61 protein-coding genes, 1 tRNA gene, 3 pseudogenes, 1 riboswitch and 1 other annotated feature (1 of these 67 cut by a window edge) are annotated in these 57,671 nt (G+C 37.4%); of the genes and pseudogenes, 43 read left to right on the plus strand and 22 right to left on the minus strand.

The window, feature by feature from the left end; genetic code table 11:
* From BK574_RS28560 to BK574_RS27930, 5 genes are all read right to left on the minus strand, one after another.
* Positions 1 to 286, minus strand: a 286-nt coding sequence (locus BK574_RS28560; RefSeq protein WP_238458145.1) for a transposase, incomplete at its 3' end; no start/stop codon positions are given.
* Between the two features lie 542 nt (positions 287 to 828).
* Positions 829 to 1,362, minus strand: coding sequence for a CBO0543 family protein (locus BK574_RS29325; protein WP_078430050.1), 534 nt, complete (start codon positions 1,360 to 1,362; stop codon positions 829 to 831).
* A 37-nt stretch (positions 1,363 to 1,399) separates the two neighbouring features.
* Complete coding sequence (locus BK574_RS21555) at positions 1,400 to 1,834, minus strand: CBO0543 family protein (protein WP_078430051.1); 435 nt, start codon at positions 1,832 to 1,834, stop codon at positions 1,400 to 1,402.
* 333 nt (positions 1,835 to 2,167) lie between these two features.
* Positions 2,168 to 2,243 (minus strand) — tRNA-Ala (locus tag BK574_RS21560).
* Positions 2,244 to 2,289: 46 nt separating this feature from the next.
* Entirely contained in the window at positions 2,290 to 2,448 is a 159-nt protein-coding gene (locus BK574_RS27930) for a hypothetical protein (protein WP_169917360.1), read from the minus strand.
* 415 nt (positions 2,449 to 2,863) lie between these two features.
* Between BK574_RS27930 and BK574_RS21565 the strand changes: the two genes are divergently transcribed.
* The 11 genes and pseudogenes from BK574_RS21565 (at position 2,864) to BK574_RS27695 (ending at position 10,780) form a co-directional block, all read left to right on the plus strand.
* Positions 2,864 to 3,364 carry a hypothetical protein gene (locus BK574_RS21565; protein WP_078430052.1) on the plus strand — a complete coding sequence of 167 codons (501 nt, stop codon included), beginning with the start codon at positions 2,864 to 2,866 and terminating at the stop codon, positions 3,362 to 3,364.
* A gap of 25 nt (positions 3,365 to 3,389) precedes the next feature.
* Complete coding sequence (locus BK574_RS21570; RefSeq protein ID WP_078430053.1) at positions 3,390 to 4,340, plus strand: hypothetical protein; 951 nt, start codon at positions 3,390 to 3,392, stop codon at positions 4,338 to 4,340.
* An 87-nt stretch (positions 4,341 to 4,427) separates the two neighbouring features.
* Positions 4,428 to 5,228 (plus strand): RNA polymerase sigma-I factor, encoded by an 801-nt coding sequence (gene sigI, locus BK574_RS21575; protein WP_078430054.1) that lies wholly within the window; start codon positions 4,428 to 4,430, stop codon positions 5,226 to 5,228.
* 2 nt (positions 5,229 to 5,230) lie between these two features.
* Entirely contained in the window at positions 5,231 to 6,328 is a 1,098-nt protein-coding gene (locus BK574_RS21580; RefSeq protein ID WP_158211716.1) for an anti-sigma-I factor RsgI family protein, read from the plus strand.
* Positions 6,329 to 6,539: 211 nt separating this feature from the next.
* Complete coding sequence (locus BK574_RS21585; RefSeq protein ID WP_218970607.1) at positions 6,540 to 7,457, plus strand: sulfurtransferase; 918 nt, start codon at positions 6,540 to 6,542, stop codon at positions 7,455 to 7,457.
* Positions 7,458 to 7,586: 129 nt separating this feature from the next.
* Entirely contained in the window at positions 7,587 to 8,309 is a 723-nt protein-coding gene (locus BK574_RS21590; RefSeq protein WP_078430057.1) for an MBL fold metallo-hydrolase, read from the plus strand.
* Between the two features lie 4 nt (positions 8,310 to 8,313).
* Positions 8,314 to 8,504: pseudogene (locus tag BK574_RS21595) on the plus strand (IS607 family transposase); the annotation flags it as partial.
* Positions 8,501 to 9,439 carry an RNA-guided endonuclease InsQ/TnpB family protein gene (locus BK574_RS21600; protein ID WP_078430058.1) on the plus strand — a complete coding sequence of 313 codons (939 nt, stop codon included), beginning with the start codon at positions 8,501 to 8,503 and terminating at the stop codon, positions 9,437 to 9,439. The pseudogene BK574_RS21595 and the gene BK574_RS21600, both read left to right, overlap by 4 nt.
* 166 nt (positions 9,440 to 9,605) lie before the next feature.
* Entirely contained in the window at positions 9,606 to 10,187 is a 582-nt protein-coding gene (locus BK574_RS21605; RefSeq protein ID WP_078430059.1) for a TetR/AcrR family transcriptional regulator, read from the plus strand.
* 4 nt (positions 10,188 to 10,191) lie between these two features.
* On the plus strand, positions 10,192 to 10,545 hold the full coding sequence (locus BK574_RS21610) for a YrdB family protein (protein WP_158211717.1): 354 nt from the start codon (positions 10,192 to 10,194) through the stop codon (positions 10,543 to 10,545).
* A gap of 73 nt (positions 10,546 to 10,618) precedes the next feature.
* Positions 10,619 to 10,780 carry a hypothetical protein gene (locus BK574_RS27695; protein WP_218970608.1) on the plus strand — a complete coding sequence of 54 codons (162 nt, stop codon included), beginning with the start codon at positions 10,619 to 10,621 and terminating at the stop codon, positions 10,778 to 10,780.
* A gap of 65 nt (positions 10,781 to 10,845) precedes the next feature.
* Here the strand turns inward: BK574_RS27695 and BK574_RS21615 are convergent, their stop codons facing one another.
* Positions 10,846 to 11,328 carry a hypothetical protein gene (locus tag BK574_RS21615; RefSeq protein ID WP_180320597.1) on the minus strand — a complete coding sequence of 161 codons (483 nt, stop codon included), beginning with the start codon at positions 11,326 to 11,328 and terminating at the stop codon, positions 10,846 to 10,848.
* A gap of 266 nt (positions 11,329 to 11,594) precedes the next feature.
* Between BK574_RS21615 and BK574_RS21620 the strand changes: the two genes are divergently transcribed.
* The 3 genes from BK574_RS21620 to BK574_RS21630 all read left to right on the plus strand — a co-directional run bounded on the left by BK574_RS21620 (position 11,595) and on the right by BK574_RS21630 (position 12,715).
* A complete protein-coding gene (locus tag BK574_RS21620) occupies positions 11,595 to 11,693 on the plus strand; it encodes a YjcZ family sporulation protein (RefSeq protein ID WP_075388346.1) in 99 nt (32 codons plus the stop codon).
* 168 nt (positions 11,694 to 11,861) lie between these two features.
* Positions 11,862 to 12,107, plus strand: a complete 246-nt coding sequence (locus BK574_RS21625; RefSeq protein ID WP_075388347.1) for a YozQ family protein — start codon at positions 11,862 to 11,864, stop codon at positions 12,105 to 12,107.
* 209 nt (positions 12,108 to 12,316) lie between these two features.
* Positions 12,317 to 12,715 (plus strand): hypothetical protein, encoded by a 399-nt coding sequence (locus BK574_RS21630; protein WP_075388348.1) that lies wholly within the window; start codon positions 12,317 to 12,319, stop codon positions 12,713 to 12,715.
* A 275-nt stretch (positions 12,716 to 12,990) separates the two neighbouring features.
* Here BK574_RS21630 and BK574_RS21635 read toward each other — a convergent pair whose 3' ends face one another.
* The 6 genes from BK574_RS21635 to BK574_RS21660 are packed head-to-tail and all read right to left on the minus strand — an operon-like array spanning position 12,991 to position 16,703.
* On the minus strand, positions 12,991 to 13,785 hold the full coding sequence (locus tag BK574_RS21635) for a hypothetical protein (protein WP_078430061.1): 795 nt from the start codon (positions 13,783 to 13,785) through the stop codon (positions 12,991 to 12,993).
* The gene (locus tag BK574_RS21640) at positions 13,782 to 14,483 is read right to left on the minus strand and encodes an ABC transporter ATP-binding protein (protein WP_238458069.1); all 702 of its coding nucleotides are present in this window, start codon (positions 14,481 to 14,483) and stop codon (positions 13,782 to 13,784) included. Before BK574_RS21640 ends, BK574_RS21635 begins: the two co-directional genes overlap by 4 nt.
* 5 nt (positions 14,484 to 14,488) lie before the next feature.
* A complete protein-coding gene (locus BK574_RS21645; protein ID WP_078430062.1) occupies positions 14,489 to 14,860 on the minus strand; it encodes a GntR family transcriptional regulator in 372 nt (123 codons plus the stop codon).
* A 21-nt stretch (positions 14,861 to 14,881) separates the two neighbouring features.
* Complete coding sequence (locus BK574_RS21650) at positions 14,882 to 15,478, minus strand: ABC transporter permease (protein ID WP_078430063.1); 597 nt, start codon at positions 15,476 to 15,478, stop codon at positions 14,882 to 14,884.
* The gene (locus BK574_RS21655; RefSeq protein WP_078430064.1) at positions 15,388 to 15,831 is read right to left on the minus strand and encodes a hypothetical protein; all 444 of its coding nucleotides are present in this window, start codon (positions 15,829 to 15,831) and stop codon (positions 15,388 to 15,390) included. The genes BK574_RS21650 and BK574_RS21655 overlap by 91 nt, the downstream gene beginning before the upstream one ends.
* Entirely contained in the window at positions 15,828 to 16,703 is an 876-nt protein-coding gene (locus tag BK574_RS21660) for an ABC transporter ATP-binding protein (RefSeq protein ID WP_078430065.1), read from the minus strand. The genes BK574_RS21655 and BK574_RS21660 overlap by 4 nt, the downstream gene beginning before the upstream one ends.
* Before the next feature lie 150 nt (positions 16,704 to 16,853).
* Between BK574_RS21660 and BK574_RS21665 the strand changes: the two are divergent.
* The 3 genes and pseudogenes from BK574_RS21665 to BK574_RS21675 all read left to right on the plus strand — a co-directional run bounded on the left by BK574_RS21665 (position 16,854) and on the right by BK574_RS21675 (position 19,704).
* Positions 16,854 to 17,968: pseudogene (locus tag BK574_RS21665) on the plus strand (IS4 family transposase).
* A 398-nt stretch (positions 17,969 to 18,366) separates the two neighbouring features.
* Positions 18,367 to 19,326: a nucleoside hydrolase gene (locus BK574_RS21670; RefSeq protein ID WP_078430066.1), complete on the plus strand. Its 960-nt coding sequence runs from the start codon at positions 18,367 to 18,369 to the stop codon at positions 19,324 to 19,326.
* 177 nt (positions 19,327 to 19,503) lie between these two features.
* Positions 19,504 to 19,704, plus strand: coding sequence for a hypothetical protein (locus BK574_RS21675; RefSeq protein WP_075388354.1), 201 nt, complete (start codon positions 19,504 to 19,506; stop codon positions 19,702 to 19,704).
* A gap of 1 nt (position 19,705) precedes the next feature.
* Here the strand turns inward: BK574_RS21675 and BK574_RS21680 are convergent, their stop codons facing one another.
* Positions 19,706 to 21,052 carry an ATP-binding protein gene (locus tag BK574_RS21680; RefSeq protein ID WP_078430067.1) on the minus strand — a complete coding sequence of 449 codons (1,347 nt, stop codon included), beginning with the start codon at positions 21,050 to 21,052 and terminating at the stop codon, positions 19,706 to 19,708.
* A 315-nt stretch (positions 21,053 to 21,367) separates the two neighbouring features.
* Here BK574_RS21680 and BK574_RS21685 point away from each other — a divergent pair.
* From BK574_RS21685 to BK574_RS21710, 7 genes and pseudogenes are all read left to right on the plus strand, one after another.
* Positions 21,368 to 21,785: pseudogene (locus BK574_RS21685) on the plus strand (IS200/IS605 family accessory protein TnpB-related protein); the annotation flags it as partial.
* A 328-nt stretch (positions 21,786 to 22,113) separates the two neighbouring features.
* Entirely contained in the window at positions 22,114 to 23,289 is a 1,176-nt protein-coding gene (locus tag BK574_RS21690) for a MalY/PatB family protein (RefSeq protein ID WP_078430068.1), read from the plus strand.
* A 127-nt stretch (positions 23,290 to 23,416) separates the two neighbouring features.
* Positions 23,417 to 23,563 (plus strand): hypothetical protein, encoded by a 147-nt coding sequence (locus BK574_RS27935; protein WP_169917361.1) that lies wholly within the window; start codon positions 23,417 to 23,419, stop codon positions 23,561 to 23,563.
* A 188-nt stretch (positions 23,564 to 23,751) separates the two neighbouring features.
* Positions 23,752 to 24,282 (plus strand): YwpF family protein, encoded by a 531-nt coding sequence (locus tag BK574_RS21695; protein ID WP_158211719.1) that lies wholly within the window; start codon positions 23,752 to 23,754, stop codon positions 24,280 to 24,282.
* Between the two features lie 89 nt (positions 24,283 to 24,371).
* On the plus strand, positions 24,372 to 25,568 hold the full coding sequence (locus tag BK574_RS21700) for a bacillibactin exporter BcbE (RefSeq protein ID WP_078430070.1): 1,197 nt from the start codon (positions 24,372 to 24,374) through the stop codon (positions 25,566 to 25,568).
* A gap of 30 nt (positions 25,569 to 25,598) precedes the next feature.
* Positions 25,599 to 26,102 carry an RNA deprotection pyrophosphohydrolase gene (gene ytkD / locus BK574_RS21705; protein WP_078430071.1) on the plus strand — a complete coding sequence of 168 codons (504 nt, stop codon included), beginning with the start codon at positions 25,599 to 25,601 and terminating at the stop codon, positions 26,100 to 26,102.
* A gap of 80 nt (positions 26,103 to 26,182) precedes the next feature.
* The gene (locus tag BK574_RS21710) at positions 26,183 to 26,983 is read left to right on the plus strand and encodes an alpha/beta hydrolase family protein (RefSeq protein ID WP_078430072.1); all 801 of its coding nucleotides are present in this window, start codon (positions 26,183 to 26,185) and stop codon (positions 26,981 to 26,983) included.
* Between the two features lie 41 nt (positions 26,984 to 27,024).
* On the opposite strand, the gene pckA is transcribed toward BK574_RS21710, so the two are convergent.
* On the minus strand, positions 27,025 to 28,608 hold the full coding sequence (gene pckA, locus BK574_RS21715) for a phosphoenolpyruvate carboxykinase (ATP) (RefSeq protein ID WP_075388361.1): 1,584 nt from the start codon (positions 28,606 to 28,608) through the stop codon (positions 27,025 to 27,027).
* 430 nt (positions 28,609 to 29,038) lie between these two features.
* Here pckA and BK574_RS21720 point away from each other — a divergent pair, with 430 nt between their 5' ends.
* Entirely contained in the window at positions 29,039 to 29,362 is a 324-nt protein-coding gene (locus BK574_RS21720) for a hypothetical protein (protein WP_075388362.1), read from the plus strand.
* Positions 29,363 to 29,739: 377 nt separating this feature from the next.
* Positions 29,740 to 29,850, plus strand: a riboswitch (SAM riboswitch).
* A 189-nt stretch (positions 29,851 to 30,039) separates the two neighbouring features.
* A complete protein-coding gene (metK, locus tag BK574_RS21725) occupies positions 30,040 to 31,245 on the plus strand; it encodes a methionine adenosyltransferase (RefSeq protein ID WP_075388363.1) in 1,206 nt (401 codons plus the stop codon).
* A 130-nt stretch (positions 31,246 to 31,375) separates the two neighbouring features.
* Here metK and BK574_RS21730 read toward each other — a convergent pair whose 3' ends face one another.
* Positions 31,376 to 32,536: a glycosyltransferase family 4 protein gene (locus BK574_RS21730; protein ID WP_075388364.1), complete on the minus strand. Its 1,161-nt coding sequence runs from the start codon at positions 32,534 to 32,536 to the stop codon at positions 31,376 to 31,378.
* Between the two features lie 10 nt (positions 32,537 to 32,546).
* On the minus strand, positions 32,547 to 33,101 hold the full coding sequence (locus BK574_RS21735) for a phosphatase PAP2 family protein (protein ID WP_078430073.1): 555 nt from the start codon (positions 33,099 to 33,101) through the stop codon (positions 32,547 to 32,549).
* Between the two features lie 318 nt (positions 33,102 to 33,419).
* On the opposite strand from BK574_RS21735, the gene BK574_RS21740 reads away from it, so the two are divergent.
* On the plus strand, positions 33,420 to 33,701 hold the full coding sequence (locus BK574_RS21740; protein WP_075388366.1) for a hypothetical protein: 282 nt from the start codon (positions 33,420 to 33,422) through the stop codon (positions 33,699 to 33,701).
* A 184-nt stretch (positions 33,702 to 33,885) separates the two neighbouring features.
* Here the strand turns inward: BK574_RS21740 and BK574_RS21745 are convergent, their stop codons facing one another.
* Entirely contained in the window at positions 33,886 to 34,401 is a 516-nt protein-coding gene (locus BK574_RS21745; RefSeq protein ID WP_075388367.1) for a gamma carbonic anhydrase, read from the minus strand.
* Between the two features lie 160 nt (positions 34,402 to 34,561).
* Here BK574_RS21745 and BK574_RS21750 point away from each other — a divergent pair, with 160 nt between their 5' ends.
* Together BK574_RS21750 and BK574_RS21755 are read left to right on the plus strand one after the other, a co-directional pair.
* The gene (locus tag BK574_RS21750; RefSeq protein ID WP_078430074.1) at positions 34,562 to 35,344 is read left to right on the plus strand and encodes an alpha/beta hydrolase; all 783 of its coding nucleotides are present in this window, start codon (positions 34,562 to 34,564) and stop codon (positions 35,342 to 35,344) included.
* Positions 35,345 to 35,527: 183 nt separating this feature from the next.
* Positions 35,528 to 36,580: a tetraprenyl-beta-curcumene synthase family protein gene (locus BK574_RS21755; RefSeq protein ID WP_075388369.1), complete on the plus strand. Its 1,053-nt coding sequence runs from the start codon at positions 35,528 to 35,530 to the stop codon at positions 36,578 to 36,580.
* A 96-nt stretch (positions 36,581 to 36,676) separates the two neighbouring features.
* Here BK574_RS21755 and BK574_RS27700 read toward each other — a convergent pair whose 3' ends face one another.
* The 4 genes from BK574_RS27700 to mnmL form a co-directional block, all read right to left on the minus strand.
* A complete protein-coding gene (locus BK574_RS27700; protein ID WP_078430075.1) occupies positions 36,677 to 36,856 on the minus strand; it encodes a hypothetical protein in 180 nt (59 codons plus the stop codon).
* Positions 36,849 to 37,424: a beta-class carbonic anhydrase gene (locus BK574_RS21765; RefSeq protein ID WP_075388370.1), complete on the minus strand. Its 576-nt coding sequence runs from the start codon at positions 37,422 to 37,424 to the stop codon at positions 36,849 to 36,851. The genes BK574_RS27700 and BK574_RS21765 overlap by 8 nt, the downstream gene beginning before the upstream one ends.
* Positions 37,425 to 37,549: 125 nt before the next feature.
* Positions 37,550 to 38,122: a tRNA 5-(aminomethyl)-2-thiouridylate-methyltransferase MnmM gene (gene mnmM, locus BK574_RS21770; protein ID WP_078430076.1), complete on the minus strand. Its 573-nt coding sequence runs from the start codon at positions 38,120 to 38,122 to the stop codon at positions 37,550 to 37,552.
* On the minus strand, positions 38,119 to 39,087 hold the full coding sequence (gene mnmL / locus BK574_RS21775) for a tRNA modification radical SAM protein MnmL/YtqA (protein WP_078430077.1): 969 nt from the start codon (positions 39,085 to 39,087) through the stop codon (positions 38,119 to 38,121). The genes mnmM and mnmL overlap by 4 nt, the downstream gene beginning before the upstream one ends.
* Positions 39,088 to 39,245: 158 nt before the next feature.
* On the opposite strand from mnmL, the gene BK574_RS21780 reads away from it, so the two are divergent.
* The 9 genes from BK574_RS21780 to BK574_RS21820 all read left to right on the plus strand — a co-directional run bounded on the left by BK574_RS21780 (position 39,246) and on the right by BK574_RS21820 (position 52,007).
* Positions 39,246 to 40,460 carry an MDR family MFS transporter gene (locus BK574_RS21780; RefSeq protein WP_078430078.1) on the plus strand — a complete coding sequence of 405 codons (1,215 nt, stop codon included), beginning with the start codon at positions 39,246 to 39,248 and terminating at the stop codon, positions 40,458 to 40,460.
* Between the two features lie 118 nt (positions 40,461 to 40,578).
* Positions 40,579 to 40,814 (plus strand) — a binding site (T-box leader).
* Positions 40,815 to 41,042: 228 nt separating this feature from the next.
* Complete coding sequence (leuS, locus tag BK574_RS21785) at positions 41,043 to 43,463, plus strand: leucine--tRNA ligase (RefSeq protein WP_078430079.1); 2,421 nt, start codon at positions 41,043 to 41,045, stop codon at positions 43,461 to 43,463.
* A gap of 485 nt (positions 43,464 to 43,948) precedes the next feature.
* Positions 43,949 to 45,565, plus strand: a complete 1,617-nt coding sequence (locus BK574_RS21790; protein ID WP_078430080.1) for a long-chain fatty acid--CoA ligase — start codon at positions 43,949 to 43,951, stop codon at positions 45,563 to 45,565.
* A gap of 366 nt (positions 45,566 to 45,931) precedes the next feature.
* Entirely contained in the window at positions 45,932 to 47,287 is a 1,356-nt protein-coding gene (locus BK574_RS21795) for a hypothetical protein (RefSeq protein ID WP_078430081.1), read from the plus strand.
* A 28-nt stretch (positions 47,288 to 47,315) separates the two neighbouring features.
* Entirely contained in the window at positions 47,316 to 48,494 is a 1,179-nt protein-coding gene (locus tag BK574_RS21800; RefSeq protein WP_078430082.1) for an acetyl-CoA C-acetyltransferase, read from the plus strand.
* 16 nt (positions 48,495 to 48,510) lie between these two features.
* Positions 48,511 to 48,960 (plus strand): universal stress protein, encoded by a 450-nt coding sequence (locus BK574_RS21805; RefSeq protein WP_075388378.1) that lies wholly within the window; start codon positions 48,511 to 48,513, stop codon positions 48,958 to 48,960.
* A gap of 114 nt (positions 48,961 to 49,074) precedes the next feature.
* Positions 49,075 to 49,704, plus strand: coding sequence for a TetR/AcrR family transcriptional regulator (locus BK574_RS21810; protein WP_142248014.1), 630 nt, complete (start codon positions 49,075 to 49,077; stop codon positions 49,702 to 49,704).
* A 24-nt stretch (positions 49,705 to 49,728) separates the two neighbouring features.
* A complete protein-coding gene (locus BK574_RS21815) occupies positions 49,729 to 51,102 on the plus strand; it encodes a sigma-54 interaction domain-containing protein (RefSeq protein WP_078430084.1) in 1,374 nt (457 codons plus the stop codon).
* Between the two features lie 110 nt (positions 51,103 to 51,212).
* Positions 51,213 to 52,007, plus strand: a complete 795-nt coding sequence (locus BK574_RS21820; protein WP_078430085.1) for an enoyl-CoA hydratase/isomerase family protein — start codon at positions 51,213 to 51,215, stop codon at positions 52,005 to 52,007.
* Between the two features lie 39 nt (positions 52,008 to 52,046).
* Here the strand turns inward: BK574_RS21820 and BK574_RS21825 are convergent, their stop codons facing one another.
* On the minus strand, positions 52,047 to 52,841 hold the full coding sequence (locus BK574_RS21825; protein ID WP_075388382.1) for a hypothetical protein: 795 nt from the start codon (positions 52,839 to 52,841) through the stop codon (positions 52,047 to 52,049).
* Positions 52,842 to 53,151: 310 nt separating this feature from the next.
* Here BK574_RS21825 and BK574_RS21830 point away from each other — a divergent pair, with 310 nt between their 5' ends.
* The 5 genes from BK574_RS21830 to BK574_RS21850 all read left to right on the plus strand — a co-directional run.
* Positions 53,152 to 53,916 (plus strand): enoyl-CoA hydratase/isomerase family protein, encoded by a 765-nt coding sequence (locus tag BK574_RS21830; protein ID WP_078430086.1) that lies wholly within the window; start codon positions 53,152 to 53,154, stop codon positions 53,914 to 53,916.
* A gap of 85 nt (positions 53,917 to 54,001) precedes the next feature.
* Entirely contained in the window at positions 54,002 to 54,844 is an 843-nt protein-coding gene (locus BK574_RS21835; protein WP_075388384.1) for a 3-hydroxybutyryl-CoA dehydrogenase, read from the plus strand.
* Positions 54,845 to 54,872: 28 nt separating this feature from the next.
* Positions 54,873 to 56,021, plus strand: coding sequence for an acyl-CoA dehydrogenase family protein (locus BK574_RS21840; protein ID WP_075388385.1), 1,149 nt, complete (start codon positions 54,873 to 54,875; stop codon positions 56,019 to 56,021).
* Entirely contained in the window at positions 56,022 to 56,720 is a 699-nt protein-coding gene (locus tag BK574_RS21845) for an alpha/beta fold hydrolase (protein WP_078430087.1), read from the plus strand.
* Positions 56,721 to 56,739: 19 nt separating this feature from the next.
* Positions 56,740 to 57,671, plus strand: partial view of an NAD-dependent succinate-semialdehyde dehydrogenase gene (locus BK574_RS21850; RefSeq protein ID WP_218970609.1) — the 5' portion only. 499 nt of this gene lie beyond the right edge of the window; 932 of the gene's 1,431 nt are visible here — the first part of the coding sequence; the start codon lies at positions 56,740 to 56,742; its stop codon lies off the right edge, out of view.

Genomic DNA, 57,671 nt, shown 5'->3' on the forward strand with positions numbered 1-57,671 from the left:
CGAGATAGGCAGGCTGCGAAGCTAGCGCATCAGTACCGATGATTCGAGTAAATACAGGATCTTTCGTCAATTGATCCGCTGCATCATCTTCGGTATAACCCGCAATGATTTGATAAATCTTTTGACGAAGTAAGTTTTCATTCGAATGAACGTAGTAACGTCTGTTGTCTTTCAGGTTTAAAAACTGTGCCAATGTAGAAGAAAAACCTACCTTTTCATCGAATTCTCTAAAAAGGAATTCGCCAGTATCGGACGAGAGTTCTCCTCCGTCATTAGATAATTTAATTTAACGATTGAAATCTAGTGTTAATTGCGGTAAAGTAGCCATTATACTTTCTGGTGGTTATTAGTCGCATTTTAACCTTATCAGAAATGGGTTCTTTTTTCATTTTTCAAGTGAAAAACTATTTAACAAAAAACTTATTAGATAGGCATTAATGGCCAATTAATGATTTTCTATGAATAATTCAGGTCCTATTGTAACCATAAACAAAATTCTCCAAGTATTGTGATTTAATCTTGATCTCTTAAACAATCTCAATAAAGAATACAGTAATTTAAATGATGTAAATATATCGCCTTAACATACAATGTTAGTTTTACTAATTAATATGAATTTCATGTTTTGGTTATTGAGCAATGCTCCGATAGCAAAGTGAAAAGCAGCTGACATCAGTAGCTTCTTCCTGATCAAACGATTCCCGTTTGCGTAATACTGAAATGTTTATTTATCACACTTAATTTGTATTTGTTGCAACCATATTACCTCGTTACCTTAAATAGCGCAAAAGCCATTATTTTAAAAAAACTGAAGAAAATCAACTTACTTTACTTCAATTCAGTAATTGGAATATTGAAGAGTCCAATCATAAAAACAGTAATTATAAAACATAGAAACCATGTTAACTGCGGTCTAGTAAGATGAAGTCGTATAAAAACGAACATAAGAACCCAAATGAGTGCTGACCACCACATGTTCCAACCATTATGGTGGGTAGTTAATTCCACAAGCACATAGAATCCTTCTACTACTCCCCACAATAATGTCCATATTAATATATAACCTGCCTGCTTAATTAAACGTTTCTTGAAAGGGTAATGTGAGAGGTAAATTAAAATCAACGCAGGGAAATAGACAAACTTCATCCATAAATCAGTAAGCACATGATTAGGAAGAAATAATGTCTCATGGAAATACCACAATGAATTATTATATGTTAGGAGCGTAACAGCCAAGTTCAAGGCAATTGTAAAAAGTATGGTCGAGTAGTAATTCCTCCAATTCCTCCAATCGCTAAAACGCCATGCTACAAATATTGTTATAAAAGTAATAGTTATTGTGATATATCTTAAAAACTCCACGGTAGTCCCTCCAAAAAAATACAAGCATTTGTATTTTCTAATGTTTGATGTAATAGTAGAACCTCCTGACTAACGGAAAAATAAGGACATAAAATATAGCTGAATACCACAGTTTCCAGCCCGTATAGGTTAAATATCCGAAATATACTGTTGTCCATTCAAAAAAGGTAGAAAAAGCCGCCCAAAGTAGCCAATAGGGAATAAAACGAGAAAAACTTTTTGGCATAAAATTTAGGAAAGGAATCGTAAATAAAGGGGACATAAATAATTTCGTCGTAAACGCTTCTGGACTTACAACAGGCTCACCAGCAAATTTATATAGTTCCAAGACATACCCAAGATAAAAATCAACGACGATTTCAAGGTAAGACAGACTAATCCAAATGATAACCATATCTCGACGTTTTAAATGTTTGGGTATAAACCAATTAACTAGTAAAAGAACTCCCACAATAATTGTTGCATAGAACATAGCAACTTAACTCCTTCTTAATAAAACCTCACCTCTGTAATAGATATTCTTTACTAATATCTAGAAATTATGTATATATATCAATTGAATACTACTGCTTGGTTAGTTAAGTTCATTATTTCACAAAGTCACCTAAAAATGAATATAATAATTGCACAGTATGAGTCTACTACACATAAAAGAAACGATGATGCTTATACATTATGATTGATAGTTGAATAACAATTTCCTTACAAATACTTCCCTGTGACCATATGGTGACCACGACCAAAGACAACAGAAAAACAGGGTTCCTTCGAAGTGAAGACACCCTGTTGTATCAACGTTTATGTATGGTGGAGCATAGGGGGCTCGAACCCCTGACCTCTACGCTGCCAGCGTAGCGCTCTCCCAGCTGAGCTAATGCCCCGTAAAGTGGATAAAAATATTATAGCTAGTCTTACGCTAAATTTCAACTAAAAAATCAACTCAATGAGATACCAAGTACCACCACCGATAATCCCAACCATAAATGCACTTAATATATTTTCTTTAGAAAACTTCTTATGCTTTACAAAATCAAATATGATCCAGCCAAAACAAATTGCAATGCCAAAAAGAAATGCGTCAAACATATACTCAACCTCCTAACAGCTATCAATATTTTAACAGAAAGTGGAGATAAAATACACTTGGATGGAGATAGAGATATCGGCAATACTATCTTTATCTTTTTTCGATGCTAAAATTTTAGGATTTTTTTCCTGCATAAACTGGCAATAATACCCCCACTTCAAGACTTCGAGAACTAATAGAAGGAAAAGTGAAGGAAGGGGAAAACCCTCACTGATGGAAATTTCACTTAATGTCTTAATATACTAACGCCTTCTTGCGACCCTTGAGTCATTTCACTAAGTCTAGCAAATCTTTAGTGATCTCCTAAATGGAAGAAAAAATCTTTTCTGACCCCCTCAAAATTAGAGGTTCTGCCGTATAGCTATAGGAAAGCAGCTTTCGTAAGAAAATATGTACATAGTAATGAGGTGCCTCATGATTAAAAGGAAAAAAACATTGTTTTGTTTATTGGCTGGAATCATGATATTAACGGGGTGTTCTTCAGCTTCGTCAACGATTTCAGAACAAACAGACGAAAAAAGTGAACAACTCCTTTTTGAAAATATAGATGTCGGAATAAAAATCTATGAAACAAGTGATTGGACACTAGAACAAGAAGTGTATACAGAAAACTTAAATGCAACGTTTCAATATGAAACATTAAAAGCAATCGTATCCATCGTTCCTAGTGAAAAAACAATGGAACAAATCAAACAAGAACTTCAGCTTAATGATGGTTTAATTACCGTCCTAAATGAAACGGATACGTACTATTCAATACAGACGAATCAAAAAGAAAGCATTCGCTCAGATTTGTTCATAGAGCATGATCATGGAAAGACGTTAATTCTTACGTTTATGTCACCATCTGAAGATTTTGAAAGCTACTATGAAGAAATGGAACAATTTAAAGAAAATATTAAACTTTACAACTAGGTTTTTAGAGAAAGGGAGAGTTTTGATGAAAAAGGTAGTTTGTAGTCTTATCGCAGGATCCTTTTTAATCGCAGGAGCCGTACACGCAGAAGAAACTGTAATAGTAGAAGAAGTCATAAGTACGAGTGATTTAACGGTATACAATGAGAAAGATAATTTTATTGAAGAAGATAATAGTATAGGAGAAGCTGACTTTGAGTTATTAGGGTTTGTTGATGTCTTTCAATCTACGTTAGTTAACCTAACAGATAGCGAGAAAGAGAGATTAACATTATTAATTGAGTTTGTAGCGAATACGAATATACAACTAGATCAACTTCTCCAACAAGGACAATTCGAACAAGCTGCAATTCTATTTGAAAAATATAATCAGGATTTAGAATACATTAATCAGTTAATTGAGAACGAGCAACAGGTAACAGGAGAAATCATTCAAGAAGAGGGTCTCGATATAGAGGAAGAATTATTAAGTGACATCGCAGAAGAAGTTACTGAAAAAACGTCCATGCGTGGGGTGAACTTACTAGCTTTATTAGAACGTGAAGATCTCCCAGATCAAGCAAAAGCAGGAGTTGCAAAAGCACTAGAAAATCAGAAAAAAGCTGATGCAAACCGCCAAAGAGCAAAAGAGCGAAAAGAACAGCGAAAAGTAGAAAAAGAAAATAGAAAAACAAGTGAAGAAGAGCTTGTTGATGAAGTTGCCGAAGAAGAAGTAACTGAAGCAGCTAAAAAAGAGGCAAAAGAGCAAAAAGAAAAAAATGAAATTGCTCAAAAGGGTCAAGAACGTGCGGAACAAGCAAGAGAAAAAGCAAAACAAAAAGCGGAACAAGGTCAAAAACGTGGTCATGAAGCAAAAGAACAAGGAAAAAGTCGTGGTCAGGAAGCCAAAGAAAAGGCTCAACAAAAAGGGCCAGGAAACGGAAATGGAAAAGGCAATGGCAATGGCAATGGAAACGGTAATCCAGGAAGACCATAATAGATAAGGGAGATTGGCTGACTCGCATGAATCATGTCTGATACCTCCAAATGAGAGGAGAAGACAAGGTGGAGTCAGTCTTTTTCTATGACGCTTTACCCATTGGCGATTTTAGCGTATGCTTATCGACATACAAAGCAACGGTTACATGGAGTAGGTGTAAGGATAATGGAGAATTTCAAATTAGAAGCAGTCATTGCTCAAGCAAAGACGGGGAATGAAATTGCACGGGAGCAATTAATTCTTCATTACAAACCATACATTATTAACGTCACAGGACACTTCTGTAAGAAGTTCATGACGTGGAGCGATGAAGAGTCGAGTATAGCGTTAATCGCTTTTAATCGAGCGATTGATACGTTTTCTTCAGAAGGAGGACGTTCTTTTAAGAATTATGTTTACTTACTTATTAAAAGAGACTTAATTGATTTTTATCGAAAAGAACAAAAAGAAACTCATCTGTCATTAACTATAAATGATAACGAAGAGATTACAATGAATTATGAAATTGATCAAGCGATGGAACAGTATGAAGAAATGACGCAATCATATGACTTAGTAGAGGAGATCCTAGAGTTAGATCGAAAATTAAATGAATTTAATATTTCATTTGAAGAGCTTGAGGATTATTCACCTAAACATGAAGACACAAGATTATCCTTGTTTGAAATAGCAGCTACTTTTACAAACGATGAAGAATTGGTCGAACGTCTGCTTCAAAAAAAGCAACTGCCAGTTGGTCCGTTTTCTAAAAAAGCAGGATATAAACGAAAAACACTTGAGCGTCACCGAAAATACTTGATTGCACTCATTTTACTTAATCTTAATCGTCAATGGGTTCACTTATCCGAATATATAAAAGGCACTTCAGAAAAAGGGGGGGAATAAAGATGGAGACGATCACAGGAACTGTTGTAAAAGTAACAGACGAACATATCGTTTTGTTAACCAATGACGGCAGGTTTAAAAATATTTCACGCCAGGCCGGAGAGGTACCACTCATTGGGCAACCGTTTACCCATATTGAAAAGAAAGAAAAACAGCGAAGAAAGATCCCTATTTTCAGATTTGCTTCGATTGCGGCTGCGTTATTTATTATACTCGTCACTTCTTTTATATTCCCTTTTACTGAAGAGCATGAAGAAGTGTATATCATTTCACTTGATATTAATCCTAGTATTGAAATCGCTACGGATCGGGATTTACATGTTATGCGTGCCGAAGGATTAAATGATGAAGGCATTAAAATAGTGGAATCACTTCACTGGGAGGAGAGCTTGTATACGGTGATTGATGAGATCATTGAAAAGACAGTAGAAGCAGGATATATCGAAAAGCATGTAGAGCCGATCGTTGTCACCTCAGTCATCCCATTACAAGAGGCTTCAGATGATTTGGTTGTCGATTTAAAGGATGTGATTGACTCGTCACTAAATAAAAATCAAGCGGTTGTGCCTGTTTCGGTAACATTAGATGAAGTCGAAGTTTACGATGAAGCGAAACAATCGAATCTTTCTGTCAATTATTATAAAGAGTATAAGCAGTTAGAAAAGCAGGGCATCGTCCAAAGCGAGAAGGAAATTAAAGGAAAAACGATTTCAGAATTAAAAAGAATGGAAAAACAACCGAAAAAAGAGCGCGCCGAAGAAGAGTCGCAATCATCAAACCGAGGGTCGAAAAAGATAGAAGAACGACAGCAAGAAAAAGAAAACAAGAAAAAAGAACCACCTGTAAAAAAAGAACCACAACAAAAACAAAATCAAGGTAAGGAAAATCGCGGTAACCAACCAGGAAATCAAGGCAAGCCGCCTGCGGATCGTGGGAAAAGCAATCAGACTCCAGCCAATCAAGGTAAAGAGAAGAAAGAAAACAATCGTCCCCAAACTCCACCAGGCCAACAAAAACGTGAAGACCGTCCTAGTCCACCAGGGCAACAACAAAATAAAAATAGTAATCAACCGAATCCACCTCACCAAAGAGGCGGCTAAAACATCGGAAATGCAAAAAGGACCTATATTGAACCGCACCCCAATTGTTAGACATATCTAACAATTGGGGTGTGTTGTCGTTTTAAGCTTATAACATCTCCGTTAGAAAGTATCTAAAGCTCAGTCTAATTAGCTTTATTGAACAAACCTTGGCTGATTTTTACATTTTTGAGCATAATAACTCGAGAATATATGAGCTGGAGGGACTATGTTGAAAAAGTACTTTCGAATATTAGTTGTTAGCTGTTTTATTCTAGTAGCTTACTTTACTGGAATAGGGACGCAATTAACAAGTGCGAATGAAAAAGTAAGTGAATTGCACATGGCAGAAGGCATTTTAGTGAATACGGAATGGCTAGATAAAAATAAAAATGTCGTAAAGATAATTGATACGCGAAAAGAGGGCTATGAAGAAGGTCATATTCCAAATGCTGTCCATTATCCGTATACAAAACTTATCGATCGCGATCATCCAATTGCAGAATATCTTCTTTCCCAAAGACCATTTGAAAAAGACATGAAGAAGCTTGGCGTACGTGACGATCAAACAGTCGTTATTTATGACGATGGAAGTAGCCCGCATGCGGCACGGTTATTTTTTGCATTAGAATACTATGGACACAGAGATGTACGACTGTTAGATGGTGGATTGAAGGCATGGAAAGAACATGAGAAATCTTTATCTCAAGAACGGGTTGAAAACAAGAAGGGCAACTTTAAAGCTCGTCCAACTAAAAATTTATTAGTCGATAAAACGTTTGTTAAAGAAGCGATTGGAAAAGAAAATTATGTTCTTCTCGATGTTCGCTCTCCTGAAGAATATAGAGGCGAAGATCGACGAGCGAAAAGAGGCGGCCATATACCTACCGCTGTAAACCTCGAATGGAAGAAAGCATTGGAACAAACGGAAGTACCTTATTTTAAATCGCTAGAACAACTTGAAAATCAGTTTAAGGAAGTCGGTGTTACCGAGGATAAGAAGATAATTATTTATTGTCAATCAGCGCTTCGCTCATCGCACACCTACTTTACGTTACGGCTCTTAGGGTTTGAACACCTTCAAGTCTACGAAGGGTCATGGGCCGAGTGGGGAAATGATCCTGATACACCAATTGTTATCCCTGAATAACAGTTTTTTAAGGTACTCCATAAGTTGGAGTGCTTATTTTTTTGGAATTGGAAAAAAGTTCTTGTAAAACTAATACCATTAGTTATAATGAAAACTAATGGTATTAGTTTTATGTGAGGAGAGATGAAATTGAGAATAAAACGAGAAGGATCGATTTATCAATTGTCGTTTATGCCGCATTTTTTTCCTGTAAATTGTTATTTTGTAGAAGAAGACGATGGTCTGACCTTAGTGGATGCGGCATTGCCTTATAGTGACAAGGCTATTCTCAAAGCTGCTCAAAATCTAGGGAAGCCCATAGCGCGTATCGTGTTGACACACGCTCACGATGATCATGTAGGTGCCTTAGATTCATTGACACAACAACTCCCTCATGTGCCGATCTATATTTCAAAACGAGAAATCCGCTTAATGGCAGGAGATAAGAGTCTCGATCAACACGAACCACAAACACCAATTCGAGGAGGGGTCCCGAAAAAATTAAAAACACGTGCCAATATCCTCGTTTCAGAAGGAGACCAAATTGGTTCTCTTCTTGCTATTTCGACACCAGGTCATACGCCAGGTCATATGGCGTTCCTCGATACAAGGGATCATGCACTTATAGCTGGAGATGCTTATCAAACACGAACAGGTGTAACCGTAGTGAATCAGCTCAAGTTAAGCTTTCCATTTCCTTCATTAGCCACATGGAATAAACAAGCTGCGCTTCAAAGTGCACAAAAACTATTGGAATATCAATCTTCATTACTAGCTGTAGGTCATGGTGAAATGATAAGGAATCCAGTAGAAGAAATGAAACGTGCACTCGTTGAATCAGAACGAGCCGAGGAAAGGAGTAATAAACTGTAATCAACGTTTTGGATTTGATTGGTTTCAAACACTGGCTAAAAAGTTTGGTGCTGAAATATTTTCGTTAATCAAGAAGAGTTATCTCCACAAGAGGAATTGATTCAAGATTTAATAGCGATCATTCATGTCTTTTCTTGCCGTATTTACGGACTTCGTAAATATAAGAAAAAAATTAAAGAGGATGATTCGTTATGAAAAAGGCATTTAAAACCGAAATCCGTCTTACGGACGAGCAACAAACGAAAATTCATCAAACGATTGGTGTGTGCCGATTCTTGTACAACCGTTTTCTTGCCTACAACCGTGACCATTACGAGCAGTACAAACAAGGGAAGTTAGAGTATGGTTATGTGAGTGGGATGGACTTCGATAAGTATGTAAATAATGATTTATCGAAACAAGAAGGATTTAAGTGGATTAAACAGGTAGGAAGTAAAGCAGGACGTTATTATGTATCGGTACTTTGTGAGGTAGAAGTTTCTACTAAAGAAGAACAACTCACACAAGAAGGTGTTGGCATTGACTTAGGTATCAAGACGTTTGCCGTTTGTAGTAACGATGCTACATTTCCTAACATCAACAAGACCGTACATGTTCGTAAGCTAGAGAAGAAATTAAGAAGAGAACAACGTTCTCTTTCTCGAAAGTATGAGTTTTTTTACAAAGAGACAAAAACGAAAGGTGGTGAACCTGCTACGAAACGTACCAACCTACAGAAAAATCTCCTTCGAGTGCAACGATTTCATCAACGCCTGGCAAAGATTCGTCAAGAGTACGTCAAATCAGTCGTTAATCAGGTGGTCAAAACCAAGCTATCTTTTATCACGATTGAGTACTTGAACATCAAAGGTATGATGAAAAACAAACACTTATCGAAAGCCATTGCCAAGCAATGCTTTTACGAGTTTACCAAGTGGCTTGAAGCGAAATGTCGTGAAAATGGGATTGAGTTACGACAAGTGGGTCGGTTCTATCCTTCCAGTAAGACATGTAGCCAATGTGGTCAGGTCAAGAAAGATTTACGCTTAAAAGACCGAGTGTTTACATGTTCCTGTGGTCATAGGACAGATCGGGATAAAAACGCTTCACTCAATTTGGTACAAGCGAAGGAATATACAATACTCACCTAAAGAGTTTGTATATATGTACGGGGGGCTACCTCGGAATTTACGCCTGTGGAGAGCTATACCAACGAAAGTAGCTAACTACTCCAACAGTAGGGTGAAATCGGGTTCGCAAAAGCAGGAATTGTCTTAATGTATATGGTTGTATACGTTTTTAGTAGTAGTAAAAAGCATGTCACCTAGAGTAGGATTAGATACAGAAACGATCATAAAAACAGCCGTAGAAATGGCGGATAATAATGGTGTTGATTCGGTCACATTATCTTCTTTAGCTAAACAGCTAAATATCCGTCCACCATCTCTTTATAACCATATCGAAGGATTAGACGAATTAAAGAAGGAACTTGCTATTCATGGATTAAAGAAACTGTACCAAAGTCTTGTTGAAGCAGATACTCATGATAAGGGCGATCTCGCTGTTCGTACCCTGGCTTTGGCCTATGTTCATTTTGTTCGCTTACACCCTGGGTTGTACGAAGCAACGTTTCAAGCACCTGACATGAATGATCCAGATGTTCAATTGGCAGGAAGTAAAATCGTTGATCTCGTTGTCGATGCCCTTTCTGTTTATCCTTTAAAAAAAGATGAAGCTCTTCATGCCGTTCGTGGGCTACGAAGCATACTTCATGGCTTTTCAGCAATAGAACAACAAGGTGGATTTGGCCTTCCGTTAGACGTGGATGTAAGTTTAAACTTTATTATTGATTCGTTTATTAGAGGATTGGATATGGAGGAAGATGAAAATAAGAGGTGAAGCCATGTATACTCTACAAATTGTAAACTTAGGAGCCCGATTTTTATTAGAGATTTGTGCCCTTTGCGTTATTGCCTTTCTTGGTTGGAAAATGGGCAGTGGATTTTTTTCTAAAATAACATTATCGGTAAGTTTCACTTTAATAGTCATGGTCATTTGGGGTATCTTCGGCTCTCCTAAGGCCCCATTTCCTCTAAATGGTGGTTACCGAATGTTGCTCGAGTTAGGTATTTTCGGAATAGCAGTAGTTGGATTGTACGTTTCTGGAAAACCGTTACTTGCCATCTTGTTTGCTAGTGTTATTATAGTAAATCGCCTTTTGAGTTTCCCTACATTACCCTGCTTAGTCACCAAATAAAAAAATAAAAGCCCAAACCATTTACTCAGTTGAGAATATGATGAGACTGATTAATCTTTGAGGAGGGTAAATGGTGGAAGAGAAGAAAAAACAAAAAGGAACGGATGCGAACGTACCGAAGCAAGAGACAGAAATGTATGATCCGTGGGATCTGATTTTATTTGGTCCCCCTATACAACCTGAAATTCAAGCTGAAAGTCAACAACCTAAAAATACGAAGAAAAGCAAAAAGTAAGGATGAATAAGAGGTTACAGCTAAATAGCTGTAACCTTTTTTGTTTGATTATATGGTCTTCTTTCTTAGTAGAAAAATGGAAATAATAAACTACTTAAACCGAAGAATGGGAAGCGGCGACGTCTAAATCTGCGGAAACGTCTAGGGTAGCCGAAGCCATGACCGTATCCGTAACCAGGTCCGTAGCCATAACCAGGACCATATCCATAACCAGGGCCAAATCCACCACCTAAACCAGCAACACCTACACCGAATTGGCGTGAATGATCTTGTGGATAATCTTCCATATCTCCCATTGGTAGAAGCATTGTAACTCCCTCATGATCGACTTGTTCAATAATGCCATCATGCGTTTGTCCGTCTACCGTTTGTAGTTGTACAAAGTGAAGGTGAAGGTTCATGCAAGAATCATGCATATATTTGTTATGGTCTTGATGTCCAGCCGTAACTGGGGTCTGCCCTGTTGGTTGTACCATGTGTCCTGTTCCATTATACATATGTCCAGTTGGTTGTTGTGCCATATGGCCGTTCATATGAGTATGTTGCATTATTTAATAGCCTCCTTAATGTTTTCACCCATATCATATTCACTTAGTAGGCATTCGTTCATTCTTTTTAAAACTTTAAGAAGGTTAATTTTTTATTCCGCAACAACTGGCAGTTTCACGCTATGGAATTAGTAAAAGAAGGCACTGGAATTTTCAACATCGATTGAGAGAATTTTTTTATTTTCTTTGCTGAAGCCCAAACAGATTGAATTGATGAGCATACAGTATGGTTGTAGGCTTTAAAAATACCTAAAGGAGTGATCTCAATGTCTGGTTACGGACACACAGGCGGATTTGCGTTATTAGTCGTATTATTTATCCTTCTTATTATCATAGGAGCTTCATATACTGGCTACGGTTATTAATCAATAGCAACCAGAAGAAGATAACTCATAAGTGTCTGTGTTTATCGTATTCGACGAGAAACACAGACACTTTTACATTAGGTTATCTTCTTTTTTTACTTTCGAGTGGGTAATAAATATTATTTTTCACTAATGGCAAACTATAAATAACGAAGGGAGGGCTTTGTAATGGATAAAAACAATGAGCAAGCATCGTTACAGCAAAGTAAAGAAGTGGCAGAAAATTCATACCAACCATCAGATTACAAAAGTACCAACGAAACGGAAAAAGGACTCGCTTTTGTTCATGAACAAGTAAGTGACGCTTATGTAGAAGGTACGATTGATGGACAAATTGAGGAAACGCGAAATAACACTGACTTAGGTAAAGCTGAAGAAGGGTTTAAGGAAATGGAGGATTTTGATAACGAATAATTCATAGTGGCTATTTCATTAGAGTCGGACAAGCTCTATTGAGATAGCTTTTTTATAGTTTAGGTTCTGCTTTAGAAGTAGACAAAACTCATTCAACTAAGTATTCTTGGTAATCAACTGTATTTTCTAACATTTGCATTAAGCGCTTCAAAACTATGCTAATGTTGTGTATATTTAAAGGATATTCTAAGAATTGAAGAGGTGTAATGATGAGTAAATTAAATATTAACCTCGTTCTTTGTCACGAGGCTGATAAAAATACTGGATCACTTAATGGGATACATAACCATTTTAAAAAGGGAGAAAACGGGGTTACTTTTAGTCTTGTAATGTTTATTTCAGCATTAGATAAAATTGAACGTGATTTACATTTGCTCCTCATTTCTGGTGACGGCAAACAAAAATTACTAAGGAAGGTAAGAGTTGAACAAGGGGAAAAACAGGCATCTAATGATATGCACGTCAATTCATTTACCGAAGTTGGTTTAGAAGAAGGACTTTATGAGTTTCGGGTCCTGTCCACACCATTGAGCGAAGAAGCGGTACAATTACAAGATTTAACCCAAGACAGCACGTTAGAAGGGCTCGTTAAATTTAAAGTGATGTAATGGGGGAGGGGTGTTCTAGGAACATCGCTCTTTTGATAAAAAAGTTAAATAAACGTTAATTAAACGTAATTATAAGGTTTTGAGGGTTTTTACTAGTGTTTTGTTTACAGTTCATTCTTATTAAGCATGGGTATTGACAGGGATTAAGATGTATTATAAAGATAAAGGAATATCTGTCCGTTTCATGATAATTAAAAGAGGAAAAAACGAATATAGCCAAAACACTAGGGATTTGACATTCCTAGTGTTTTATCATATTGCGATATATTTTCATGTCATTTATACAACTGCACAAATCGGTCTATTAACCAACCTGCAATTAGTAATAGTACAAAAATGACAACCATATCTGAAACGAGATACCCAAGGTAGAATGCCCCCTCCATATCTAGTGAAACATCTGCTTCAGCTTGGGCTAGCAACAGTTGGTCGAGTGCTAGTTGGATGTCTGCAGGGGTAATGAGTACTCCCCACTCCGTTATCAAGCGGTAAATACTAGTACTTTTAAATAAGTTCCATACATAATGAGTGCCTAAACCAATGGCAATGGCAAGGAGCCAGCCTCCTTTATATACTGTTTTGGAGATAAGGTATAAGACGGTCGCAAAAGCCCCTAGTTGAAGTGAGGCAAGAATTAACATGAGAATGGGAACATACCAAAATGTATGAAAAATCGATAAAATCATGAAGAATATTTCATGTATATCACTTTGAAAAACGTAAATGAGTAGATAAAAACCAAGAAATGAAGCCGCTAGTGAAATAAGAAAGTGAGTAGCTACGGCTGAAAATTTAGCGGTAATAAGGGACCAACCACTCTGTGGAATTGTTAGCCAAAGGTTCACATGATGATGACGCCATTCTTTTGATAAGGAGTCAAACATCCCAATAAACATATAGATGATATGAAGCATTAAGAGTGGTACAATGCTCATTAAAGCGAGCTCACTATTATAACGGAACATAATAAAGAACAAAGAAAGGTAAAAAATGATTAATAGGCTAATATTGACGAGTAATCGCGTTTGATTGGCTCGTAAATCTTTCTGATATAGGGCAAACCAGCTCACTTTAACACCTCCCTCATAAAATCAATCACGCTTTGTTGGCGTTCTTCACGGAGTTGCTCCACATCGTTAAAGTAAACGATCGAGCCATTTTTAATGAACAAAACTTTATCTAATAGAGGTTCAATCTCTTCCACTTCATGGGTCGATAAAATAATCAGTTGTTTCTCAAGGTCTGCATATTTTGCAAATGCTTTAATAATATCTTCTCTTACAATGGGATCAAGTCCTGAAAGAGGCTCATCTAACAGTAAACAAGGAACATTTCGCCCGAGCGAAAGGGCAATTTTTACACGGGCCCGATTACCCTTTGATAGATGACCTACTTTTTGGTTTTGCTCTACATGAATATCGGATAAGATCGCTTCAGATTTAGATCTTTCAAAGTCAGGAAACACTTTTTCATAAAAAAGGATCGTTTCTTTAACCGTATAAAATGGAAATAAATCATCGTCCTCAGATAAATAGGCACACTGTTTGGTTGTTTGCCTTGAAACCGTTTCTCCTAACAGGTGGACGGTTCCAGTTGTAGGTTTTAGAAGTCCAGCAATAAGTTTTAATAGCGTTGATTTACCACTTCCGTTTGCGCCGATTAAGCCTATAATTCCAGGGTGATCAACAGAGAGGGTAAGGTTGTCTAGTGCTTTTTTCGTTCCGTACTGTTTCATTACATTTTCAATAGTAAGGATAGGTGTACTCAACTTAGCTATTCTCCTTTCTCAGTAATTTTTGTTTGTAGTTTTTCTAAAATTTCACGTGGAGTAAAGCCGATACTTTCCATTTCTTCGATAAATGTGTTCATTTGTTCTTCAGCTAGTTGTTGTCTCAGCTGTTCAATGACTTGAGCGTCATTCACTACAAATGTGCCTTGACCACGCTTGGATTCAACTACACCCATTCGTTCCATCTCCATATAAGTCCTTTGAACAGTATTTGGATTGACACCTGCTTCGACTGCGGTTTCCCTCACCGAAGGAAGCTTTTCTCCTGCTCGGATGTGGCCGCTACAAATTTTATGAAAAAAACGATGCATAAGTTGATAATAGATTGGTTTTGTATTGTCAAAATCTTGAGACATAACCCAACTCCCTTAAGTAAATTAAGCATTTACATCTCTTTTTATAAACAGATACGATGAAATTGCATGAAAGCTAATAAAATAAATGACAAGCATCATAATAGAAAATCCGAGTGTCATACCTTCAATCAATGGTTGCCCCGTAAAGTATTGTTGTAAATGTGTATGAGCAAATAAAATATATTTTATCCAATCGTACTGACTTAAAGCGAAAACGAGCTGTGTGCCAGTGAACATTAAAAATATTGATAATCCAACCGCTAACGATTGGTTCCGGAAAACACTTGCAATCATAAAGGCAAATGTCACCATCATCAATAATTCTACACTGTTTAATGCGTAAATAAAAAGAATGTGTAAGAACAGCGGAGTTTCTTTGATGGTCCCATCGTGGTAAGAAAGTTGAACTGAACTTAAGTCAGAAAATCCAAAGAATAAGCCACCTAAAATAAAGGACACAATGAATAAAGTCAAAAGAAAAAATAATGTATAACAAAACGCCGAAACGTATTTGGACCGTAATATTTTCAACCGATGGACAGGTCGAATGAGTAAAAGTTTGATAGTCCCTGAAGAAAATTCTCCAGCACAGATGAGGCAGCGATAACAATTGTAAATAAGGTAATGATACTAACGAGTGCAGCACTATTTTGCGTAAAGCCCCAAACCGATTGTTCATAGATGGGAGCAATATCATTTACTAATCGGTATTCATTCATAGTCATTACTTCATGGAAGTATTGCTTCTGGTTTTCGGACACCGTTGGATCGTTTAAAAGCTGGTTGAAGTGCTCGTTCTCAGCAGTTGTTGCACTTCTCCAGTCTGTCGTTTCTTCCATAGGCATTAAAAACTTCGTTACCATTCCGACCCCTAAAATCATTACAAGTAATAACCCCATCATAACCCACGTACTAGTACGAGAATATATTTTAATATTTTCATTATGAATCATTCTCAATATTTTGTTCATATGGTCTTGCCTCCAGTCACTTGCAAGAATTTTTCTTCTAAAGTTGTCGCTTTTCTTTCGATTAAATAAATTTCGATGTCATTATGAACAAGTTCACGAGTAACAGACGGTATGTCTTCATGGGCAGCGATAACGTGAACCGTTTCGTTATCTATTTTACTTTCGAGCTGCGGAAATTTTGTTTTTATTACATTTATAGCTTTCTCTACTGGCATAGCATGAAAATGGTACACTTGTGCATCGTCGTTCACAAAGTCACTAATCGTTTTTATGTCGATCATTTTTCCGTTTTGAATAATTCCAATTCGATCACACATCAGTTCCATCTCCGAAAGTAAATGACTGGAAACGAGAATGGCTAATCCATCTTCATGAGCTAAGCGTCGTAAATAATCCCTGATTTCTCTGATTCCAGCTGGATCGAGTCCATTCGTTGGTTCATCTAAGATTAGAAGGGACGGCGAGTGAAGAAGTGCTTGTGCAATCCCTAGTCTTTGACGCATCCCGAGAGAATAAGTTTTGACCTTTTCTTTAATTCGGTCTTTTAAACCGACTAATTCAACGACTTCACTAATTCTCTCTTCGCTAACTCCGTCCACCATTCGAGCATATTGGCGCAAATTTCCAATACCACTTAAGTAACTATACATTTCAGGATTTTCAACGATAGCCCCAGTATGGGAAATGGCTTGTTCAAAATTTTTTGTAATATGACTTCCTTTGATGTAAATATCGCCAGCTGTAATAGAGATCAGACCGACAATCATTCGGATGGTCGTCGTTTTTCCCGCCCCATTAGGTCCTAAAAAACCAAATACTTCTCCAGGATATACATCAAAAGAAACATCGTCGATTATCTTTTTCTTTTTTATTACTTTTGATCACTAGTGTTGCATTAAAAGAAACAGAATATTTAAAATACTATAAATCTTCAATTATTTATTGATTTGGATACAAAAAAATCCTTTACAATGGAAGTACAGGTGGTTCCTGTCCAAATCCAAAAGTAAAGGATATCAGCTATGGACAAGAATACACAATTATCTTCATTTGGTAAATGGGTTGCGCCCATAAATATAAAACTTTTTGATGAACAATTTGAAAAGTATCAACTTGATAAGTACACAAAGAAGCTAAAAACACTCTCTTTTACTAAGCTTTTTCTTTATGCTCACTTAAATCAAATGGAAAGTCTCCATGATCTTAATACAGCACTGGCTGATGAGAAGTTACAGAAAGAACTTGGATTTAAATCAATCAGTGTCTCTCAGCTTTCTCGTAAGAATAGAGCGATAGACCCTGAGTTTTTATCAACTATCTTTCTTGAACTTGTACGTTTGATTCACCTCAAGACAGAGAAACGAAAAGCCATCCGACCGATTAAAATCATTGACTCTAGTACGATGCCACTCAATCTTACTCGTTGTCAGTGGGCCAAATTTCGAAAGACTAAAGCTGGCGTGAAACTTCACCTTAGGTTAGTTTACGTGGATCAGGAATTGGAATACCCAGAAAAAGCCATTATCACAGATGCTTCGGAACACGACCGAAACCAACTTGAAATACTCGTTGATGATAAAGACGCCATGTACGTGTTTGACCGCGGGTATGTTGATTATGAACGATTTGATCGTTATACAGATGATGGTATCTTTTTCCTATCCAGACTAAAGAAAAACGCAGTTATTCGAGAGGTTGAAACGTTTAACATTCCAGAAGGTAGCCCAGTAACTTCAGACAAAATGGCCTATATCGGCACAACACAAAAGCGATGTGAAAATATGTTTCGTATTATTGAAACCGTTGATTCAAAAGGACAATTACTACGCTTGATTACCAATCGCTTCGATTTAACAGCTGAAGAAATTGGAGATCTATACCGTTCAAGATGGGCAATTGAGCTCTTTTTCAAGTGGTTAAAACAACATGTAAAAATCAAAACTTTTTTCGGCTATAGTGAAGAAGCAGTTCACAATCAACTATTTTTAGGGCTTATTACGTACTGCCTTAATGTACTTATCAACTTGAAACCAAAAGTAAGCAAACACTTTTACAGATCACTCGATGGTTGAAGAGAACTTTATGGCGTCCAGTCCATGTATGGTTCAGTTATATTAGTCCCAAAGGAATTCCGTAAGAACTTTACTAGCTGACCGTCACTTAAGAACTAAATGTATAATTTTACCAAATGGACAGTACCACCTTTCGCTTGGTGTTGTCTTTTTAGCTCATTTGCCACGAAGTGCAAAATACAGAATATTCTAACTTATAGAATGCAGTTTTATGCAACACTAGTGACTTTTGATATTTGTTGTACGGAAAGTACAGGTTGTTGGTTCATAATATTCACCTCGTATTTCTTACTTCTAGTGTATTAGTTAAATAGTACACTAGGAGTAAAGAGATTGTAAATAGAAAAAAATGGATTTTTCAGTGGATTTATCTATTTTAACCTCAAATTAAATCTCCTTAGTTTAATTTTGATCCGACTTGAATATGTATGATAGTACTGAGAGTTGATGGGAGGAGTTTAACTTGAAGAAAATTCTCCTTTTTTGCGATCCAGGTGTGGATGATTCATTAGCGATTATGTATGCCTTGCTGAATCCAAGGATAGAGGTAGTAGGGATTGTTTCAAGTTATGGAAATGTCAAACAAGAACAAGCGACGAACAATGCGGCATACTTACTTCAACTAGCAGGAAGAGAGGACATTCCATTGATCGGTGGAGCTAAAGGTCCTCTTTCTGGAGAGATTACCGTTTATTATCCTGAAATTCATGGTCCAGAAGGATTAGGTCCGATCAGTCCACCAGAGACGCTTGTTGGTGAATTATTAAACTTTGATCGAGTTTTTGAAATTATTGATGAACATCAAGGAGCTCTTACTATTGTTGAAGTAGGAAGAGCGACTTCGTTAGCTATCGCTTTTATTCTTGGTGAAGAAAAGATGAAAAACGTCGAAGAATTCTTTATTATGGGGGGAGCTTTTTTAGTACCAGGTAATGTTACCCCAGTAGCTGAAGCAAATTTCCATGGTGATCCAATCGCAGCAAATTTAGTGTTAGCCAAAGCAAGAAATGTTACGGTCGTTCCTTTAAACGTTACCAATCAGTCAATTATCACATCCGAAATAATTGGAATGATTACTCGATTTTCTTATAATCCCTTTACACCTTTAATCGAGCCTATCTTTGAATTTTACGCAGATGCTTATCGAGAGTTAGTTCCAGGTATTACTGGAGCTCCACTGCATGATGTCGTTACTTTGAGTGCCCTAGTCAATAACGACTTATTACAGTATGTTACACGTACGGTAACTGTTGAAATTCTAAATGAAACAAGAGGTCAAAGTGTAGCTGATTTTCGTCCAGGATGGGTAGCAGAACCAACAACTGTGTTGCACAGAATAGGGTTGGAACTAAACTATCAAATGTTTATTAATGACTTTTACGATACAATGACGAACCCTTTATCCCGCAACAACTGGCAGTAACAACTAAATGAACACAGACTAAATACCCGCATCGTGTGGGCCTTAATTAACCATCAGTGGGGTAGAGGAAAAACTTAATTGATGGAAGTTTTACTTTATAAAAGAAATCTCTTTTTAATTTTTAAATACATGAGGTATGATAAGTATAAAGGCAGAAAGTGTTAGGGTGATAGTTTAATGAATGAACAGCAAGCTAATGAGTTATTTGAACAGCTTAGAAGTGGGGCTCAGCAAAAGGTTGTAGTTTCTAAAGAAAACTTTATGGTTTTTCGTGCTCAATGGGTTCAACAAAGCGATCGAGAAGCCTTTATAGGAAGCGCAGATAAAGGTGGAAATGTTTCATACGAATACGTAGCACAACAAGAAGGACAGAGTTAATTTAATTCTGTCCTTCTGTTAATTTTTGAGCTAAATTACTTTGAGAGAAAGATGGGTGTTTCGTTTGTTTCGGTAGGTATACAGTGAATGTCGATCCCGATCCTTTCATACTTGAGACCTCGATACGGCCACCTAATAATGCCATAAGTTGGAAACGAAGCATGAGCCCTAGACCAGTTCCTTTTTCTTTTAAAGAATAAAATGGTGTACCGATACGATCTAATTCGAGCTCAGACATGCCAATGCCTTCGTCACTCACTTCAATTGTTACATATTTTTTTGATATTTTGGCGATAATCGAAATAGTCCCACCATTTGGCATGGCTTCAATACCGTTAATTATAATATTACGTAGCGTTTGTTTAAGTTTTTCTACATCTGTAAGCAATTCACCATTTTTCTTAATCGAAACGTTTATGCTTACGTTATTTAATTTACAGTTAGTAGATAGTTCGTTGCAAACTTGGTTTAAAAGATCATCTAGTTGGGTTGCTGAAAGATGGACTTTACTTGGATGTGCTATTTCAATGTACTCATCAACGATCTTTTCAACTAATAGAATTTCACGATCTACTAATTCAGCGTACTGCTTTTCTTTAGTTGTTAAGCCTTTCTCCCTGATAAGTAATTGGAGAAAGCCTTTTGCAGATGTTAAAGGGTTTCTAATCTCATGGGCAACCGATGCCGTTAAATCGGTTACTGCTTGGAGTCGGTCTGTTTGCCTTAAATAATTTCGTTTACGGACTCTATATAATAGTCCATCGATTAATTTAATGGTGATGAAAAAAACGATTAAATGAATGACGATTTGAATAATAACAAATTTCGCATAAGTGAGGATAACGAACTCGGTTTGGAAAGCAGTAAAAACAACGATTCCTACAGTAAATATTAAGAAACCAAGGCAAAATGTAAAAATTATTGATAAATTTAAGATCAAACGATAAGTGTATTTCTTTATTTTGCGATAAATAAAAAGAAAGCCTAAAAAAATAATCGTCTGGACGATGAGTGTTATAAAAAAACCTTCGCCTCCCAAAAAGTAACGGTATGAAATCATGCTGACCGTTGTAGCAGTAGCTGGAATAGGACCACCGTAAATAGAGGCAAGTAAAAAAGGAACAAAGCGTAAATCAAATATATATCCATGAATAAAATCAGATACTGGAAAAGTCATACAGAGAACGGAAGTGGTTGAAGAAATAATACTTAGAATGATCATATTTCTTTTTTCATAAACGTGATGGATCTTATCAATGTAAAAAGCTTGGAATAAGGAAATAGCTAGTAAAATAATAGTGAAATTAAGAAAAAAAGCACTAATTGCTGAATACAAATCAGGTAACAAAAAGATCCCTCCATTTTCATAGGGCGATAGATATAAATCCTGTATTTTTTTTAGGAGGCTATCCTACCTTATTTTAACCTTCTATAGGATAGGTTTTCCATATATTTTTTGTGTTTTATCTTTTTAGGCAAGAAGACTCCATCTGATTTGTGTTAAGGGCGTTAGCCCAACAATTCAGGTGGAGATGAATTGCCGTCAGCTGATAGGTTGAATTTCATTGATTGTTTTTAAATAATTTTTCTAACCCTTTAAGAGAACTAATGTTCGCCTATTATTTTGTTTAATGATATAATCAATATTAAATTAATCTATTGACTTGCTGGTTATAAGGCTGGTTGGAAACAAGAGTCCGATATGGGCAAAAAGAACAATCAACAATTTGTTCAAGTTCCATTTCATAAACTGATTTCTGCCATCGAAAACAAATGCCTGAAAGAAGGCATTCGTTTCAAAAAACAAGAAGAAAGCTAAACATCAAAAGCTAGTTTCTTAGATAGAGACACTATCCCTGTTTGGTCGAAGGACGATAAGACGAACTACTCATCAGTGGTAAACGTATACATTGTGGTCTGTATCAAAGTAAAACTAGACCATGTATCCACGGTGACATCAACGGCGTATTGAATATTTTGCGTAAATCAGAAGTCGTAGAGTTGATGAAAAACTCAAAGTAAAAACTCCAATCAAATCGGAAGTACAAAAACGTAAAACTGTTGCTTCGCGCATAGTTTAGTGGGTGCGTCAACCATCCATGTGTACTCGACTTGTCGGGGCTTGTAGCGCACGCCAGAGTAATCTGAGTGGTGGTTTCTTCCGCAAGGAAGAACTGCTCTTTTTCGGAAGGGTGGTGTGCAAGTGGGAAAACGATAGTTCGTCGCCAGTACCGACCAAAAACAGTGTTTGGGGAGTGTGTAACAGCACTTACTATTCAGAGCGCCAAATCGTCTTAACGAAGAGACCTGAATAGCAAACCCAAGCCCCCACTGAAATAGGAACCACAAGGTTCTTAGTGGGGGTACGTTGACGAATGATTTATTTATTTTAAAAAAGGGGGTATTGATATGACTTCACGCTTTGATCAGAAGGTCAATCGAAGAGGAACAAATTCAATGAAATGGGATGGAGTAGATCAGTTGTATAACGGTGAAAATTTATGGCCGATGTGGGTAGCTGATATGGACTTTCCAGCACCATCCGAAGTCATCGAAGCGGTTCAACAGGAAGTAAGTAGAGGAATTTACGGCTATCCTGTCCGCTCAAGTTCAGTCGATAAGGCTGTCCAATCGTGGTTGAAAAGAAGGTTTGACTGGGATGTAGAACCCAAACATCTAGTGTATACATCAGGAGTTGTACCTACATTATCACAAATCATTAAACTTTTTACGGAACCTGGTGAAAAAGTCATTATTCAACCACCTGTTTATTACCCTTTCTTTAAAGTGGTTACAAACCATGACCGAAAGTTAGTCGAAAATCCCCTTGTTTACGATGGGGATAGATATAAAATGGATTTAGAGCACTTGAAATCAGTCATCGATAAGCAGACGAAAATACTAATATTATGTAGTCCTCATAATCCTGTAGGTAGAGTGTGGACAGAGCAAGAATTACATGAGTTAGCTCAAATCTGTATCGAACACGATTTATTAATAGTGTCCGATGAAATTCATTGTGATATTGTTTTTAATGGATTGAAGCACTTGCCAACTGCTTCAATATCAGAAGAAATGAGAAATCGTACAATCACATGTATGGCTCCTAGTAAAACCTTTAATCTAGCTGGACTACAAACGTCTTACGCTGTTATCTTTAATTCAACATTGAGACGGGAATTTCAAAAACATTTAAGTCAAGAATTTATGAATATGTTCAATTCTGTTGGCACAGTTGCGATGGAAGCAGCCTATAACGAAGGTGAAAAATGGCTAGACGAATTGATTTCCTATGTAGAAGATAATGTGAGGTTCGTCCAATCATTTATCGAGGAGCATATGCCAAAGATTAAAGTGGTACACCCTGAAGGTACATATCTTTTATGGTTGGATTGCACAGATTTAGGAATGACATCTTCAGAGCGGAAGCAATGGCTGACCGAACAGGCAAAAGTTGCATTGAGCAACGGAATCGTTTTCGGTAAAGAAGGAGAACCATTCGAACGCATGAACTTAGCTTGTTCGAGGGAAACCGTATTGGAGGGTTTGAACCGATTGAAAAAAGCCTATGATGTACTAACTTAACCTCTTGCTTTTAACTGTTTCAAAATAATATTTAAAAAAATCAGAAAAAAGCAGGTATTCCTATAAAAGATGTCTAATATTACAATATGGTGATAAAATGAAATCTAATACAAAGGAGTCATCATTTATGGCCTTTGATAAGTTGTACAATGAGTTAATTGCTGAATGTAGTATGAAACTAGGCAGAAAATTGACGAAGAAAGAGCTCGAATTTATCGCATGGGTAAAAGAGCGTCAACTCGAAAAAAAATACGGTACGTTAAAAAGTTCTTAATAATTATTAATGTCGAGACTGACGCTTTCCTATGGAGTCAGTCTCTTTTACGTTCCATATAGAAGGACTTGGGCATTTTTGAAATGAATAAAGTTCATAAATAAACCAATCGGGCTGAAACCGGCATCGCAATGAAATATATGTTTTAATGATAGGTAGGAAATCGAAGAATGATGGAGGTGGATGTGGTGAAAACCTATCGATTATTTTCACTTCAAGTGTTGCAACCCCATGAAAAGGGGGTCAGCCAAATCGAAATACCTATACAAGATGGTCTTATTATAGATATGGAAGACCATGAGAAGAAGTGGCTGATTGACGCCGTTATTAACACTGATAAGGTTGGGATTTTTGAAAAATGTGACAAAGAAAATGGAAAATTGATAATTGAAGCTGTCATAACTAGTGAAAATAATTATCCAGCAACGATGGTAACAAAAATTCGTAAGATTACTCATCTGTCAGATAAAGTAAGCATACTACTCGATGGTTTAATGGTGATTAGAAAAGATGATATTATTGATGTCATTTTGGAAAGTATCATTGATGAAGGGCTAACGGGTAAAGATTTACTTCAAGAGTTTAAAATAAGAAAAGCACGTCGTGGAGAAAATGTGCAAAAAGTAGTAGAAAATGTATACAAGCAAGTAGAGGCGGATCAAGGTTTAGTCTTTAATAAGACCACGAACACGGAAGAAAACGACAAAAATAAAATATAATTGGAAAACACCTCCCAGATAATCCAACGTATAGAAAAACGGCGATGATTTATACTACAACTATTGATTGGACTTTGGGGGGAATTGTGATGGAAGAAAAAAAGACATGGGATTTAGTCTCCATAGCCTCCATCCCTTTAGTTATGACACTTGGAAATTCGATGTTAATTCCAGTATTACCTGCTATTGAGAAGGAATTAAACATATCAGCGCTCCAGGTAAGTATGATTATTACAGTGTACTCGGTTATCGCAATTATTTGTATTCCAATTGCAGGTTATTTGTCTGATCGTTTTGGTCGTAAGAAAGTCATTATCCCAAGTTTAATTATTGCAGGGGTAGGGGGCTTAATTTCAGGGTTTGCTTCTTGGCAAATCGAAAGTCCTTATACAGTCATTATTTTTGGTCGTTTACTTCAAGGCTTAGGTGCAGCTGGTGCTTCACCGATTGTAATGCCGTTAGTCGGTGACATCTTTCGGCAGGAAAGTGAAGTAAGTGAAGGTTTAGGAGTAATTGAAACATCGAATACATTTGGAAAAGTACTAAGTCCAATCTTAGGGGCACTTTTAGCTAGTTGGGTTTGGTTTATGCCTTTTTTTGCTTTTCCAGTGTTTTGTTTTATTTCAATTTTATTAATGGTGTTTCTTGTGGAAACACCAAAAAAGACTGAAAAACCTCTTTCATTTAAAGACTTTCTGCATTCTATAAAGAGAATATTTAAAAATGAAGGTCGCTGGTTATATGCGATCTTTTTAATAGGCTGTATTTGTATGTTTGTTATCTTCGGTGTTCTCTTTTATTTATCAACAATGTTAGAGGAACAACATGGAATTGATGGTGTAAAAAAAGGGATTATATTAGCGATCCCATTAGCTGCTTTGTGTCTTTCTTCCTATATAACTGGTAAAGGAATAGGTGAGGAAAAGATCAAAATGAAGTGGATGACAGTTGTTGGTATTGCTTTGCTAACCGTTTCTGTTTTTTCAATTTCGTTTTCAAAAGATATTTATGTTCTTTTAACAGCATTGTTTGCCAGTGGGATCGGTATTGGGATCGCATTACCAAGTTTAGACGCGCTAGTTACTGAAGGAATCGAGAAGGCACAAAGAGGGACAATTACATCGATCTATAGTAGTATGCGATTTGTTGGGGTCGCCTTAGGGCCACCTATCTTTGCTGTCCTTATGAAGGCATCTCATTTCTTATTATTTTTTACAAATACACTTGTATGCATCGGCGCTTTAATTACGGCTTTTGTCGCAATTAATCCGTCAGAAGATGAGTAGATAAAAATCATTCGGGTTGGGGAGAATGCAATGGGGAAGACGATCACTTTTAAAGATGAAAGAGGGTATCTCGTCGAATTAAGTTTCGAAACTAATTCGTTTACTTTACGTCCGAAACATGTTTTAGTCATATCTTACTTTGAAAATCAGTGGTTATTTATCAAGCACCCTTTGCGTGGAATTGAATTTCCAGGTGGTAAGGTGGAGCTGGGGGAAACAGTGGAAAATGCGGCAAAGCGTGAGCTGTATGAAGAAGCAGGTGCAACATTAAAAGAGCTACACTTCGTAGGGCAATATAAGGTTAATGACCCTGAGGGAGAATTTGTAAAAGGTATTTATTTCGGCATTGTTGATCAAATGATAGAGAAACAGGATTATTTAGAAACAGAAGGGCCCGTTTTAATGAGTAATTTCCCTAAAAATATAAAAGAGGATCGGCGCTTTAGTTTTATTATGAAGGACCAAGTGGTCGAACGATCATTAGAACATATAATTGAAAAATGGCCGACTGTAGCAGGGCATATGGATGAATAAATGTAGTTGGACTAAAAAAAACTTACATTTTGTCGAAGTCAATCACAATACGATAGTCCCTGAGAGGAGGGAAAGTAAGAATGAAAGATGGTGACCTGATAAAAAAGGAACGTTTACCTTCCCCTCATCCTAGGATAAGACTTTATTTTGCGACTTATATAAGTGACGGTTTAAAAGTCAAAGGATATTTAGCTGAACCAGAAACAGATGAGAAACTGCCTGGTTTTTTATATTTAAGAGGCGGTATTAAAAATGTTGGTATGCCACGGATAGCAAGAGTAATTCAATTTTCAGCAGAAGGGTTTATTGTTTTTGCACCGTTTTACCGTGGGAATAAAGGCGGAGAAGGACAAGAGGATTTTGCGGGGCATGACCGAAATGATGCGTTTAATGCGTTTTGGGTATTACACCGTCATCCACTCGTAAAGAAAAATGACATCCATTTGTTTGGGTTTTCTCGTGGAGGTGTGATGGCATTGTTAACCGCAATTGCTGTTCGGAAAGTTAGATCTGTTGTATGTTGGAATGGTGTTTCTAATATGGAACTTACATATGAAGAGCGAGTGGATTTACGTCGCATGATGAAGCGGGTCATAGGGACTCCAACTAAATTTCCCGATCGGTATCATTGGAGAACTCCTCTTAATGAAAGTGAACATATCCAAAGTCCAGTTTTAATCATACACGGGAAACAGGACGAGCATGTGTCAATTGAACATGGGTATCAACTTGAAGCTAACCTGAAAAGAAAGGGGAAAATAGTAGAGACCTGGTATTATGAAGAGTTTAATCACTATTTTCCAGAACCGTACAATCGAAATATAGTCGTGAAGTTAACGGAGTGGATGAAGAGACAACCACCTGTCAGCGAGAATAAATAAAAGGAGCCTGACAAATGTCAGACTCCTTTTTGTATTCCACCTTATACTAGTGGACCAGCACTTTTAATTTCATTAGAAACGTTATTGAATTTCTCGAAGTTTTCTTTGAATTTGCTCGCAAGTTCTTGTGCCTTTTGGTCGTATTCTTCACCATTTTCCCAAGTTAACTTAGGCTGAAGCACTTCATCTGGTACTCCAGGGCAATGAACAGGTACATTTAAACCGAAAATCGGGTCAACAGAGAATTCCGCTGAGTTTAACTCCCCTTGAAGTGCAGCTTGGATCATAGCACGAGTGTAAGCTAGGTTCATACGTTTACCTACACCGTAAGGACCTGCAGACCAACCCGTGTTTACAAGGTAAACTTGTGCATCATGCTGAGAAATTTTTTCACCAAGCATTTCCGCATAACGATGTGCTGGTAGTGGAAGGAATGGTGCGCCGAAACAAGTTGAGAACGTTGCTTCAGGCTCTGTTACTCCACGCTCAGTTCCTGCTAGTTTACTAGTGTAACCTGATAAGAAATGGTACATTGCTTGTTCTTTTGTTAATTTACTGATTGGAGGTAATACACCAAACGCATCAGCAGTTAAGAAAATGATAGTATTAGGGTGTCCAGCAATGCTCGGCATTAATGTATTAGGAATAGACTCTAAAGGATAAGCGACACGTGTATTTTCCGTTAATGATGTATCATCATAGTCTGGATTTCCAGTTTTGTCATCGAGTACTACATTTTCTAAAACAGCTCCGAAACGAATTGCATCCCAAATTTGTGGCTCTTTTTCATAAGATAAGTTTACACACTTAGCATAGCAGCCGCCTTCAACATTAAATACACCGTTGTTAGACCAGCCGTGCTCATCATCACCAATTAAATGACGGTTAGGATCCGCAGATAACGTTGTTTTTCCTGTGCCAGAAAGTCCGAAGAATAAAGCAACGTCGCCTTCTTTACCAGCATTCGCTGAACAGTGCATAGAAAGCACATCTTGTTCTGGTAACAAGTAATTCATGATTGAGAAGACCGATTTCTTCATTTCGCCAGCATATTCAGTACCACCAATTAAAACAACTCTCTCTTCGAATGAAACGATAATAAACGTTTCAGAACGAGTTCCGTCAATTTCAGGATCTGCTTTAAAGTTTGGCGCAGAGATTACAGTGAATTCTGAATCGTGAGTTTGTAATTCTTCTTGAGTAGGGCGAATAAATAATTGTTTTGCGAAAAGGTTATGCCAAGCGTATTCATTAATAACTTGAATTGGAAGACGGTAGCTTTTATCTGCACCTGCAAAACCACGAAAAACAAATAATTCTTCTTTTTCTTTTAAGTAATTCATTACTTTGTTGTATAATTTAGTGAAAACCTCTTTTTCGATCGGTTGGTTAACAGAACCCCAGTCGATTTTATCTTTTACAGATTCTTCTTTTACGATAAATTTATCTTTAGGTGAGCGTCCAGTATATTTACCAGTAGCAACACTTAATGCTCCTGCAGAAGTTAGTACCCCTTCATTTCTCATTAGTGACCTTTCGACTAATTTAGAAACAGGAAGGTCTAAATGAACATTTTCTCCTTGTAAAATATGCTCTAATTCAGTAGCGAAGCTAATTGTACTCATTGGTCACAAAACCCTCTCTTTTTTATATTTTATCCACTATGTTTGTAAGGATTAATAATTAATTTTTTATGTTGAAATTAGTATAACACATTTTATTAAATAGTCTATACTATTATTTCAATTTGTGTGCAAATAAGTTGAAAAATTATGTGTCTAAATTAATAACGTGCTATTAAAAGGATGTTTATACATTGGTGTTGCCTTTTTTCCTATTAAATAGGTTTCTTATTACGGACTTTAGAATACTTAAAATTCATAGGTTTTGATAATGTTCAATGTTAATACTGGATAGCTTATATTTCATTCGGGTGTCCAAACTTTCGCGCGATGTGCCAAAATCAACATGTAGAAAGCCAAATAATAAGGTAAATCTGTTCAGTACCCATTTTTAGTTATTTGCATAGCATAAAGTAGGAAGGAGGGGTTTGCGGTGGACAGTATTTCAATGTTGGACCTCGCGACCGTTTCAGCTGTTGTTGCTGCATTAGTAACTGTTGTCGGAAATGCCTTTAATATTGATAAGAAGTATCGAGCGTTATTAGCGATTGGTGTCGCGTGTGTATTATGGTTTATTCCTAAAGAATGGGGAAATGAATTATTAGTTGCGTTAATCATCGGTTTAACGGCGAGCGGGGTTTATAGTCAGGTGAAACCACGAGATAACCAAAATGAGTTATTACGCATGCAGCTTCGGGAAGAAGTTAGAGAAGAAGAAGAACGAAAGCGAAATCAGAACCAAAATACACCGTATTAAAACAAGGTTCTCGCTCTAACTTAGAGGCCAATGCTTCTATAAAAGAGTTGATCACGGCATGGCAAAATAAAATATTGGAATATCGCATCTTAATGGTCCTAGTAAAGAGGACTTTTTTTGTCTAGCTGCAGTCGCCAGCTCCTCGAGGACAAATAACCTATCAGGACAAAAGTTAAAGAGCGAACTTTAGCCTGCCAGAACATTTGCTGGTCGGAGCTAAACAGGCGACTTCGCTTTTCTTTGTACTTAAAATGAATAATCATCTAATTTTGCTATTGTTAAGGATAAATGTGTTTTACTAATTGAGACTTTCTACTGTCAACAGGCAATAGTTGACAACGATTACTTTGTAAGTTATGATATGACGCGAACGGATACTCTTATCCCGAGTCGGTGGAGGGACAGGCCCGAAGAAACCCAGCAACCAACACCATTAAAAAAGGTGAAAAGGTGCTAACCTGCAAAGCTTATGCTTTGAAAGATAAGAGGTTAAAGGTGATATGTCTAACCCTTTTCCTCATGAGGAAAGGGGTTTTTATGACTATATATGTCTTAAATTTATACTCACTAGGGTGAGGGAATGAGTGCCGTATCAATATTTAACACATTTTAAGGGAAGACTACCCGTAGAAGGAATAGAATTTCCTCTAAAATGTGAAAAAGGAGGATACTGTTTAATGGTAGAAAAGAAAAGTCGTCGCCTATTCACCTCTGAGTCGGTGACAGAAGGGCATCCTGATAAAATCTGTGACCAAATTTCTGATGCGATTTTAGACGCCATTTTAAAAAATGATGCGAATGCTCGTGTAGCTTGTGAAACTTCAGTCAATACGGGTTTAGTATTAGTAGCTGGAGAAATTACGACAAGTACATACGTTGATATCCCGAAGATCGTTCGTGAAACAATTAAAAATATTGGTTATACTCGTGCGAAGTATGGGTTTGATTCAGAGACGTGTGCCGTTCTTACTTCCATTGATGAGCAATCTGCTGATATTGCTCAAGGGGTTAATCAAGCACTTGAGGCGCGTGAAGGTCAGATGACGGACCAAGAAATTGAAGCAATTGGTGCAGGAGACCAAGGGTTAATGTTTGGTTATGCTGATAATGAAACGGTTGAATTAATGCCACTTCCAATTTCGTTAGCACATAAATTGTCACGTCGTTTAACCGAAGTTCGTAAAGATGAAGTTCTTCCATATTTACGTCCAGATGGAAAAACGCAAGTTACGGTAGAATACGATGAAAATGGAAAGCCAGCCCGTATTGATACAATCGTTATTTCTACTCAACATCATCCTGAAGTAACATTAGAGCAAATTCAACGAAATATTAAAGAGTATGTAATCAAACCAGTGGTTCCAGCTCATTTAATTGATGAGGAAACAAAATACTTTATTAACCCTACAGGTCGCTTCGTGATCGGTGGACCTCAAGGGGACGCTGGATTAACAGGAAGAAAAATTATCGTTGATACGTACGGCGGTTATGCTCGTCACGGTGGTGGAGCATTCTCAGGAAAAGATCCAACAAAAGTGGACCGTTCTGGAGCGTATGCGGCTCGTTATGTAGCGAAAAACATCGTAGCTGCTGGTTTAGCAGATCGTTGTGAAGTACAGCTAGCTTATGCGATTGGTGTAGCACAACCTGTATCTATTGCTGTTGATACTTTTGGTACAGGAAAAGTATCAGAGGAAGTGTTAGTGAGTCTTGTAAGAAAGCACTTTGACCTTCGTCCAGCAGGCATTATTAATATGTTAAATCTACGTCGTCCAATTTATAAGCAAACAGCTGCTTATGGACATTTTGGACGAAATGATATTGATTTACCTTGGGAGCAAACGGACAAAGCAGAACTGTTACGAACAGAAGCTTCAAAATAATAAGCTAAAAAGGAGTGGGAGACCCTACTCCTTTTTTGCATTTTAAAGAAGTTTTTTTGCTAAAGGAACAAGTACAGAAAAGACATCGACTTTCATCATTTTTGGTGGTAATGGATGTCTTTTCTAACTTTTAATGATGGGAAGAAACCAGTTTCATATCGGAATGAGACATACTATATGCTTTTTCATATTGTAAAAGTAAGTTGTCAAATATCGTTTCCCATGATTGAGACCGAGCGTACTTCCTCGCTTCATACCCCATTTGTAAGCGAAGAATTTCATCAGATAGTAGCCTTTCAATCGCTGAAATGAAAGATGTGGGACTTTTTGCTTCGCAGATAATTCCAGTTTGTTCATGAGTAACAATCTCAGTAACGCCACCGGCATTAGCTACAATTGCTGGCGTTCCAGAAGCTAGTGCTTCTAAGACGACATTCCCAAAGGTTTCTGTTGTTGAAGGGAAAACAAATAGGTCAGCTAGAGCATAAATTGAAGCTAGTTCAGAACCAGCTAGATAGCCTGTAAATGTAATGTTTTGTGTGAAGTTCTCTTTGTATTCTTGTAGAAGTGGTCCATCTCCTACATAAATCCAATGGACTTCATTTTTTATTCTTTCTGGGAGTTGCTCCATGACTGCCTGCAACGTCTCTAAGTCTTTTTCGGGCGCCATTCTGCCAACAAAAAGCAGTACATATTTCTTTTTAATATTAAATCGTTCATATAAGCTCGTATCTTTATGCTTTGGACTAAATTGAAAACAATCGACTCCTCGAGTCCATAAGTCGATATTTGTAAATCCACGTCTTACTAAATGAGCTTTCGTTTCTTTTGAAGGAACAAAGGTCATATTAAAGTGTGAATAAAACCATTTCATAAACTTCCATAGCCCTTCGGACATAAAGGTAAGTTTATAATATTTTAAATAATGATCAAAGTGGGTGTGGTAAGAACCAACCATTGGAATGTTTAGCTTTTTCCCATAGTGAAGGCCACTGAGTCCGATATTAAATGGAGTAGTAATATGAATGAGGTCAGGTTTAAAAGCATCGATCTGTTGTCGAATAGTAAACGGATTAGGAAGAGCCATGCGACATTCAGGATATAGGAAAAAAGGCAAACTGAAAAACGAGTGAATATGATGGGAGTATACATCAGTTTGCTGTATTGTTTCAGGAACAAATAGCTGATAAGGGACTTTACGGTGTTCAAAATGATGAACAAGTCGTTGTAGGGTGCGAGCTACACCATTTACTTGAGGAGCAAATGTATCGGTAAATAACGCGATTTTCATATGGAACCTCCTACGCCATTCCTAATTCGATAAACCAATAGCTAAATACAACCGTAGATAGAAGGGCACTACTGAAGCCCAGAATAGCACCAACGATGACATCTGAAGGATAGTGAAGCCCGAGAAAAATTCTAGATACCCCTACTAACAAAGCGATAGGTAACAATAGAAAAGAAAGCCAGGGGTTGAAAAGAATAAACGGTGTGGCAACTGAGAAAATTGCTGTTGTATGGCCCGAAGGAAAGGAATGATCTTTAAATCGGTTATCAACAACGTAAGTGTTTGGCAACACAAGATAAGGTCGTTTTCGACGATATCCTTTCTTAAAAATGACAACGAGAATGTGACTGAACGTTAAAGCTAAGGCAGCTGCTAAAGCTAATCCTTTCATTGGACCAGACAGGAGCAAACAAAGAAGAATTGTTATACCGACTGTAAAAGTGGCTCCGCCTAAGTGAGTAAGGTACGACATGACTAAAAATGAAATTTTGGACTGGCTTTTCTCGTTAATCAAATAAAACAAGCTACAATCAGTCTGATAAAACCATTGTTTTGATCTTTCCATACGAAAACCTCTTTTCAAGGAAGTTGCCAATGGCACTTTTGAGAGTTGTTAACCAAATTGTAACCATGTAGTGTTATATAAATATGAAGGAATTTTTAAGTTTTTTTAAGTTTTGTAAATGGAGCTAAAAGATTTTCTACAAAATTTTCATGTTTTATTTCAGGGGTTTTAGATATGGTGGTTTCGCCCTCGCATTATCAGGGGATTTCCTAATAGGTCTATCTGCTAATTAATGTTATTTTTGTTTGGGGGGAATTATCATGAAAAAAGTAAAAGTAATATTAATATCGGCTGTACTTATCGGTAGCTTAGCAGCATGTGGAACAAATAAATGATGGTACAGGAGAAGAAGAACCAATCGATACGCCTGATAATGGTGAAGTAGTCGAAACACCAGCTGTGAATTCAGAGGTTCCTGATGATGATGAAGAAATGGTCTTCATACCAGAAATGAAGGAATTAGAATGTGAAGTTGAAGGAGAAATGGAAAAGGGAGTCGCTCATCTAACAGTTAGTGATTTAAATTATTCTCATTTACAATGTTTGTACCTGGAAAGGAAGCAGCTGAAGGAGCAGAACCAAGATTTTGGGCGATGCTGAATACGCTTGCTGCTGGAGAATAATAAAATAGTAGCTTTAATATCAGAAAAATAAATATAAGAGTGACCCGCATGGGATCATGCGGGTCTTACTCAATAATGATGGCTATTAAATCCTTTAAGCTCTTAGCTAATAAAATATATACGACTCATACAGTTATGTGGTTTGGCTAAAGCATCTCACGTTATTTGGATTGTAAACTTTTATAGTATTGTCCTTTTTCCACGTATTCTCTGCGAATTCGTGCCATATCTTTACGGTCTTCTTCTGTTAATTCACGAACAACTTTTGCAGGGCGCCCAAAAGCAAGACTGTTTGGTGGAATAACTTTTCCTTGTGGGACAAGACTACCTGCACCAATAAAAGCTCCTTCACCAACTTCTGCACCATCAAGCACGATGGACCCCATTCCAATAAGGGCGTTTTTACGAAGAATACAACTATGTAATATTACTTGGTGACCTACTGTGACGTCATCTTCAAGGATAAGTGGATTATTTGGACTTTGGTGAAGGACGGAATTATCTTGGACATTCACACGATCTCCTATAATAGTAGGGGCTACATCTCCACGTATAACGGTGTTAAACCAAATGCTTGTCTTTTCTCCAATTTGTACATCTCCTGTAATTGTAACAAAATCTGCAATAAATGCTGACTCTGCTATATCAGGTGTTTTGTTATTATAAGGATAAATCAAAAGTGAACAGCTCCTTTCAAGGTGAAAAAACGGATAAATCAATTTAGATGACAATGTCTTTAGATTCTGACATAAATATAAGAAGCAACATCATTGCCTAATTTACTACGTTTAGTTTAGCAAATATTAGGGGAAAAAAATAGATAGAAAGGGGATTATTATGTGGAAATGGGAATGTAGCCAACAGCCAAAGGGCGTTATTGTTATCATTCACGGAGCTGGAGAACATCACGGAAGATATGGTTGGTTAAGAAAACAGTGGCAACAAGCTGGATTTCATATTGTCATGGGTGATTTACCTGGTCAAGGTAAAACAAGAGGAAAGCGTGGACATATTGATTCATTTAATCAATATATTGAAACAGTCTATGAGTGGTATAAAGAAGCTGCATTGTATGGTTTACCTGTTTATTTAATAGGGCATAGTATGGGTGGACTCATTTCCATTCGTACGTTAATGGAGAAAAGGATGGAAATACATGGAGTCATTTTATCATCACCTTTATTGAAATTAGCAGAAGAACCACCTAAATATAAGACGATGGCATCGAAAGCATTACACAGACTATTACCTAGCGTCACCGCTCCATCTGGTTTAAAAACCCATCTTGTTACCAGAAATGAAGAAATAAGAGAAGCTTATTTAATAGATGAACTCCGAGTAACGAAAGTATCGTTACGGTGGTATCAAGAAATCTTGAAGGCAATGACCCTGGCTAAAAGAAACGTGAGTGATTTTCCAAATGTTCCACTTCTTCTACTTCAAGCAGGTGATGACCGCATCGTGAATAGTGAAGCGGCTAAGTTTTGGTTTGATCAGTTACAAACGAGTGAAAAATGGTTCAAGGAGTGGGATGGACTCTTCCATGAACTCTTTAATGAACCTGAACGAGACGATGTATTTCGTTATGCCAAAACATTTGTCGAACTTCATCTAACATAAGGTGAAGTTTTTTATTTTAGGAAATTTTAAACTATTAAAGAATAAAGAATAACTATTCATTTTCGGCGATAAATGGTGTGCTTTTTGATTCGTATGATGAACTTTAACAAGCAAGTTTGGATAAAAATTTAGTTTGTGATAAGGTACTACTATTGAATAATAGAAGGGTGAGGTGGTTTACTTTTGAAAGTACCTAGTCAACCTTGGACGTTAATGTATAGTATTTATCGGAAGGTAATTCCGACGGTTCACCAATTTTTAGATTTTTGGCAAATGAAAGCTGAGGCAATCCCTGACCCTGAATTAAGAAAACAAGCGTTAATGAGTATAAAGACGAAGACATTTCACTGTGAAGGTGGAGGAATTTATGGACTACTAGCAGGAAATGAAGCGGCTAACATTATAAAATTTATCGTTGCATACCAAACAATTAGCGATTATTTAGATAATTTGTGTGATCGCAGTACTTCTCTAGATCCAGAAGATTTTCGGGCGCTACATGAGGCGATGCTTCATGCATTAACCCCGGGAGCTGAACCAGTAAACTATTATCGCTTTCGAGACGAGCAGGATGATGGGGGATATTTAAATAGTTTAGTCAACACATGTCAAGCTGTATTAACTACTTTGCCGTCCTTTCAAAAGGTACAACTTTCCATGCGTGAACTATGTCAGTTTTATTGTGATCTCCAAGTGTTTAAACACGTAAAAGAAGAAGACCGAGTACGCTTACTTGAAGAATGGTTTGAGAATCATCGGGAAAATCTACCTGAAATGACTTGGTATGAGTTTTCAGCTTGTGCAGGGTCGACTTTAGGTATTTTTTGTTTAGCTGCCTATGCAACCGATGAAACTTTAACGGAAGTAACCGTCAAACGTGTAAAAAATGGATATTTTCCATACGTGCAAGGCTTACATATATTACTAGACTACTTTATCGACCAGGAAGAAGATCGAGTTGGAGGAGATTTGAACTTTTGTTTTTATTATCAAAGTGAAGAAGAGATGATAGATCGTTTTCGGCATTTTGTAAAAAAAGCCGAACATAGTATTGATCAACTTCCGAATCGAAATTTTCATTATTTAATTAATAAAGGTTTAGTAGCGATTTATTTAGCAGATGAGAAAGTCCAAGGGCAAAAGAAAGTCAAAGAAACAGCAAAAAAGTTTATTCGCTTCGGTGGATTATCAACGTTTTTCTTTTACATTAATAGCTGGGTCTATCGACGAAAGTAGAGCTGAGCACGACCTACTATTAAAAAGAATGCTTCGAAAAGAACACCTCATCTTCGTGTTGGAGTAAACGAGAAAAGGAGAGTAAAGGATTATCCCTTACTCTCCCTTTTTAATTCTGAAAAAATTAGAGGATAAGATACCTATTACGCCAACAATTAATAATGTATTCGGTAATGGTCCTTCGATTGCTCCAATTAAGAAAAACATGCCTACTAAAAAAATCAAAAACCCACTAAATCCTATAATTTTCCCAGTTATCGTACGGTTTTTAAACATGTATAGTAGATTCATAGCCGTTCACGACAATATCTAACTTTCCTGTTTCGGGACAGATAACTAATCCGTGTACGGGTGTATTAGGTGGTAAAAGAGGATGCTTTTTTACCATTTGAACACCATGCATGACACTTTCTTCTACTTTCGAAAAACCGTTGAGCCAATCATTGATATTGACTCCTGCAAAAGAGACAGTTTCTACTTTTTCCATTGAAACCCCACGGTCTTCAGCTTTGGATAAAATGCTAGACGATTTTAGGCCAGCCATTCCACAGCCGTGGTGACCAACGATACACACTTCTTGAGCTTGCAGTTCGTACAAAGCGACAATGATACTTCTCATAATACTACCAAACGGGTGACTAATGACAGCACCTGCATTTTTAATGATTTTTGCGTCACCGTTTTTTAAATTCATCGCACGAGGAAGTAGTTCAGTCAAGCGAGTATCCATACAAGATAAAATGACTAACTTTTTATTTGGGAATTTCGTCGTCTGATATTCTTCGTACTTTTTTTCTTTTACAAACGTGTCGTTGTAATTAAGAATTGTCTGTAATATTGTCATAGTTTCTCCCCCCACCAATTGATTTAGATGGTCTTTAATTAGCGTATGTTATTTTTCTATGTTTACTATAGTTTTAAGGAACCTATGTCATCTTGTCAAGAAAATTAACTTCAGAATAGTTAAAATTATCTTTTTTCTATGGCCACAATAAAAGGGGGATTATTTTTTTGATTAATAAATTCGTATTTAAGCACATGGGTTTTCTCTTGATTCAACTGTTCAGCATATCTTACAACAGCTTCTTTTTCGAACTTCCCTTGATCATGTCCGTGATAGATCACAAGAACAATAATACCTCCTACGTCCAACATTTCGATAAGTTGTTCAATTGCGGATAATGTTGAATGAGGTGTTGTTACAATTTCTTTATCGCCACCAGGTAAATAGCCTAAATTAAAAATGGCTCCTTTAATCATTCCTTGATGGTGTGCAGGGATGCATTTTGTTAATTGATCGTGACTTTTATGGAACAACGTTACTCGATTGAGTAGCTCTTGTTCACGAATTCTCTTGGTTGTTTTTTCGATGGCTGTTTTTTGGATGTCAAAAGAGTAGACGTGGCCATTTTCACCCACTCGATTAGCTAAAAAGGATGTATCATGTCCGTTTCCTGCTGTGCAATCAATCGCAATATCCCCGCTGTTGATAGCTTTTTCTAATAGAATACGAGTATAAGGAAGAATACCATCTAGTTTCATTCCATTCCAACTTCCTTTCGGTAAAACTTTCCTTGCCATGTGTCGCGACGGTTAAGTTCTGCTTCGATGGCATTGAGCACATCCCATTTTTTTAAGCTCCACATGGGACCGATGACCATATCTGCTGGTCCGTCGCCTGTTAAACGATGAATGACCACATGAGGAGGAAGCATCTCAAGTTGATCCACAACAAGGTTTACGTATTCATTAAAGTCCATAAATTGAACAAGTCCTTTTTCATACTGTTTCACCATCGGAGTTTTCTTCATGAGGTGAAGAAGGTGGATTTTAATTCCTTGGATGTCTAACTTCGTTACTTCTTCGACCGTTTGTTTCATCATTTCAGTTGTCTCTAATGGGAGTCCGTTAATTATGTGCGAACAGACTCGGATTCCGTGTTTTCTTAGCTTATTTACCCCATCCACATAACATTGATAGTCATGAGCGCGATTGATGAGAAGGGCGGTTCGTTCATGTACGGTTTGTAAACCAAGCTCAACCCACAGATACGTACGCTCGTTTAATTCAGCTAAGTATTCCACTACGTCATCAGGTAAGCAATCAGGACGTGTTGCGATTGAAAGCCCGACAACCCCTTCTTGTTTTAAGATCACTTCATACATTTCACGAAGCTCATTCACGGGTGCGTACGTATTACTATACGCTTGAAAATACCCAATATATTTACCACTCTTCCACTTTCGATGCATCCGATCTTTGATCGTATGAAACTGTGTGACTAAATCGTCTTTCCGGTCTCCCGCAAAATCACCAGATCCGCGCTCACTACAAAATGTGCAGCCACCACTTGCGACTTGGCCATCACGGTTGGGGCAGTCAAAGCCAGCATCAAGGGGAACTTTAAATACTTTCTCACCGAACTGTTGTCTTAAATGAAAATTCCAAGAATGATATCGCTTATCTCCATAGCGTAATGGAACAGTTTCAGGTTGTTTTATTTCCATATATTAATCACCTTTATTGGTTGTAAGTTTACCTATTAATACTATCATAAACGGAAAAGAAACTCGAACGCTTCAAGATGGTAATGAAAAAGCATTGCTAATTCTAGTGTCTTCTTTTACTATTTTTTTAGAGAGACGAAATAAGAGGAGAATTATGTATGCCTAAAGCAATTTGGTTGCTTGTTATTGGTATGGTTATCAATGTAACAGGTGCATCATTCATCTGGCCTTTAAATACGATTTATTTACATCAAGAGTTAGGTCAATCTTTATCGGTTGCAGGCATCGTTCTAATGATGAATGCTGGGGCAGGAGTGATTGGAAATCTAATTGGAGGAGCCTTATTTGACCGAATTGGTGGTTATAAAACGATCATATACGGGATTGCGATTACAATCATCAGTGCATTTGTGCTTGCTTATAATCATACATTTCTGTGGTATGTCGCCCTTCTAGTTGGCATTGGGTTTGGGGCAGGGATGACGTTTCCTGCTCTTTATGCGATGGCAGGTACTGCATGGCCAGAAGGTGGTAGAAAAGCGTTTAACGCGATGTATGTTGCACAAAATGTAGGAGTCGCTTTAGGGACAGCGCTTGCTGGAGTAGTTGCTTCTATTAAAATGGACTATATTTTTATTTCAAATGGAATCGTTTATTGTTTATTCCTTTTGCTGGCAGTCATTGGATTTCGAAAAATCGAAGCGGAAAAATCAATATCACAAGCTACTTCAAATGTATTTGAACAAAAAAGGCATTTTTCGCTTAGTCGACCATTTATCGCATTACTTATTGTTCTTATAGGATATTTTATTTGTTGGGTCGCATATGTTCAATGGCAGTCGAATATTTCTGTGTATACGCAACAGTTAGGAATTTCACTAACTCAATATAGTGTGCTGTGGACGATTAATGGCGCGATGATTGTGTTGTGTCAGCCGATAATTGCTTTTATTGTTCGTAAATGGGTGCATACGTTAAAGTCGCAAATCTATACGGGATTAGTTATATTTATATTTTCGTTCTTTGTGCTGTCGCAGGCACAAGTTTTTTCGATGTTCATTGCTGCAATGGTCATTTTAACGATTGGTGAAATGTTTATCTGGCCAGCGATCCCTACAATTGCACATAAGCTCGCTCCTGAAGGGAAGGCTGGATTTTATCAAGGGGTTGTGAATAGCGTTGCTACGGGTGGAAGAATGGTTGGTCCTTTTATTGGCGGACTAATTGCTGAAGCTTTTGGCATGGTTACGTTATTCTATGCAATTATGATCCTTTTCTTTGTGGCCTTCGTTTCGACAGCTTTGTATGACCGTGTGTTGAAACAACCAAAATCAGTTCAAGAACATGCAACCAACCAAACGTTTCAACCTTAAGTTGAAAAAAATAGTATTTTTTTAGTGGAAATTGGTAATAATGGTCTTGACAGAAAATCGACAAGTTCATACAATAGCAAATATAACTTTAATCATTTTTCTCACAATTTTACACATGCTAATAACGATGAAGAGGAATAGTAGTGAAGTATCTCGTAATTAGAGAATTGACGGTTGGTGAAAGTCAATCGATGATACCCACGAACTCGCCTTAAAGTTGCAGAAGTGAACGATTAGTAGCTGCTGCCGTATACCGCGTTAAGGTTACTAAAGTGAGTATAAATCTGTTGTTTATGCTAATTTGGGTGGTACCGCGGGAATTTTTACAATTGTGAACAACCTCTCGTCCCTAACGATAACGCTAGGGGTGGGAGGTTTTTTTATTGAGTCATATGGTAGTTTACAGCTGATGTTTAACTTTTTTCAGCTCTCCAGTTGCCTTTGTCTATCAAAACACTCAAGAATATGTTGATGCTGATGGCGTCATAGACTGGAGGATCAGTGGATTTAGCGAAACTGGTCTATAAAATAAATTGAACTAAACCATTACATATTAATAAACCATCAATAGGAGGAAAAAGAATGTCTTTTCAACATCAAGCAATCGAGAAGAAGTGGCAACAATATTGGGAAGAGAATAAAACATTTAAAACGGTAGATGAGTTAGAAAAAAAGAAATTTTATGCTTTAGATATGTTTCCTTACCCTTCAGGAGCAGGTCTGCACGTTGGGCATCCTGAAGGATATACGGCAACGGATATTTTATCAAGGATGAAACGGATGCAAGGCTACAATGTTCTTCATCCAATGGGTTGGGATGCTTTTGGTCTTCCAGCTGAACAATATGCATTAGATACGGGAAAACACCCGAGAGATTTCACACAACAAAATATTGATAACTTCCGTAGACAAATTAAAGCGCTTGGTTTTTCATATGATTGGGATCGTGAAGTTGATACGACGGATCCTGATTATTATAAGTGGACACAGTGGATTTTCATCCAATTATATAATAAAGGTTTAGCTTATGTTGATGAAGTTGCAGTAAACTGGTGTCCTGCATTAGGCACTGTATTAGCAAATGAAGAAGTGATCGATGGAAAAAGTGAACGTGGTGGGCATCCTGTAGAACGACGTCCAATGAAGCAATGGGTATTAAGAATTACAAAATATGCGGACCGCTTATTGGAGGACTTAGAGGAGCTTGACTGGCCTGAAAGTATTAAAGATATGCAGCGTAATTGGATCGGCAAATCAGAAGGTGCAGAAGTCAGCTTCATGATTGATGGTTTTGATGAGGCGATTACGGTGTTTACGACTCGCCCTGATACGTTATTTGGGGCAACGTATATGGTGTTAGCTCCAGAACATAAACTCATTGATCAAATCACAACAGATGAACAAAAAGAAGCGATTGAAACGTATAAGAAAAAAGTTGCAACGAAAAGTGATCTCGAGCGTACTGAGTTATCGAAAGAAAAAACAGGGGTATTTACTGGGGCGTATGCCATCAACCCAGTGAATGGCGAGAAGATTCCGATTTGGATTGCTGATTATGTACTAGTAAGTTATGGTACAGGGGCGATCATGGCTGTTCCTGCGCATGACGAAAGAGACTATGAGTTTGCTAAAGAGTTTAATCTTGAAATTAAAGAAGTAGTTGCTGGTGGAAACATTGAGGAAGAGGCCTACACAGGTGACGGTCATCATGTGAACTCAGGTTTTCTCGATGGTTTAAATAAAGAAGATGCGATTGCGAAAATGCTTGAGTGGCTTGAAGTCGAAAGTAAAGGTACGAAAAAAATTACGTATCGTCTTCGTGATTGGTTGTTTAGTCGCCAACGCTATTGGGGTGAACCTATTCCAATTATTCATTGGGAAGATGGAACGATGACGCCTGTAGCTGAACAAGAGTTGCCGTTAATTCTTCCTGAAATGGATGAAATTAAACCGTCTGGAACAGGAGAATCACCTCTTGCTAACGCAACAGACTGGTTAGAAGTCGTTTGTCCAGATACTGGGAAAAAAGGACGACGCGAAACGAATACAATGCCGCAATGGGCGGGTAGCTGCTGGTACTACTTACGTTATATTGATCCGAAAAATAGTGAAAAGCTTGCTGACCCAGAAAAGATTAAACATTGGCTGCCAGTTGATATTTACATCGGCGGAGCAGAGCATGCAGTCCTTCACTTGTTATATGCACGATTCTGGCATAAAGTTTTATACGATATCGGTGTCGTTCCAACGAAAGAACCGTTCCAAAAGCTATTTAACCAAGGGATGATTCTTGGTGAAAATAATGAAAAAATGAGTAAATCGAAAGGGAATGTCGTGAACCCAGACGATATTATTGACAGTCATGGCGCTGATACTCTTCGTTTGTATGAGATGTTTATGGGACCACTTGATGCTTCAATTGCATGGTCAGAGAATGGTTTGGATGGGGCGCGTCGCTTCTTAGATCGTATTTATCGTTTGTTCATTGATGAAGCAAGCGGTGAACTAAACTCAATGATTACGGATGAAGCGGGTTCTGAAGGATTAACGCGTACGTACCATCAAACCGTGAAAAAAGTAAGCGAAGATTTTGAAGGGTTACGCTTTAATGTCGGAATTTCTCAGTTAATGGTCTTCATTAATGAAGCATATAAGCAAGAACAACTTCCTAAGTCTTTAATGGAAGGCTTCGTGAAATTAATTGCTCCTGTAGCTCCTCATTTAGCTGAAGAACTATGGCATAAACTTGGGCATCAGGAAACACTTGCGTATGAGGCTTGGCCTACATACGACGAAAAATATTTAGTTGAAGATGAGATTGAAATCGTTGTTCAAGTAAATGGAAAAGTTAAAGCGAAGTTAGTCATTCCAAAAGAGGCAAGTAAAGAGCAAATGGAAGAACTAGCGCAATCAGATGAAAAAGTAAAAGAAGCGACAAATGGGAAAACCATTAGAAAAGTAATTGCTGTTCCTGGAAAGCTTGTTAATATCGTTGCAAATTAAAATGGTATAGCTACGTAATGAGTGAGACGTTATTGTTCAATAATGTCTCACTCATTTTCATTTTATTATACTAACATTCATCAACAAGTTTAAACTTGTTGATGAATGTTAGTAATGTGTATAAGTCTGTGGATAATAAGGTTATTTATCCACATATATAGAAAAAAGGAAAAAAAGTCTAGTAATAATACTTATTTTTTGTTCACACTTTGTGAGTTTAATTATCCACAACATGTGAATAACTTTAGTTCTAGTGCTTAATGTGAAAGAATTCATTATTCAAATAAAATAGTGTGACATTAAAGTTAACAAGATAGAGAATGGTGTACTAGCGTGAATTTTCAAGTTAAATTAGATAGAAAAATAAAAATATTTTGTCTAATTGTGTCGTTTTTGTTGACATTTTGTAAGAGTTTTCATAAAATTCATATTAACCGACCGAGCAATCGGTCTTCTGAAATGTACTGAAGGGGAGGGCGATTAATATGATGAATGTACCGCTAACAATAAGTTCAATGCTAGAGAGAGCGGAGAAAGTTTTTCCTAAGAAGGGTGTAGTATCAAGGACGTTATCAAAAATTCATCGATTAAGTTATAAAGAAATTGGTGAACGAACTCGGAGGCTGGCAAGTTCACTTGAAAGATTAGGGGTTAAAGAGGGTGATAAAGTTGCGACGTTTGCTTGGAATCAACATCGCCACCTTGAAACCTATTTTGCAGTTCCGAGTATAGGTGCAGTTCTGCATATGGTGAATATTCGGCTATCTGAAGAACATATCTCATATATTATTAATCATGCAAACGATCGAATTTTAATTATTGATGAGGATTTATTGCCGATTATAGAAAGTGTTAAGGATGAGTTAAAGACAGTTGAAGCCTTTGTGTTAATGACGGATAAAGAAGAGCTTCCAGAAACGACTTTAGAACCTCTCTATTCGTATGAAGAACTTATCGCGCAAGGTGACAAGGATTTTCAATTTAGAAAAGATATTGACGAAAATGCTCCAGCAGGTATGTGCTATACTTCCGCAACAACAGGAAATCCAAAAGGAGTCATTTATAGTCACCGGTCATTAACTTTACATAGTATGATGCTTGGCAATGCAGACACAATGGCAATATCTGAAAATGATGTTTGTATGCCGATCGTTCCAATGTTCCATGTTAACGCATGGGGATTACCGTATGCGGCTACATGGTTTGGAACACAGCAAGTGTTACCAGGGCCGAATTTTACCCCTGAAGTTATCACAGATCTTATTGAGAAAGAACGGGTTACAATTACAGCAGGTGTACCAACAATTTGGCTTGGTGTTCTAAATATACTAGAAAAAGAGAAACGTGATATGAGTAGCTTAAGAGCTGTTGTTTGTGGGGGATCTGCGGCACCGATGTCGATGATACAAAAGTATGAAGAAGAGTATGGTATACCGTTTATTCATGCATATGGTATGACAGAAACAACGCCAATCGTAGCGATCTCTCGTTTGAAAAGTTATCAACAAACACTTAGCAACGATGAAAAACTTGAAATACGCTCTAAACAAGGGTTATTTGTCCCAGGAGTCGATATGAAAGTTGTGAATGAAAATGGACCAGTCAAGTGGAATGGACAAGACATGGGAGAACTTCTATTAAGAGGGAATTGGATCGCGGATAGCTATTATAAAGATGAAAGAAGTATAGATACATTTAAAGATGGCTGGCTTCATACTGGCGATATTGCAACCATTGATGAAGAAGGAACTCTCAAACTTGTTGATCGCACAAAAGACCTAATTAAGAGCGGTGGAGAATGGATTTCATCGGTCGACTTAGAAAATGCATTAATGGCACACGAAGGAGTATTTGAAGCGGCAGTTGTAGCTGTACCAAGTGAGAAGTGGGTGGAGCGACCTGTAGCATGTGTCGTATTAAAGCCAGAGTTCGAAGGCAAAGTAACAGAAGAAGATATCATTCAATTTTTAACACCTAAATTTGCAAAATGGTGGCTTCCTGATAAAGTTCTATTTATTGATGAAATTCCGAAAACTACTGTAGGGAAGTTCTTAAAACGCGAGTTGCGTAGTCAACTTCAAGATAGAATGATTGTCTCTTAATCAATCAAGTTAGTAAAGAGTTTAAAAGAGAACTTTTTTAAGAATTCTAGATTAGAAGTATTTATTGCAAAATTACACACGTCAGTCAACAAAAGTTTATGGGAATTTACTTCCCCTCATTCTTATTTGAAATCGTTTACTGAAAATTTTACCCTACATCAACTGGCAGTAATCGCCTCACTTCAAGACTTCGAGGAATCAAAGAAGGGTAAGTGGGGGACGAAGGAACACAGACGTTGCCACGTCCTGTGGTAACGTCTGTGTGAACTACATCGTGTAGGCCTCAGTAACAACTAAATCAACAGAAGTTTTACTCTATGTCTTTATTAAATTGGAAGCGTTTTAATTACATAAAGGAGGTTTAACATGGCGAAAAAACGCGAATACGGTGGTATACAACCAGGGGTAAAATGGGGTCCGTTTACTTTGAGGTTACCTGGTGTACATGTGCCAGTAACATGGCCTGAAGTTATTCAGGGTGGTTTATTATCTTTAGCGACAGGGGGAGCACTTGTCCCTCTAATGATGCAATATTTTGATATTCCTTTTGAAGTAGCATGGTCGATTGTAGCGATCCAACTTTTCTGGGTATGGACGCAATCCTTCTTATTCGGTGATGCATATGCTGCGGGTTGGATTACCCCAGCCTTACCGTTAATCTTAGTGTTCTTAGGAGGATTTACCCCTGGGGCTGAAGCAGCGCAGGCGATGATAGCAGTCACCTTAGTTGTCGTCACTTTATTCTTGTTCTTTGGTCTAACTGGTTTGGGAGAGAGGTTTAACAGGAGCATACCTACGACACTAAAGGCAGGTATCATCATGGGGGCTGCAATAGCAGCATTTCAGTCCGAGTTGAATCGTGTTCAAACTTTACCAGTAACTTTAATTACATCGTGGATTGTTGTTTTAATAATAATGTTCTCTATTCCGTTTAATAAGCTACCCAACACAAAAATGAAAGTAATCATTTCGGCAAATGCAATATTGATGGGATTTATTGCTGCGAGTATCGCAGGTATCATTTCTGGAGAGTTAACATTCAATATCGAATGGGGCATTTTTGTTCCGCAATTTGGTGAGTTATTAGCAGCAACGTCACCTTGGGGGGTAGGATTACCTTCGTGGTCGATGATTGTGGCAGCAATTCCGATTGCGATTATGGTTTATATTCTCGTCTTCGGTGATCTCCTTGTAGCAGATACATTATTAAAAGATGCTTCAAAATCTAGGCCTGATGAGAAGATCGATGTTAACCACACACGTACACACTATGCGCTAGTTATCCGTAACCTTGGACAATTATTTACAGGTGGTGCAATGATCCCATTACATGGGCCAATGTGGACTGGTATCCAAGTTTATATTCTTGAACGTTATAAAAAGAGTAAAAAAGCATTAGACACGATTTATTCAGGACCAGTAAACTGGTATTGGTTGTCATTACCATTAGCTTTCTTTACACCAATTATTGGTATCATGATCCCACTACTACCAGTAGCATTATCTCTTACTCTACTTTTAACAGGTTTTGCTTGTGCTTACGTTGCGATGTCAATGGTTAGTAACAACGTTTCAAGAGGTTTAGTACTAGCGGTTGGACTTTTAACTGCTGTTCAAGGTCCAGCATGGGGTATAGGAGCTGGTATTATCTTATACTTCATATTAATTGGTAGAGAGCCAAAACAAACAGAAACAGAAGAAACTGAAGAAAAATCAGCATAAAAAATCTAATGAGAAAAGGTGATTAATGATGGAAACAGTTTATATTATTGAAGGAGCAAGAACGGCATTTGGTAGTTTTGGAGGCGCTTTTAAAGGGATTTCGGATATTGATTTAGGGGTAGCAGCAAGCCAAGAAGCGATCAAACGAAGTCAAATGAAACCAGAGCAAATTGATCATGTGTATTTTGGAAACGTAATTCATACGAACAAATCGTCATCGTACTTAGCAAGATATATTGGTTTAAAGTCTGGCGTTCCACATGAAGCTCCAGCATTAACCCTCAATCGTTTATGTGGTTCGGGACTTCAAGCGCTAGTGTCTGGAGCGCAACAAATCATGCTTGGGGACGGAAAAACAGCGTTAGTTGGTGGCGCGGAGAATATGAGTCAATCCCCACATGTCCTAAGAGATACACGTTTCGGAAGTAAATTAGGAGCACCGCAAATTGATGACATGCTTTGGGAAACATTAACGGACCATAACGCAGGTTGTGGAATGGGTGTAACGGCAGAAAATTTAGCAGAAAAATATAATATTAGTCGTGAAGAGCAAGATGAATTCTCTACTCGTTCACATCAGTTAGCTGCTGCCGCACGTGAAAATGGACGATTTGAAAAAGAAATTGTTCCTGTCGTTTTAAAAGGACGTAAGGGAGATATCGTCATCGATAAGGATGAACATATTAAGGCAGATACAACGGCGGATAAATTATCAAACTTAAAACCTGCATTTAAAAAAGACGGTACTGTAACGGCTGGAAATGCAAGCGGAATTAATGATGGTGCTGCTGCTGTGACTCTTGCTAGCGAGTCTTTTGTGAAAGAAAATAATATTAAGCCATTAGCAAAGATCGTATCTTGGGGAATCGCTGGAGTTGATCCTGCGTATATGGGAATAGGCCCAGTTCCAGCTAGTAAAATAGCTTTACAAAAAGCTGGATTATCGATCGAGGATATCGATTTAATTGAATTGAATGAAGCATTTGCGGCTCAATATTTGGCCGTTGAAAAAGAATTAGGATTAGATCGCCAAAAGGTAAACGTAAATGGTGGAGCAATTGCACTAGGACATCCCGTTGGTGCAAGTGGAGCAAGAATTGTTTATTCATTAGCGCAAGAATTAAAACTTCAGAATAAAAAGTATGGTCTAGCATCACTTTGTATTGGTGGAGGACAAGGGATATCAGTAATTATCGAAGCCGTATAATGAGGAGGGGGTACTGATGGGATTTAAAAAAGTAGTGGTTGCCATTGATGGATCAAAACATAGTTACAAAGCGGTTAAAAGAGCAGTAGAACTTGTAAACGACGTAACAGGGCAATTAACTGTTGTACACATCGTACAGGATGGAAGTCCTACCCCGATTATCATTGGTGATTTCTCAGCATCTCAATATGATTATCGAAAGAAAATGAAAGAAATGAAGAAAGAAGAAGGCGAACAAATTATTCAACGAGCGAAGAAAGAAGTTCAAGAAAATGGTGGGACTTCTGAGTTTTATATTTTAGAAGGTGACCCTGCAGCAACCATTTGTGAGTATGCGGAAAAAGAAAACTATGATTTAATCATTATTGGAAGTCGTGGTCTTGGAAGTTTTAAAGAGATGATGTTAGGAAGTGTGAGTCATAAAGTCGCACAAATTTCTACCGTGCCGGTAATGATTGTTAAATAGTAGAAAGAAAATGTTATAGTTGTTAATGAGGCACCTTGATTATATTAAGGTGCCTCAATACACCCTTATAGGTTTAATGCTTCATGAATTAACTCCAATTAAGGAGGAATCTGGTTGGAAAATAATGCGAAGGCAAGAATTATTAAAGCGGCATTGAAATTGTTTAGAAAACAAGGATTTTATCAAGTATCTGTAAGAAATATTGTGGAACAAGCGAAAATTTCAAATGGTGGTTTTTATCATCACTTTAAATCAAAAGATGAGCTACTCTACTTTATTAATGATCAGATTATGTCTCACGTTATCGCAGAAGGCCAAAAGGCAATTGAAAACTATGAAAACCCTGTTGAGCAATTACGAGGGCTAATTCTTTCTTTCGTAAGAGCCTTTGATAAATATAATTTAGAAGTTACGATTATGTATCAAGAAAGTCACTATCTAGTTGGTGAATATGAAGAAAAAATTAGAGAAAAAAGAAACCAGTATGAAAAAATGTATAATACCGTACTCATAGAAGGTGTAAAAGCAAAAGTCTTTCGATCCGATCTCCCATTAAAAATTACAGGTTTTATGATTTTTGGACAAGTAAACTGGACGTACAAATGGTATCAAGCCAAAAAGCCACTCACAATTGACGAAATAGCCGATATATATATTAACTTCGTTTTTAGTGCTTTATTAACAGATCGAGCTAAAGAAATATATAGTCAATACATTTCACCAGTAGAGCAAAAGGCAACTTAATTTTAAGGAATGGGGAGAATGCGGATGAAGTTAGATCACTATTTGTTATCGATACTAGACTCTCTTCATGATGCAGTAATTGTTGTTCTAACGGACTATACGGTTGCTTATGTAAACAAAGCATATACGGAACAATTTAATGTCCCTAAAGAAAAGATTGTGGGGAGAAACTTACACAAAATTGAAGAAAACTCTCGGATCATTGAAGTATTAAAAAGTGGAGAACCACTCATTAATGATTGTAGTTATGTTCATTCATTAAAAAAAGATGTGTGTGCTAATATTACTCCTCTAATAGAAGGTGGAAAGATGACAGGTGTTGTTACTATTATGAGGGATATTAGTGAAGTCACAAACTTACAGGAAGAACTAAATCGATATAAGATGTATTCTTCTGAACTACGAAAACAATTGGACCAAAAGAACTTTTCTTTGTTGCATAGTAACGTATATAAAATGAAAACCGCAGTGTCCCTTGCTAAAAAGGTTGCGGCTACTGATGTTACGATTATGTTGTATGGTGAAAGTGGTGTAGGAAAAGAAGTATTTGCAAAAGCAATTCATGAAGCGAGTACAAGGCATGATAAGCCGTTTATCCCGATCAATATTGCTTCAATCCCAGACGCTCTCTTTGAAAGTGAGTTGTTTGGATTTGAGGAAGGTTCATTTACTGGATCTAGAAAAGGTGGAAAAAAAGGTTTAATTGAGTTAGCGGAAGGCGGTACATTATTTCTAGATGAAATTGGTGAAATGTCATTAAATGTACAAGCGAAATTATTAAGAGTAATACAAGAAAGGTCTTATCATAAGGTTGGTGGGACGAAATCAATTCCTTTGGATGTGCGGATTATATCTGCAACGAATCGTAATTTAAATGAAGCTATAAAAAAGGGCACCTTTCGAGAAGATTTGTATTATAGAATTAACGTCGTTCCCATTACAATTCCCTCATTGCGGGATAGAAAAGATGATATTCCTTTTTTAATTGAAAATTTGCTGCGTGAACTTAAATCCAAGTATGGTAAACACGTAACAGTAGATGATGAAATTATCGAAGTCATGAAAGGTTATCATTGGCCTGGGAATGTAAGAGAATTATTTAATGTGTTGGAACATATGGTAGCAATTTGTTCACGCTCTCATTTTGAACTTGAAGATATACCAGATTACATAAGAGAAGGAACACAAAGTAAAATGGTAGATACACAAGTAATGCACAGAGAACGTGTCGAATTAAAAAATACAAGTTATCACCTGAATGAAGTACTAGAAAAAACAGAAAGAAGCCTGATACAACAAGTAATCAAAGCAAGTAAAAATCGTTCAGATGCTATTAGAACATTGGGGATTAGTAGAAAAGCATTTTATGCCAAACTAAAAAAATATAATCTGATGTAACCCCTTAAAACAAAACCAGGATAAAACATTACCCTTCTTTTGATATTGGCACGTTATTTGCATAGATAACGATAGATAGATTTCAATTAAAGGACAGGGAGGCTTTATATATGAAAGTTCAAATTCAGAGAATGGAAGATGGGGATGCAAAAATTACGTATCAGGAAACCGCGGGTCTAGCGATTATAAGCTTAAGCCGGCCACGTTCCAAAAATGCGCTAACTTCCAATATGTGGACACAGCTATCCGAAATTGGAGCCAAAATATTAGATAACCCGAAAAATAAAGTAGTTATTTTAAGGGGAGCAGGGGAACAGTTTACTGCAGGATCAGACATTAAAGAGTTTCACCAAATGTCTGTTGAAGAAGCAGAAGCATCCTTTCTCCTTATGGAAAGAGCGATATCTACATTCGAGCGGTTACCGTTACCGACTATCGGTGTGATAAATGGTCCAGCGATGGGTGCAGGATTAGAACTAGCGCTAGCTTGTGATATTCGCATCGGTTCCAATCATACGAAAATGGGTATTCCTGTTGGCCGCTTGGGCATTACGTTAAACAATAAGTTTGCACAACGACTTGTTAGTTTAATAGGACCGAGTCGAACGAAAGATTTAGTATTTACAGGTCGTTTATATGATGCTGAGGAATGTAAAAAGTTAGGGATGATCAACTACTTAATTCAAGAAGAACGTCTTGATCGGTATGCTATTCGAATGGGGAAACTTGTGGCATCTCAATCACCTGCCTCGTTAAAAGCAATTAAACGATCAGTTGCAAATTGTGTTAATAGTGTTGAAGAGTTATGGTCAGAAGAAACACCGTTTGTGGACTCACACGATTTTCCTGAAGGGGTTGCTTCTTTTGTAGAGAAACGTCCACCGAAATTTAAAAGAAGGATGTAAAGAAAAGACACCGAGGTAAATTAGTACCTTCGGTGTCGCCTATTTGATAAAATGGACATGTATCGAGTGAAGTTCGAGGTGTAAAAAGTTATGAAAAGCTTGTTGTATACTATGTTGAATGTCTTCGCCTATGTCTCGAATCGGCCGTTGAACAGGGTGGTGAAGACTAAGCGATACTTCAACACTAGGGAGAGCTGTCATTTGAACATTCACTTGGTGACATTGCTTAATTTCAGCAATACTTTCGCTTTCATAAGAAGCGATAGAGAGTAACACTTTTTTTGAGATGTGAATGGAGTTGGAGTCAAAATCTGGATAAACGACGGTCGTTTCACCAATTATTTCTTCTTTTTGTGAGAAGATTTTCATTCCTTGTTTGATGAGTCGTTTGAAAAAACTTTGTTCTACTTGAATGTGTGGAACAGGAATGACGTGTCTTCCTTGTGTTAACCGGACGTATAATGCCATTTTAATTTCTCGTGAGGTTCGGACTTCATTAATATCGTAAATGTGCTCAATTTCACCAAGTTCTAAAGTCGAGCAAATTCTTCTGACCATTTTCGGTGATGTTCCTAAAATGAGTATTTTCGGGATATTGTAGATTTTAATCGCTTCTTGGACTTCTTGTTTGTGGTCTTCAAAGTAAAACGTTGCTCTTTTGACAGCTGTAATATAATTTTTTTCAAACTTCGCTGAAGTACCTGCTATTTTTCGACCATAAAGGATTAATAATCCATCATCAATGATCGCAGGGATGTTCTTTTCATAAGCGAAAGAAAGTGCGCTAGTACTTTTGCCCGTTCCGCTTGGACCACTCAGTGCATAAACGATCATTATTTCCATCTCCCTTCCTTGCATCTACGTTAAAAAGAGTGAATTTTTTTTCATTTAACGAAATGTTCTAATTTTAGTTCATTATACTCAAGCTTGTTTTAAGCAGCAAGAAGTTACTTCTACAAATACAAAATAAGTGTTTCCTTGAGAAACATGTGTTTCTTTAGGGAACTACTGCTGTTTCTTGAGGAAACATATGTGAGGAGGTGAAAGTGGAAGAAGCTAGTTATTTCAGGTACAGAATTTTGGCATGATTTTTGCAATTAAAATATCAGAAGAAATATGTTTATATAATTAGGAGGGTATTACTATGGCAAAGGTAAAATATGAAGTAGAAAATCAAATTGGATTAATCACAATTGACTCACCTCCAGTGAATGCACTTGAAACGCAAGTACTAGAGGAGCTTGCAGAAATCGTTAATAATATTAGTGAAGATGTAAACGTTGTTATTATTACTGGCGCAGGCAATAAAGCATTCGTTGCTGGTGCAGATATTAAGGATTTCCCGAATTTGACAAAAGAAACAGGTATAGAGTTAGTGAAAAAGGGTCAACAAATTTTCCAACAAATTGAAGACTTAGACCAACCTGTAATTGCGGCAGTTGATGGTTTTGCACTTGGTGGTGGGTTAGAGCTTGCACTTGCATGTGACTTCCGCATAGCTACGAAACGTTCTCAATTTGGTTTACCAGAAGTAAAACTAGGGGTTATTCCTGGATATGGTGGGACGCAACGTTTGCCACGCCTCATCGGTAGCGGAAAGGCAAAACAGCTCATTTTCTCAGGGGAATTTCTTTCAGCTGAAGAAGCATTGAATGTAGGAATTGTGGAAGAAGTTACAGAAGGTTCAGCTCTAGAAGCAGCGCAAAAATGGGCAGAAAAAATTGCGCAAAGAGGACCGCTTGCTGTAAGAGCAGCGAAAAAAGCTGTCAATGAAGGATTAAATCAAATGTTAGAAGAAGGATTAAATACGGAAGCTACATATTTTGGTTCAATTGCTGAAACAGAAGATATGAACGAAGGTGTGGCAGCTTTCTTTGAAAAGAGAGAGCCGAAGTTTACTAGAAAATAAGACTGTATTAAATTGAATTACTAGTTTTGGAAGGTACAAAAACAAAAACATTAAGAAAGATTCATAAATTAGGAGGAAAAGAGATATGAAAAACATTGGTATTATTGGTTTCGGATTAATGGGTTCGGGAATTGCGCAAGTATGTGTTGAAGCAGGTTATCAAGTGACTGCAGTTGAAGTGAAAGAAGAGTTTTTCGAAAAAGGTCTTAAGCAGATTCATAAGAATTGGAACAAAGCTGTAGAAAAAGGAAAGTTAACAAACGGACAAGTAGAAGAGTTACAAAGTAGACTATCAACATCAACAGATTATCAAGATCTAGCGTCGGTTGATTGCGTTATTGAAGCTGTTAGTGAGAATATGGAATTAAAGAAAGAAGTATTTAAAAAAATCGATGCAGTTGTTAATGGGGAAGCATTAATTGTAAGTAATACATCTGGATTAAGTATTACAGAGATGGCAAGTGTTGTTAAAGACCCTAGTCGAGTGATGGGCTTCCATTTCTTCAATCCAGTCCCAGTTATGAAACTTGTAGAGTTAATTCGTGGAATTGATACTTCAGAAGCGACGTACGAAAAAGCTCAAGCTTTAGTAGAATCTCTTGGTAAAGAAGGGATTGACGTTAAAGAAGCACCACTGTTTGCGGTGAACCGTATTTTAGTACCGATGATTAATGAAGCGATCTTTGTTTTACAAGAAGGAATTGCGAGTGCAGAAGACATCGATACAGGTATGAAGTTAGGAGCAAATCACCCAATTGGACCGTTAGCATTAGCTGATTTAGTTGGATTAGATACATTATTATTTGTTCAAGATTCACTCTATGAAGAAACACAAGACTCAAAATATCGTGCAGCACCTTTACTAAGAAAATTAGTAAGAGCTGGACATTATGGAAGAAAGACTGGAAGAGGTTTTTACGAATATTAAAAAGTGATCTTCATAGGGGGAAGGAAAAATGAGTTATTTCGAACTTTCAGAAGAACATCTACAAATAAAACAAGAGATTCATAGATTAGCCCAAGAAAAAATAAAACCGCGCGCGATCGAAATTGATGAACAAGGAGAGTATCCTTGGGATATTCTTAAGCTTTTTTCTGAATATGGTTATATTGGCGCAAACATGCCTGAAGAATATGGTGGGGCAGGATTAGACTTACTAAGTTTTTGTACGATTGTCGAAGAAGTTGCACGAGTTTGTGCGTCTTCTTCACAAGTCGTTACCGTACAGGAGCTTGGGGCACTGCCAATTATGATCGGTGGTAGTCATGAATTAAAGCAACGTTACCTTCCAGATGTTGCCTCTGGAAAGAAGGTTATTGCGTATGCTTTAACTGAGCCGAATGCTGGATCAGATGTAAAAAGCTTAAAAACCCGAGCGGTTAAAGACGGTAATGACTATATTATTGATGGGCAGAAAATGTTTATTAGTAATGGTGGTGCCGCCGACCTTTATACTGTATTTGCCAAAACCGAAAACGGAATAACTGCTTTTGTTGTTGAAAAAGATACACCTGGATTTGAGGTCGGAAAGCTCGAGAAGAAAATGGGAATTAAAGGATCACCAACGGCGCAACTTTTCTTTGAAAATTGTCGTGTTCCAGCTGAAAACCGTATTGGAGAAGAAGGAGAAGGCTGGCTCATCGCGATGAAAACATTTGATAAGTCACGACCAACTGTTGCTGCACAAGCGCTTGGTATTGCTCAAGGTGCTCTTGACGCTGCATTAGAGTATGTTCAAGAAAGGGAACAATTTGGAAAGCCGATCGGTTCGTTCCAAGGTGTTCAATTCATGTTAGCTGACATGGCAACACAAGTGGAAGCGGCCCGTGGACTCGTGTATCGTGCAGCTGCAAAAGTAAACGACTTATCTGCGACAGGGAAAAATCCCGAGTTAACACAAGCTTCATCAATGGCGAAAATGTTCGCATCTGATGTTGCGATGAAAGTAACAACCGATGCGGTTCAATTATTAGGTGGTTATGGTTACGTACAAGAGTATAATGTAGAACGAATGATGAGGGATGCTAAGATTACCCAAATCTATGAAGGTACAAACCAAATTCAACGTCTAGTCGTTGCGAGAAACTTGTTAGGAGGAAAATAAATGAAAATTTTATTTATTCACGGTGCTGGTGGATCAAGCAACAAATGGCGGGAAATGGATGAACTTCTACAAGGTGTTCCTTTTGAAAGTATTGATCTACCAGGGCACGGATCTAATGGTGATGTAATTGCTGAGACAGTTGAAGAATATGCACAGCGATTATCTGAAGCTTTGAAAGAAGATGTAATCGTTGTCGGACATTCAATGGGAGGAATGATCGGGATAGAGCTAGCTGCTAGAAACCAACATGTTAAAGGTCTCGTTCTTGCTGCGTCCAACTATGAAGTCCCAGTTCATCCAAAAATTATTAGTCAATTAGAAAATGGTATTTTCCCTGAGTTTTTATTTTTAGCATCCTATGGCAAAAGCGTTGATGAAGAATTAATGGAACAAGAAAAAGCAGATCTAGACAAGACCCCTGTATCTGTTGCGCTTAACGATTTTAAAGCTTGTGATTTATATAAGAATGGAAAAGCAACGATTGCCCAATTGTCTGTTCCTATTCTAGCTATTTATGGGGACGAGGATCGACTTCTTCCACCAAATGCTCAAGCTGAAATTACTAGTATAAACGAGAGCATAAGTACAGAACTAATCGCTGGTTCTGGACATTATGTCCAATTAGAACAGCCGAAGCTTTTCGCTAATCATGTTCAAGCTTTTTACGAACAAATCAAGAAAACAGTAAACGTCAAATAACTCTTTAGGAGCGATTATTGTGTTGTATATTAATGGAAAATGGCAGCAAACAGAAAGCGGTAACTCCTTTTCTTCAATAAACCCAGCTACAGGTGAAGTACTCGGTACGATCGCTGATGGTACGGCTATTGATGCAATGAACGCAATTACAGCCGCCGAAGATGCGTTTGACAGCTGGTCTTCTTTAACTGCATATGAGCGATCGAAATATTTATATAAAGCGTATGAAATCATGATGGAAAAGAAAGAACAGTTAGCTGTTATGATGACAAAGGAGCAAGGAAAGCCTTTGAAAGCAGCTAGAAATGAAGTACAGTACGGTGCTGATTTTCTGTTATTGTATGCAGAAGAGGCGAAACGAGTAAATGGTGAAATTTTACCTTCACCAAGGAAAGATCAACGCTTTATGGTCTTGTACCAACCTGTTGGTGTGGTTTGTGCAATTACCCCTTGGAATTATCCAATCTCGATGATTACGAGAAAAATTGCCCCAGCAATTGCCGCAGGATGCACGGTCGTATTAAAACCTGCTGAACAAACACCGCTTTGTGCAATCGAAATGTTTAAGGTATTTGAAGAAGCAGGTATTCCAGCGGGTGTTGTCAATCTTGTAACAACCGAACAACCAGAAGAGGTTGGCGAAGTCTTTTTAACAAATAAAGCGGTTAAGAAGATTACCTTTACAGGATCTACAGAAGTTGGAAAATACATTGCGGAACAAGCTGGAAAACAAGTGAAGCGAGTGTCAATGGAACTCGGTGGCCATGCTCCGTTTATCGTCTTTGATGATGCGGACCCTGTTCATGCCGCTAAAGGTGCATCGCTAGTAAAATTTTTAAATACAGGGCAGGCATGTATTAGTCCAAATCGTATTTTTGTCCACAAAAGTAATATAGAAAAATTTACAGAAACATTTGTCGAACGTGTTCGTAAAATGAAAGCTGGCGTTGG

Origin of the sequence: Alkalihalobacterium alkalinitrilicum, assembly GCF_002019605.1 — a bacterium.
Lineage (GTDB): Bacteria > Bacillota > Bacilli > Bacillales > Bacillaceae_F > Alkalihalobacterium > Alkalihalobacterium alkalinitrilicum.

Bases quoted from the DNA above. Each gene is read 5' to 3' on its own strand.
- BK574_RS21555 (WP_078430051.1), bottom strand. From the start codon at position 1,834: ATGTTCTATGCAACAATTATTGTGGGAGTTCTTTTACTAGTTAATTGG.
- BK574_RS27930 (WP_169917360.1), bottom strand. From the start codon at position 2,448: ATGTTTGACGCATTTCTTTTTGGCATTGCAATTTGTTTTGGCTGGATC.
- BK574_RS21565 (WP_078430052.1), top strand. From the start codon at position 2,864: ATGATTAAAAGGAAAAAAACATTGTTTTGTTTATTGGCTGGAATCATG.
- BK574_RS21570 (WP_078430053.1), top strand. From the start codon at position 3,390: ATGAAAAAGGTAGTTTGTAGTCTTATCGCAGGATCCTTTTTAATCGCA.
- sigI (WP_078430054.1), top strand. From the start codon at position 4,428: ATGACGCTTTACCCATTGGCGATTTTAGCGTATGCTTATCGACATACA.
- BK574_RS21580 (WP_158211716.1), top strand. From the start codon at position 5,231: ATGGAGACGATCACAGGAACTGTTGTAAAAGTAACAGACGAACATATC.
- BK574_RS21600 (WP_078430058.1), top strand. From the start codon at position 8,501: ATGAAAAAGGCATTTAAAACCGAAATCCGTCTTACGGACGAGCAACAA.
- BK574_RS21605 (WP_078430059.1), top strand. From the start codon at position 9,606: ATGTCACCTAGAGTAGGATTAGATACAGAAACGATCATAAAAACAGCC.
- BK574_RS21610 (WP_158211717.1), top strand. From the start codon at position 10,192: ATGTATACTCTACAAATTGTAAACTTAGGAGCCCGATTTTTATTAGAG.
- BK574_RS21615 (WP_180320597.1), bottom strand. From the start codon at position 11,328: ATGCAACATACTCATATGAACGGCCATATGGCACAACAACCAACTGGA.
- BK574_RS21620 (WP_075388346.1), top strand. From the start codon at position 11,595: ATGTCTGGTTACGGACACACAGGCGGATTTGCGTTATTAGTCGTATTA.
- BK574_RS21625 (WP_075388347.1), top strand. From the start codon at position 11,862: ATGGATAAAAACAATGAGCAAGCATCGTTACAGCAAAGTAAAGAAGTG.
- BK574_RS21630 (WP_075388348.1), top strand. From the start codon at position 12,317: ATGAGTAAATTAAATATTAACCTCGTTCTTTGTCACGAGGCTGATAAA.
- BK574_RS21645 (WP_078430062.1), bottom strand. From the start codon at position 14,860: ATGTCTCAAGATTTTGACAATACAAAACCAATCTATTATCAACTTATG.
- BK574_RS21655 (WP_078430064.1), bottom strand. From the start codon at position 15,831: ATGAACAAAATATTGAGAATGATTCATAATGAAAATATTAAAATATAT.
- BK574_RS21675 (WP_075388354.1), top strand. From the start codon at position 19,504: ATGAATGAACAGCAAGCTAATGAGTTATTTGAACAGCTTAGAAGTGGG.
- BK574_RS21690 (WP_078430068.1), top strand. From the start codon at position 22,114: ATGACTTCACGCTTTGATCAGAAGGTCAATCGAAGAGGAACAAATTCA.
- BK574_RS27935 (WP_169917361.1), top strand. From the start codon at position 23,417: ATGGCCTTTGATAAGTTGTACAATGAGTTAATTGCTGAATGTAGTATG.
- BK574_RS21700 (WP_078430070.1), top strand. From the start codon at position 24,372: ATGGAAGAAAAAAAGACATGGGATTTAGTCTCCATAGCCTCCATCCCT.
- ytkD (WP_078430071.1), top strand. From the start codon at position 25,599: ATGGGGAAGACGATCACTTTTAAAGATGAAAGAGGGTATCTCGTCGAA.
- BK574_RS21710 (WP_078430072.1), top strand. From the start codon at position 26,183: ATGAAAGATGGTGACCTGATAAAAAAGGAACGTTTACCTTCCCCTCAT.
- pckA (WP_075388361.1), bottom strand. From the start codon at position 28,608: ATGAGTACAATTAGCTTCGCTACTGAATTAGAGCATATTTTACAAGGA.
- metK (WP_075388363.1), top strand. From the start codon at position 30,040: ATGGTAGAAAAGAAAAGTCGTCGCCTATTCACCTCTGAGTCGGTGACA.
- BK574_RS21730 (WP_075388364.1), bottom strand. From the start codon at position 32,536: ATGAAAATCGCGTTATTTACCGATACATTTGCTCCTCAAGTAAATGGT.
- BK574_RS21735 (WP_078430073.1), bottom strand. From the start codon at position 33,101: ATGGAAAGATCAAAACAATGGTTTTATCAGACTGATTGTAGCTTGTTT.
- BK574_RS21750 (WP_078430074.1), top strand. From the start codon at position 34,562: ATGTGGAAATGGGAATGTAGCCAACAGCCAAAGGGCGTTATTGTTATC.
- BK574_RS27700 (WP_078430075.1), bottom strand. From the start codon at position 36,856: ATGTTTAAAAACCGTACGATAACTGGGAAAATTATAGGATTTAGTGGG.
- BK574_RS21765 (WP_075388370.1), bottom strand. From the start codon at position 37,424: ATGACAATATTACAGACAATTCTTAATTACAACGACACGTTTGTAAAA.
- mnmM (WP_078430076.1), bottom strand. From the start codon at position 38,122: ATGAAACTAGATGGTATTCTTCCTTATACTCGTATTCTATTAGAAAAA.
- mnmL (WP_078430077.1), bottom strand. From the start codon at position 39,087: ATGGAAATAAAACAACCTGAAACTGTTCCATTACGCTATGGAGATAAG.
- BK574_RS21780 (WP_078430078.1), top strand. From the start codon at position 39,246: ATGCCTAAAGCAATTTGGTTGCTTGTTATTGGTATGGTTATCAATGTA.
- leuS (WP_078430079.1), top strand. From the start codon at position 41,043: ATGTCTTTTCAACATCAAGCAATCGAGAAGAAGTGGCAACAATATTGG.
- BK574_RS21790 (WP_078430080.1), top strand. From the start codon at position 43,949: ATGATGAATGTACCGCTAACAATAAGTTCAATGCTAGAGAGAGCGGAG.
- BK574_RS21795 (WP_078430081.1), top strand. From the start codon at position 45,932: ATGGCGAAAAAACGCGAATACGGTGGTATACAACCAGGGGTAAAATGG.
- BK574_RS21800 (WP_078430082.1), top strand. From the start codon at position 47,316: ATGGAAACAGTTTATATTATTGAAGGAGCAAGAACGGCATTTGGTAGT.
- BK574_RS21805 (WP_075388378.1), top strand. From the start codon at position 48,511: ATGGGATTTAAAAAAGTAGTGGTTGCCATTGATGGATCAAAACATAGT.
- BK574_RS21815 (WP_078430084.1), top strand. From the start codon at position 49,729: ATGAAGTTAGATCACTATTTGTTATCGATACTAGACTCTCTTCATGAT.
- BK574_RS21820 (WP_078430085.1), top strand. From the start codon at position 51,213: ATGAAAGTTCAAATTCAGAGAATGGAAGATGGGGATGCAAAAATTACG.
- BK574_RS21825 (WP_075388382.1), bottom strand. From the start codon at position 52,841: ATGATCGTTTATGCACTGAGTGGTCCAAGCGGAACGGGCAAAAGTACT.
- BK574_RS21830 (WP_078430086.1), top strand. From the start codon at position 53,152: ATGGCAAAGGTAAAATATGAAGTAGAAAATCAAATTGGATTAATCACA.
- BK574_RS21835 (WP_075388384.1), top strand. From the start codon at position 54,002: ATGAAAAACATTGGTATTATTGGTTTCGGATTAATGGGTTCGGGAATT.
- BK574_RS21840 (WP_075388385.1), top strand. From the start codon at position 54,873: ATGAGTTATTTCGAACTTTCAGAAGAACATCTACAAATAAAACAAGAG.
- BK574_RS21845 (WP_078430087.1), top strand. From the start codon at position 56,022: ATGAAAATTTTATTTATTCACGGTGCTGGTGGATCAAGCAACAAATGG.